This window comes from Saccharothrix sp. NPDC042600, assembly GCF_040647305.1.
Lineage (GTDB): Bacteria > Actinomycetota > Actinomycetes > Mycobacteriales > Pseudonocardiaceae > Actinosynnema > Actinosynnema mutabilis.
Genome location: NZ_JBEZBW010000007.1, coordinates 108,693 through 165,795, shown reverse-complemented (window position 1 = coordinate 165,795; position 57,103 = coordinate 108,693). Strand labels below are relative to the sequence as shown.

General features: G+C 73.1%; 52 protein-coding genes (2 of these 52 only partly in view). 25 read left to right on the top strand and 27 right to left on the bottom strand.

The genetic code is table 11. The features are described from left to right. On the bottom strand, positions 1–77 hold the beginning of the coding sequence (locus AB0A74_RS08385; RefSeq protein ID WP_358248188.1) for a DUF3052 domain-containing protein. The gene continues 355 nt to the left of window position 1, outside the view; the window shows 77 of its 432 coding nt (coding positions 1–77); the start codon lies at positions 75–77; its stop codon lies beyond the left edge, outside the window. Between the two features lie 295 nt (positions 78–372). Here AB0A74_RS08385 and aceE point away from each other — a divergent pair, with 295 nt between their 5' ends. From aceE to AB0A74_RS08370, 3 genes are all read left to right on the top strand, one after another. After that, the gene (aceE, locus tag AB0A74_RS08380) at positions 373–3,123 is read left to right on the top strand and encodes a pyruvate dehydrogenase (acetyl-transferring), homodimeric type (protein ID WP_358248187.1); all 2,751 of its coding nucleotides are present in this window, start codon (positions 373–375) and stop codon (positions 3,121–3,123) included. Between the two features lie 249 nt (positions 3,124–3,372). Continuing rightward, complete coding sequence (locus tag AB0A74_RS08375) at positions 3,373–5,379, top strand: substrate-binding domain-containing protein (RefSeq protein WP_358248186.1); 2,007 nt, start codon at positions 3,373–3,375, stop codon at positions 5,377–5,379. Continuing rightward, on the top strand, positions 5,376–6,647 hold the full coding sequence (locus tag AB0A74_RS08370; protein WP_358248185.1) for an ABC transporter substrate-binding protein: 1,272 nt from the start codon (positions 5,376–5,378) through the stop codon (positions 6,645–6,647). The genes AB0A74_RS08375 and AB0A74_RS08370 overlap by 4 nt, the downstream gene beginning before the upstream one ends. 54 nt (positions 6,648–6,701) lie before the next feature. Here AB0A74_RS08370 and pnuC read toward each other — a convergent pair whose 3' ends face one another. After that, a complete protein-coding gene (gene pnuC / locus AB0A74_RS08365) occupies positions 6,702–7,346 on the bottom strand; it encodes a nicotinamide riboside transporter PnuC (protein ID WP_358248184.1) in 645 nt (214 codons plus the stop codon). Between the two features lie 145 nt (positions 7,347–7,491). Between pnuC and AB0A74_RS08360 the strand changes: the two genes are divergently transcribed. Further along, positions 7,492–8,742 carry a phytase gene (locus AB0A74_RS08360; RefSeq protein WP_358248183.1) on the top strand — a complete coding sequence of 417 codons (1,251 nt, stop codon included), beginning with the start codon at positions 7,492–7,494 and terminating at the stop codon, positions 8,740–8,742. Positions 8,743–8,824: 82 nt separating this feature from the next. Here the strand turns inward: AB0A74_RS08360 and AB0A74_RS08355 are convergent, their stop codons facing one another. Together AB0A74_RS08355 and AB0A74_RS08350 are read right to left on the bottom strand one after the other, a co-directional pair. Next, on the bottom strand, positions 8,825–9,625 hold the full coding sequence (locus AB0A74_RS08355; protein WP_358248182.1) for a hypothetical protein: 801 nt from the start codon (positions 9,623–9,625) through the stop codon (positions 8,825–8,827). Positions 9,626–9,914: 289 nt separating this feature from the next. Then, entirely contained in the window at positions 9,915–11,435 is a 1,521-nt protein-coding gene (locus tag AB0A74_RS08350) for an alpha/beta hydrolase (RefSeq protein ID WP_358248181.1), read from the bottom strand. 125 nt (positions 11,436–11,560) lie between these two features. Here AB0A74_RS08350 and AB0A74_RS08345 point away from each other — a divergent pair, with 125 nt between their 5' ends. The 5 genes from AB0A74_RS08345 to AB0A74_RS08325 all read left to right on the top strand — a co-directional run bounded on the left by AB0A74_RS08345 (position 11,561) and on the right by AB0A74_RS08325 (position 16,379). After that, positions 11,561–12,745 carry a helix-turn-helix domain-containing protein gene (locus AB0A74_RS08345; RefSeq protein ID WP_358248180.1) on the top strand — a complete coding sequence of 395 codons (1,185 nt, stop codon included), beginning with the start codon at positions 11,561–11,563 and terminating at the stop codon, positions 12,743–12,745. Positions 12,746–12,948: 203 nt separating this feature from the next. Beyond that, positions 12,949–13,872, top strand: coding sequence for an ACP S-malonyltransferase (locus AB0A74_RS08340; RefSeq protein ID WP_358248179.1), 924 nt, complete (start codon positions 12,949–12,951; stop codon positions 13,870–13,872). After that, positions 13,869–14,846, top strand: coding sequence for a beta-ketoacyl-ACP synthase III (locus tag AB0A74_RS08335; RefSeq protein WP_358248178.1), 978 nt, complete (start codon positions 13,869–13,871; stop codon positions 14,844–14,846). Before AB0A74_RS08340 ends, AB0A74_RS08335 begins: the two co-directional genes overlap by 4 nt. Positions 14,847–14,907: 61 nt before the next feature. Beyond that, positions 14,908–15,147, top strand: a complete 240-nt coding sequence (locus tag AB0A74_RS08330; RefSeq protein WP_053720023.1) for an acyl carrier protein — start codon at positions 14,908–14,910, stop codon at positions 15,145–15,147. Further along, the gene (locus AB0A74_RS08325; RefSeq protein WP_358248177.1) at positions 15,144–16,379 is read left to right on the top strand and encodes a beta-ketoacyl-[acyl-carrier-protein] synthase family protein; all 1,236 of its coding nucleotides are present in this window, start codon (positions 15,144–15,146) and stop codon (positions 16,377–16,379) included. The genes AB0A74_RS08330 and AB0A74_RS08325 overlap by 4 nt, the downstream gene beginning before the upstream one ends. A gap of 342 nt (positions 16,380–16,721) precedes the next feature. On the opposite strand, the gene AB0A74_RS08320 is transcribed toward AB0A74_RS08325, so the two are convergent. Continuing rightward, positions 16,722–17,294 (bottom strand): hypothetical protein, encoded by a 573-nt coding sequence (locus AB0A74_RS08320; RefSeq protein ID WP_358248176.1) that lies wholly within the window; start codon positions 17,292–17,294, stop codon positions 16,722–16,724. A 511-nt stretch (positions 17,295–17,805) separates the two neighbouring features. On the opposite strand from AB0A74_RS08320, the gene lanKC reads away from it, so the two are divergent. The 5 genes from lanKC (at position 17,806) to AB0A74_RS08295 (ending at position 24,828) form a co-directional block, all read left to right on the top strand. After that, entirely contained in the window at positions 17,806–20,343 is a 2,538-nt protein-coding gene (lanKC, locus tag AB0A74_RS08315) for a class III lanthionine synthetase LanKC (RefSeq protein WP_358248175.1), read from the top strand. A 40-nt stretch (positions 20,344–20,383) separates the two neighbouring features. Beyond that, positions 20,384–20,542 (top strand): SapB/AmfS family lanthipeptide, encoded by a 159-nt coding sequence (locus tag AB0A74_RS08310; RefSeq protein WP_343939065.1) that lies wholly within the window; start codon positions 20,384–20,386, stop codon positions 20,540–20,542. Between the two features lie 156 nt (positions 20,543–20,698). Continuing rightward, entirely contained in the window at positions 20,699–22,291 is a 1,593-nt protein-coding gene (locus AB0A74_RS08305; RefSeq protein WP_358248174.1) for an ABC transporter ATP-binding protein, read from the top strand. After that, entirely contained in the window at positions 22,291–23,973 is a 1,683-nt protein-coding gene (locus AB0A74_RS08300) for an ABC transporter ATP-binding protein (RefSeq protein ID WP_358248173.1), read from the top strand. The genes AB0A74_RS08305 and AB0A74_RS08300 overlap by 1 nt, the downstream gene beginning before the upstream one ends. Positions 23,974–24,036: 63 nt before the next feature. Continuing rightward, positions 24,037–24,828, top strand: coding sequence for a sigma factor-like helix-turn-helix DNA-binding protein (locus tag AB0A74_RS08295; RefSeq protein ID WP_358248204.1), 792 nt, complete (start codon positions 24,037–24,039; stop codon positions 24,826–24,828). 319 nt (positions 24,829–25,147) lie between these two features. On the opposite strand, the gene AB0A74_RS08290 is transcribed toward AB0A74_RS08295, so the two are convergent. Beyond that, positions 25,148–25,651: a DUF3145 domain-containing protein gene (locus AB0A74_RS08290; RefSeq protein ID WP_121222043.1), complete on the bottom strand. Its 504-nt coding sequence runs from the start codon at positions 25,649–25,651 to the stop codon at positions 25,148–25,150. 244 nt (positions 25,652–25,895) lie between these two features. Continuing rightward, the gene (locus AB0A74_RS08285) at positions 25,896–27,323 is read right to left on the bottom strand and encodes a S8 family peptidase (RefSeq protein ID WP_358248172.1); all 1,428 of its coding nucleotides are present in this window, start codon (positions 27,321–27,323) and stop codon (positions 25,896–25,898) included. 156 nt (positions 27,324–27,479) lie between these two features. On the opposite strand from AB0A74_RS08285, the gene AB0A74_RS08280 reads away from it, so the two are divergent. Continuing rightward, complete coding sequence (locus tag AB0A74_RS08280) at positions 27,480–28,724, top strand: hypothetical protein (protein WP_358248171.1); 1,245 nt, start codon at positions 27,480–27,482, stop codon at positions 28,722–28,724. 163 nt (positions 28,725–28,887) lie between these two features. On the opposite strand, the gene AB0A74_RS08275 is transcribed toward AB0A74_RS08280, so the two are convergent. From AB0A74_RS08275 to AB0A74_RS08255, 5 genes are all read right to left on the bottom strand, one after another. Beyond that, a complete protein-coding gene (locus tag AB0A74_RS08275; protein ID WP_358248170.1) occupies positions 28,888–29,259 on the bottom strand; it encodes a hypothetical protein in 372 nt (123 codons plus the stop codon). Between the two features lie 118 nt (positions 29,260–29,377). Continuing rightward, a complete protein-coding gene (locus AB0A74_RS08270; RefSeq protein WP_358248203.1) occupies positions 29,378–30,739 on the bottom strand; it encodes an NAD(P)/FAD-dependent oxidoreductase in 1,362 nt (453 codons plus the stop codon). A 119-nt stretch (positions 30,740–30,858) separates the two neighbouring features. Further along, positions 30,859–31,563 carry a TetR/AcrR family transcriptional regulator gene (locus AB0A74_RS08265; protein ID WP_358248202.1) on the bottom strand — a complete coding sequence of 235 codons (705 nt, stop codon included), beginning with the start codon at positions 31,561–31,563 and terminating at the stop codon, positions 30,859–30,861. 169 nt (positions 31,564–31,732) lie between these two features. Continuing rightward, entirely contained in the window at positions 31,733–32,416 is a 684-nt protein-coding gene (locus AB0A74_RS08260; RefSeq protein WP_358248169.1) for a hypothetical protein, read from the bottom strand. 19 nt (positions 32,417–32,435) lie between these two features. Continuing rightward, positions 32,436–33,653, bottom strand: a complete 1,218-nt coding sequence (locus AB0A74_RS08255) for a helix-turn-helix domain-containing protein (RefSeq protein WP_358248168.1) — start codon at positions 33,651–33,653, stop codon at positions 32,436–32,438. 102 nt (positions 33,654–33,755) lie between these two features. On the opposite strand from AB0A74_RS08255, the gene AB0A74_RS08250 reads away from it, so the two are divergent. After that, positions 33,756–34,613 (top strand): SGNH/GDSL hydrolase family protein, encoded by an 858-nt coding sequence (locus tag AB0A74_RS08250; RefSeq protein WP_358248167.1) that lies wholly within the window; start codon positions 33,756–33,758, stop codon positions 34,611–34,613. Here AB0A74_RS08250 and AB0A74_RS08245 read toward each other — a convergent pair. Then, a complete protein-coding gene (locus AB0A74_RS08245; protein ID WP_358248166.1) occupies positions 34,579–35,487 on the bottom strand; it encodes an NAD(P)-dependent oxidoreductase in 909 nt (302 codons plus the stop codon). The genes AB0A74_RS08250 and AB0A74_RS08245 overlap by 35 nt on opposite strands. 164 nt (positions 35,488–35,651) lie before the next feature. On the opposite strand from AB0A74_RS08245, the gene AB0A74_RS08240 reads away from it, so the two are divergent. Beyond that, positions 35,652–37,913 carry an AAA family ATPase gene (locus tag AB0A74_RS08240; protein WP_358248165.1) on the top strand — a complete coding sequence of 754 codons (2,262 nt, stop codon included), beginning with the start codon at positions 35,652–35,654 and terminating at the stop codon, positions 37,911–37,913. On the opposite strand, the gene crcB is transcribed toward AB0A74_RS08240, so the two are convergent. From crcB to AB0A74_RS08225, 3 genes are read right to left on the bottom strand one after another with little or no spacing between them, the layout of a single operon-like run. After that, entirely contained in the window at positions 37,889–38,245 is a 357-nt protein-coding gene (crcB, locus tag AB0A74_RS08235; protein ID WP_358248164.1) for a fluoride efflux transporter CrcB, read from the bottom strand. The genes AB0A74_RS08240 and crcB overlap by 25 nt on opposite strands. Further along, the gene (locus tag AB0A74_RS08230) at positions 38,242–38,679 is read right to left on the bottom strand and encodes a CrcB family protein (RefSeq protein ID WP_358248163.1); all 438 of its coding nucleotides are present in this window, start codon (positions 38,677–38,679) and stop codon (positions 38,242–38,244) included. Before AB0A74_RS08230 ends, crcB begins: the two co-directional genes overlap by 4 nt. Continuing rightward, positions 38,669–39,106, bottom strand: a complete 438-nt coding sequence (locus tag AB0A74_RS08225; protein WP_343939037.1) for a MarR family winged helix-turn-helix transcriptional regulator — start codon at positions 39,104–39,106, stop codon at positions 38,669–38,671. Before AB0A74_RS08225 ends, AB0A74_RS08230 begins: the two co-directional genes overlap by 11 nt. A 307-nt stretch (positions 39,107–39,413) precedes the next feature. Between AB0A74_RS08225 and AB0A74_RS08220 the strand changes: the two genes are divergently transcribed. Together AB0A74_RS08220 and AB0A74_RS08215 are read left to right on the top strand one after the other, a co-directional pair. Next, positions 39,414–40,238 carry an SAM-dependent methyltransferase gene (locus tag AB0A74_RS08220; protein WP_358248162.1) on the top strand — a complete coding sequence of 275 codons (825 nt, stop codon included), beginning with the start codon at positions 39,414–39,416 and terminating at the stop codon, positions 40,236–40,238. 6 nt (positions 40,239–40,244) lie between these two features. Then, positions 40,245–42,278 carry a diguanylate cyclase gene (locus AB0A74_RS08215; protein ID WP_358248161.1) on the top strand — a complete coding sequence of 678 codons (2,034 nt, stop codon included), beginning with the start codon at positions 40,245–40,247 and terminating at the stop codon, positions 42,276–42,278. Here the strand turns inward: AB0A74_RS08215 and AB0A74_RS08210 are convergent. From AB0A74_RS08210 to AB0A74_RS08190, 5 genes are all read right to left on the bottom strand, one after another. Then, the gene (locus tag AB0A74_RS08210) at positions 42,275–43,633 is read right to left on the bottom strand and encodes an NAD(P)(+) transhydrogenase (Re/Si-specific) subunit beta (protein WP_358248160.1); all 1,359 of its coding nucleotides are present in this window, start codon (positions 43,631–43,633) and stop codon (positions 42,275–42,277) included. The two genes, AB0A74_RS08215 and AB0A74_RS08210, sit on opposite strands and share 4 nt — an antisense overlap. Beyond that, positions 43,630–43,905: an NAD(P) transhydrogenase subunit alpha gene (locus tag AB0A74_RS08205; protein WP_358248159.1), complete on the bottom strand. Its 276-nt coding sequence runs from the start codon at positions 43,903–43,905 to the stop codon at positions 43,630–43,632. The genes AB0A74_RS08210 and AB0A74_RS08205 overlap by 4 nt, the downstream gene beginning before the upstream one ends. After that, positions 43,902–45,011, bottom strand: a complete 1,110-nt coding sequence (locus AB0A74_RS08200; RefSeq protein ID WP_358248158.1) for an NAD(P) transhydrogenase subunit alpha — start codon at positions 45,009–45,011, stop codon at positions 43,902–43,904. The genes AB0A74_RS08205 and AB0A74_RS08200 overlap by 4 nt, the downstream gene beginning before the upstream one ends. A gap of 247 nt (positions 45,012–45,258) precedes the next feature. Beyond that, a complete protein-coding gene (locus AB0A74_RS08195; RefSeq protein ID WP_358248157.1) occupies positions 45,259–46,410 on the bottom strand; it encodes a nitric oxide synthase oxygenase in 1,152 nt (383 codons plus the stop codon). A 201-nt stretch (positions 46,411–46,611) separates the two neighbouring features. Next, positions 46,612–47,706, bottom strand: a complete 1,095-nt coding sequence (locus AB0A74_RS08190) for an FAD-dependent monooxygenase (RefSeq protein ID WP_358248156.1) — start codon at positions 47,704–47,706, stop codon at positions 46,612–46,614. A 60-nt stretch (positions 47,707–47,766) separates the two neighbouring features. Here AB0A74_RS08190 and AB0A74_RS08185 point away from each other — a divergent pair, with 60 nt between their 5' ends. After that, positions 47,767–48,345 (top strand): TetR family transcriptional regulator, encoded by a 579-nt coding sequence (locus tag AB0A74_RS08185; protein WP_358248155.1) that lies wholly within the window; start codon positions 47,767–47,769, stop codon positions 48,343–48,345. 134 nt (positions 48,346–48,479) lie between these two features. Beyond that, positions 48,480–49,628, top strand: coding sequence for a macrolide family glycosyltransferase (locus AB0A74_RS08180; RefSeq protein ID WP_358248154.1), 1,149 nt, complete (start codon positions 48,480–48,482; stop codon positions 49,626–49,628). Between the two features lie 44 nt (positions 49,629–49,672). Here the strand turns inward: AB0A74_RS08180 and AB0A74_RS08175 are convergent, their stop codons facing one another. From AB0A74_RS08175 to AB0A74_RS08165, 3 genes are read right to left on the bottom strand one after another with little or no spacing between them, the layout of a single operon-like run. Then, positions 49,673–49,912: a helix-turn-helix transcriptional regulator gene (locus AB0A74_RS08175; protein WP_358248153.1), complete on the bottom strand. Its 240-nt coding sequence runs from the start codon at positions 49,910–49,912 to the stop codon at positions 49,673–49,675. Then, a complete protein-coding gene (locus AB0A74_RS08170; protein WP_358248152.1) occupies positions 49,909–50,763 on the bottom strand; it encodes an ABC transporter permease in 855 nt (284 codons plus the stop codon). Before AB0A74_RS08170 ends, AB0A74_RS08175 begins: the two co-directional genes overlap by 4 nt. Beyond that, entirely contained in the window at positions 50,760–51,632 is an 873-nt protein-coding gene (locus tag AB0A74_RS08165) for an ABC transporter ATP-binding protein (RefSeq protein ID WP_358248201.1), read from the bottom strand. The genes AB0A74_RS08170 and AB0A74_RS08165 overlap by 4 nt, the downstream gene beginning before the upstream one ends. A 185-nt stretch (positions 51,633–51,817) precedes the next feature. On the opposite strand from AB0A74_RS08165, the gene AB0A74_RS08160 reads away from it, so the two are divergent. Both AB0A74_RS08160 and AB0A74_RS08155 read left to right on the top strand, forming a co-directional pair. Beyond that, on the top strand, positions 51,818–53,017 hold the full coding sequence (locus AB0A74_RS08160; RefSeq protein ID WP_358248151.1) for a cytochrome P450: 1,200 nt from the start codon (positions 51,818–51,820) through the stop codon (positions 53,015–53,017). Further along, positions 53,014–53,205, top strand: coding sequence for a ferredoxin (locus AB0A74_RS08155; protein WP_358248150.1), 192 nt, complete (start codon positions 53,014–53,016; stop codon positions 53,203–53,205). The genes AB0A74_RS08160 and AB0A74_RS08155 overlap by 4 nt, the downstream gene beginning before the upstream one ends. A 124-nt stretch (positions 53,206–53,329) precedes the next feature. On the opposite strand, the gene AB0A74_RS08150 is transcribed toward AB0A74_RS08155, so the two are convergent. The 3 genes from AB0A74_RS08150 to AB0A74_RS08140 are packed head-to-tail and all read right to left on the bottom strand — an operon-like array spanning position 53,330 to position 55,664. Beyond that, positions 53,330–55,177, bottom strand: a complete 1,848-nt coding sequence (locus AB0A74_RS08150; RefSeq protein ID WP_358248149.1) for a glycosyltransferase — start codon at positions 55,175–55,177, stop codon at positions 53,330–53,332. After that, the gene (locus AB0A74_RS08145) at positions 55,174–55,308 is read right to left on the bottom strand and encodes a hypothetical protein (protein ID WP_358248148.1); all 135 of its coding nucleotides are present in this window, start codon (positions 55,306–55,308) and stop codon (positions 55,174–55,176) included. Before AB0A74_RS08145 ends, AB0A74_RS08150 begins: the two co-directional genes overlap by 4 nt. Further along, entirely contained in the window at positions 55,260–55,664 is a 405-nt protein-coding gene (locus AB0A74_RS08140) for a DUF6542 domain-containing protein (protein WP_358248147.1), read from the bottom strand. Before AB0A74_RS08140 ends, AB0A74_RS08145 begins: the two co-directional genes overlap by 49 nt. 55 nt (positions 55,665–55,719) lie before the next feature. Between AB0A74_RS08140 and AB0A74_RS08135 the strand changes: the two genes are divergently transcribed. Both AB0A74_RS08135 and AB0A74_RS08130 read left to right on the top strand, forming a co-directional pair. Further along, positions 55,720–56,808 carry an LCP family protein gene (locus AB0A74_RS08135; RefSeq protein ID WP_358248146.1) on the top strand — a complete coding sequence of 363 codons (1,089 nt, stop codon included), beginning with the start codon at positions 55,720–55,722 and terminating at the stop codon, positions 56,806–56,808. 188 nt (positions 56,809–56,996) lie between these two features. Continuing rightward, positions 56,997–57,103: the beginning of a hypothetical protein gene (locus AB0A74_RS08130; protein WP_358248145.1), read on the top strand. It continues 466 nt past the right edge of the window; only the first 107 of its 573 coding nucleotides appear in the window; the start codon lies at positions 56,997–56,999; its stop codon lies off the right edge, out of view.

The following is a 57,103-nucleotide window of genomic DNA, read 5'->3' as shown; positions in this document are numbered from 1 at the left end:
TCCTGGACCACAGCGCCCGGGTCGATCCCGAGCCTCTCGGCGACACCGACCTTGCCGGCGTCTTCCGCGGCGACCACGGCTTCCACTCCTCCAAGTACACAAGAGCGGCAGCCGGGTTCGACTGCCGCGCGACATCACTACCAGTCGCGGCTAGCGAACACTGTCACACCAGGCAAGCGCAACCGTAAGGGCCGAGACACGCCGCATCGGGTACCCCCGGATGCGGTCCGCCATCCGGATGAGGCAGGCTCTACATACCTCCTATTCGCGCGCGCGAGGGACACGATCCAGAACTACTCACCGGTAGCGGTGACGGGACGGTGTCTTGAAGGCAACGATGGGAACCAGAGAACCCCGGATTGAGGAGATCCCTTGAGCCCGCAGAACACTCCCGAACGGGTGCGCGTCATCCGTGACGGCCTGGCCGCCCACCTGCCGGACATCGACCCGGAGGAGACCGCGGAGTGGCTGGAGTCGTTCGACGCCGTGCTCAAGGGCGGCGGTCAGCAGCGAGCCCGGTACCTGATGCTGCGCCTGTTGGAGCGGGCCCGCGAGAGCCACGTCGGCGTCCCCTCGCTGACCAGCACGGACTACGTCAACACCATCCCCACCGAGCGGGAGCCGTGGTTCCCCGGTGACGAGGAGGTGGAGCGGCGCTACCGGGCGTGGATCCGGTGGAACGCGGCGATCACCGTGCACCGCGCGCAGCGGCCCGGCGTCGGTGTCGGCGGTCACATCTCGACCTACGCCTCCAGCGCGAGCCTCTACGAGGTGGGCTTCAACCACTTCTTCCGGGGCAAGGACCACCCGGGTGGTGGCGACCACGTGTTCATCCAGGGCCACGCGTCACCCGGTGTGTACGCGCGGGCGTTCCTGGAGGGCCGCCTGACCGCCGAGCAGCTCGACGGTTTCCGCCAGGAGCACTCGCACGCCGGCCCCGGCGGCGGCCTGCCGTCCTACCCGCACCCGCGGCTGATGCCGGACTTCTGGGAGTTCCCGACCGTCTCCATGGGCCTGGGCCCGATGAACGCTATCTACCAGGCGCGGTTCAACCGCTACCTGCACGACCGCGGCATCAAGGACACCTCCGACCAGCACGTGTGGGCGTTCCTGGGCGACGGCGAGATGGACGAGCCGGAGTCGCGCGGCCTGCTCCAGGTCGCGGCCAACGAGCAGCTGGACAACCTGACCTTCGTGGTCAACTGCAACCTGCAGCGCCTGGACGGCCCGGTCCGCGGCAACGGCAAGATCATCCAGGAGCTGGAGGCGTTCTTCCGGGGCGCCGGCTGGAACGTCATCAAGGTCATCTGGGGCCGTGAGTGGGACGCCCTGCTGCACGCCGACCGTGACGGCGCGCTGGTGAACCTGATGAACACCACGCCCGACGGCGACTACCAGACCTACAAGGCCAACGACGGCGCGTACGTCAAGGAGCACTTCTTCGGCCGCGACCCGCGGACCAAGGAGCTGGTCGCGCCGATGTCCGACGACGAGGTGTGGAACCTCAAGCGCGGCGGCCACGACTACCGCAAGGTCTACGCGGCGTACAAGGCGGCGGTGGAGCACCACGGCCAGCCGACGGTCATCCTCGCCAAGACCATCAAGGGCTACGGCCTGGGCCCGCACTTCGCGGCGCGCAACGCCACCCACCAGATGAAGAAGATGACCCTGGAGGACCTGAAGCTCTTCCGGGACAGCCTGCGCATCCCGATCTCCGACGCCGACCTCGACCCGTACCTGCCGCCGTACTACCACCCCGGCCAGGACTCGCCGGAGATCCAGTACCTGCTGGAGCGCCGCAAGCAGCTCGGCGGGTTCGTGCCCGAGCGCCGGGCGAAGTCCAAGGCGCTGGTGCTGCCCGGCGACAAGGTCTACGACGTGGTGCGCAAGGGCTCGGGCAAGCAGGAGGTCGCCACCACGATGGCGTTCGTCCGGCTGGTCCGCGACCTGGCCAAGGACCCGGAGATCGGCGGCCGGATCGTGCCGATCATCCCGGACGAGGCGCGCACGTTCGGCATGGACTCGATGTTCCCGGCGCAGAAGATCTACAACCCCAACGGGCAGATGTACACGTCCGTGGACGCGCAGCTCATGCTGGCCTACAAGGAGTCCGAGCAGGGGCAGATCCTGCACGAGGGCATCAACGAGGCCGGTTCGACGGCGTCGTTCACCGCCGCCGGCACGTCCTACGCGACGCACGGCGAGCCGATGATCCCGATCTACATCTTCTACTCGATGTTCGGGTTCCAGCGGACCGGTGACGGCCTGTGGGCGGCGGCGGACCAGATGGCGCGCGGCTTCGTGCTGGGCGCGACGGCGGGCCGCACGACGCTGACCGGTGAGGGCCTGCAGCACGCCGACGGCCACTCGTTGCTGCTCGCGCACACCAACCCGGCGGTGATCGCCTACGACCCGGCGTGGTCGTTCGAGGTGGCGCACATCGTCAAGGACGGCCTGCGGCGGATGTACGGCGAGAACGCCGAGAACGTCTTCTACTACATGACCGTCTACAACGAGCCGTACCAGCAGCCGGCCGAGCCCGAGGACCTGGACGTGGAGGGCCTGCTCAAGGGCCTCTACCGGTACCAGCAGGGCGGTTCGGCGTCGGGTCCGCGGGCGCAGATCCTCGCCTCCGGCGTGGCGATGCCGTGGGCGGTCAAGGCGCAGCGGATGCTGGCCGAGGAGTGGGGCGTGCAGGCCGACGTGTGGTCGGCGACGTCGTACTCCGAGCTGCGCCGCGAGGCCGTCGAGGTGGACCGGCACAACCTGCTGCACCCCGACCAGGAGCCGCGCGTGCCGTACGTGACGCAGGTGCTGGCCGACGCGGCCGGCCCGGTCGTGGCGGTGTCGGACTGGATGTCGGCGGTGCCGGACCTGATCCGCCCGTACGTGCCGACCGACATGGTCACCCTGGGCACCGACGGCTTCGGCTTCTCCGACACCCGCCCGGCCGCGCGCCGCCACTTCCTGGTGGACGCGGAGTCGGTCGTGGTGGCCACGCTGCAGGCGCTGGCCAAGCGCGGCGAGGTCGAGCAGGCGAAGGTCGTCGAGGCGGCGCGCCGCTACAAGATCGACGACGTGTCCGCGGCCGGCCCGTCCACCACGGACGCGGGCCTGGCCTGACGCACGCGCCGACGGCGGCGGCGCGCGAGAACACCGACGCCGGGGATTCCACTCGATCAGGTGGGGTCCCCGGCGTCCGCCGTTCCCGGCCCTGAGCGCCCCGCTGACGGCCGCGACGCCCCTACCGGGGGTCCCGGGAGCCCTCGGACGATCTACGGGGCCCTGCGGGTCCCTGACGGTCCGCGCCACAGCGGTGAACCCCTGTGATCCACACCATAGAATGGGGTGAGCCCGGCGACGAGGGGGGCAATGGGGACGCCTCGACCCGCCGTCCACCGCACGATGCTGGCCGTGGACGTGTCCGGTTTCGGCGCGCGCGGGCGCACCGGGCAGGAGGCGGTGCGGCGCGGGCTGTACGAGGCGCTGATCCGGGCGTTCGCCGAGTGCGGCATCCCGTGGACCGACGACTGGGACGGCACCTACCACGAGGACCGGGGCGACGGGCTGTTCGTGCTCATCCCCCACGACGTGCCCAACGGCCGCGTCGTCGGGTCCCTGCCGCACGTCCTGGCCGGCCAGCTGCGCAAGCACAACAAGGCCGCCGCGCCGGACGCCGTGATCCGGTTGCGGGCCGCGATCACCGCGGGCGAGGTGTCCAACGACGGCAACGGCGTGATGGGCGACGGCCTGGTGCTGGCGTTCCGGCTGCTGGAGTCGACGGCGCTGCGCGAGGAGCTGCGCCGCCGGCCGGGCGAGCTGGCGCTGATCGTGTCGGACCGGTTCTTCCGGGACGTCGTGCGCGACGACCCGGTGTGCGATCCGGACTCCTACCGCGAGGTCGCGGTGGACGTGAAGGAGGTCCGCGGCAGGGCTTGGATCAGCCGGCCCGACCACCCCAAGGCGCAGCCGCGCCGGTCGTGGCCCCGGCCCCGGTGGTCGGTGGTGGCGCTGGTCGGGCTGCTGGCCGTGCCGCTGTCGTGCGACGCGTTGGCGGCCCGCGCGCCCGAGGCCGTGCCGTGCCCGGAACCGGTGCAGGTCAACGTGCTGTCCTCGGCGGAGAAGGCGGACGTGGTGCGCGGGTTGGCGGCGGACTTCGCCGACTCCCACCGCGACGACACGGGGTGCCGGCGGGCGCGGGTGCACGTGACGTCGCGGCCGTCGGCGGCGTCGGTCGCGGCGCTCGGACGGGGCTGGCCGGACCTGGACCTGGCCACCAACGGCCCGGAGCCGCACGTGTGGCTGCCGGACGTCCGGTGGGAGTGGGAGGAGGCGCTGCGGGTGCTGCGGGACACCGGCCGCCGGGACGTCGAGCTGCTCGACCGCGGCACGATCGCGCACTCGCCGCTGGTGCTGGGCGTGCCGCCGAACCGGGCGTCGGCGGACGGGTCGTTCCACTGGCGGGACCTCCCCGCGTTCCGGTTGGCCGACGTGGACCCGGCGGCGTCGGGCGCGGGCCTGGCCGCGGCGGTGGCCGTGGTGGGCGCCGAGCTGGGCGCGACCGGGCTGGACGACCCGACGGCGCTCGACGACCCGACGGCGGCGCGCCGGTTGCGGGAGGCGGCGCTGCGCACGTCCCCAGGGCCGGTGTGCCCGGACGCGGCCGGCGCGGTGCTGGCGTCGGAGCGGGCCGTGGGGCGCGACGACCTGCCGTGCCTGACGCCGCTGTACCCGGTGGAGGGCACGTTCGACCTGGACCACCCGTTCGTGGAGGTGCGGCGCGGGAACCGGCCGCCCAACGAGCGGCGGCAGGCGGCGGTGGCGGCGTTCCGGGAGCACCTGCTGGCCGACGGCGGGCAGAGCGCGTTCCGGCGGGCCGGGTTCCGCGACGCGGACTGGAACCCCGGCGTGCACGAGCGGGTGCGGCACGACAAGCCGGAGCTGGTGCGGCCCGCGGTGGACCCGGCGGCGGCGCGCGCGGCGTGGCGGGCGGCGGCCGACCCGACCGGGGTGGTGCTGGCCGTGGACGGGTCCGCGCCCGCCCGCGCCCTGGCCGACCGGGTCGCGGCGCTCGCGCCGGGCGCGCCGCGGGTGGAGTTCACGCCGGAGGGCGCCGCCGACGTGGTGGCCGAAGCGGTGCGGCGGCACGGTTCCGAGCGGCCGGTCGTCGTGATCACCTCGGCCACGACGCCGGTGCGGCCGGGCGCGGTGGTGGACCGCTCGATCGACGTGCACGGGATCGGGCTGGTGGCGGGGGCGTGCGCCGCGACGACCCAGTTGGGGGCGTTCGCCGCGGCCTACCCCGGGGACTGCGCGGAGTCGGCCGACCCGGACCGCGCGCTGGACTGGGTGGCCGACCGGCTGTGGGGTGCGCGGTGATCCGGTGGTTGCCGGCGTGCCGGCTGGTGGTGGCGTGCCGGCTGGTGGTGGCGTGCCTGCTGGTGGCGGCGTGCGGCGCGCCGGCGGTGGACCCGGCGCGCGAGGGGCGCGGGCGGATCACGTTCGTGGACAGCCACGACCTGTCGTCGTCCGGGCCGATCCGGCGGCGGGTGGAGGCGTGGAACGCGCGGGCCAGCTCGGTGGAGCAGGTGACGTACGTGCCGATGCCCACGCCGACCGACGACTACCGGGCGCAGCTCATGGCGCGGGCCGGTGACCTCGCGGGCCGGCGGGGCGCGGACGCCCGGTCGCAGTGCTACGACGTGGTCACCCTGGACGTGGTGTGGACGGCGGCGTTCGCGCGGGCCAACTACCTGGCGCGGTGGCCCGAGGGGGAGATCGGGCCGGACCGGTTCCTGCCGGCGGCGGTCGAGTCGGCGCGGGTGGACGGGACGCTGTGGGCGGTGCCCTGGCGGGCGGACGCGGGCGTGCTGTTCTACCGCGGCGACCTGCTGGCCCGGGAGGGCGCGAGCCGGCCGACGTCGTGGGACGAGCTGGAGCGGCAGGCGGCGACCATCGCGCCGAAGCACGGGGTCGCCGGGTTCGTCGGGCAGCTGGGGCAGTACGAGGGCGTGACGGTGAACGCGTTGGAGGCGGTCTGGGGGCACGGCGGCAGCGCGGACGACTGGGCCGGTCCGGGCGCGCGGGCCGGGATCGGGCGGCTGGCCGGCGGGGTGGAGCGGGGGTGGATCCCGCAGGAGGCGTTGCGCTACGACGAGGCGGCGAGCCTGCGCGAGTTCCTGGAGGGGCGGGCGCTGTTCCTGCGGACCTGGCCGTACGCGCGGGCGGAGCTGGAGGCGTCGCCGTTGAACGGGAAGTTCGGGATGGCCGCGTTGCCGGGGCCGGCGGCGCTGGGCGGGTGGAACCTGGCGGTGTCGCGCTGCTCGGCCCACCAGGCCACCGCGCGGGACTTCATCCGGTTCCTGACCGACCCGGAGAGCCAGACCGCGCTGCTCACCCAGGCGGGCTACCCGCCGACCCTGACCGGCCTGTACCGGGAGCCCGAGCTGCGGGCCCGGCTCCCCCACCTGGCCGTGCTGGAGGCCGCGGTCCACAACGCCCGGAACCGACCGCGGACGGCGCACTACGACAACGTGACCAGGGTCGTGCAGCAGGCGGTGCACAACGTGCTGCGCAACCCCAAGTCGCTGGACGCCGAGCTGAGGCGGTTGGCCGAGGACGCGGCGCGGGCGTCGGCCGGTCGCTAGTCCGGGTGCCGGCCGCTCGCCGGTCCGGGTGCCGGCCGCTCGCCGGTCCGGGGGTCAGCCGGTCGCCAGTCCGGGGTCGTTCGCGGGGGACTTCGCCGCCCGCCTGGCCTCGCGGTTCCAGTCGATCCAGCCGCGGATCACGAGGACCGCGAAGATCGTGTAGACCAGCGCGCTGAAGTACAGGCCCGACTGGATCTGCAGCGGCACGCCGATCGCGTCCACCACCAGCCACACCAGCCAGAACTCGACCAGGCCGAAGCCCTGGAGGGTGAAGGCGAGGACGGTGCCGACGAACAGCGCGGCGTCCGGCCAGGGCGCCCAGGAGGCGTCGAGGGCGTCCAGGACCAGGGCGAAGGCCGTGGTGCCCACCGCGAAGGCGACGACGACGGCGAGGCGTTCCTTCACGGTGCCCTTGCGGACGACGACGCCGAAGACCGGGTCGCGCCGCTTGGTCCAGGCCCACCAGCCGTAAAGGGTGATCAGGGCGATCACGACCTGCCGGGCCGCGGTGCCGCCGAGGTGCGCGGAGACGTACACGACGAAGAGCAGGGTGACCGAGACCAGCTGCACCGGCCAGGTCCACAGCGAGCGCCGCTGGGCGAGGTACACGACCACGAGGGCGAAGACCTGGCCGATGAACTCGGCGTAGGACACCTTCTGGCCGAAGACGGTGAAGCCCTGTTCCAGCAAGACGTGCATCGCGTCCTCCAAGCGTCTACTGCGCGGCAACACCGGGCCGGCGCCGTGTGTTCCTGGCGTCGGTGTGGCGCGTGACATGGCCTTGCGTGCTCGCGTACACCTTGCCGTCAGCGGGCGTACACCGGTGGTGCGTACTTTGCCGCGAATGCGAGCCCTTGTCCTGGCCTTTGTGCCGTTGCTGGCCGTCGCACCCGTGGCGGCGGCGTCCACCGACCCGGTGGTCGTGCCGGTCGCGCAGACCCGTGCGTTCGTCGACGACCCGTCCGGCGCGCCGGCGAATGCCGACGCCGACGACCCCGCGATCTGGGTGCACCCCCGTTCCGCCGAGCGCAGCGTGGTGCTGGGGACGTTGAAGGAGGGTGGCTTGGCGGCGTTCGACCTGCGGGGACGCGCGCTGGGCACCTACCCCGCGCCCCAGCCGCCGCACCCCGACGCCAAGCCCGGCCGGTACAACAACGTGGACGTGCTGCGGGCCGCCGTGGGCGGTGTCCGCCGTGACCTGGCGTTCGTCAGCGACCGGGGCCGGGACCGGGTGCGCGTGTACGAGATCGACGGCCGCGGTTCGGCGGCGGGCTCGGCCGTGGTGCGCGACGTCACGGACCCGGCGGCGCGGCCGGTGTTCTCGGCGTCCGAGGAGGAAGTGGACGGGCAGCACACGGTGTACGGCCTGGCGGCGGGCCAGGTGGACCGCACGCCGGTGGTCGTGGTGAACCGGCGCAACGAGACCCGGGTGGCCCTGCTGCACGTCGTGCCGGCGGCCGGCGGGACGGTCGGCACGACGGTGGTGTCCACTGTGGACCTGCCCTCGACGTTCCCGCTGCCCGACGGCACGTCGTGGACGCCGTGCGGCGAGCCGGGCGAGGGTCCGCAGCTGGAGGGCATGGTCGTCGACTCGGCGAACCGCGTGCTCTACGCGGCGCAGGAGGACGTGGGCATCTGGCGGATCCCGCTGGCGGCGGACGGGTTCGGGACGCCGAAGCTGATCGACCGGGTCCGGTCCTTCGGGGTGCCGCAGACGTACGACCCGGAGACCGAGGAGTGCTCGGTGTCGGGCCCGGACCCGGGCTTCGGCGGGCGGCACCTGGCGGCGGACGCGGAGGGGTTGACCATCGGCGGCGACCACCTGGTGGCGTCGAGCCAGGGCGACTCGCGCTTCGTGGTGTACGAGCGGACCGGCCGCAACCGGTACGTGGGCGGGTTCACCGTGGGCGCGGGCGACGGGAAGGACTCGGTCGAGCACTCGGACGGGGCGCACCTGGTGGTGGGCGACCTGGGCGACGAGTACGAGGAGGGCTTGCTGGTCGTGCACGACGGCGAGCGCACGCCCGCGGCGGGTGACCTGGCGACCACCGGGTTCGCGTACGTGAGCTGGGAGGACGTGCTGGACGAGCTGTAGGCGGCGGGTAGCGGCGGCGGAGGGGTCGTGGCGCACCGGAGCCCCGCCCGGTGGGTCGGGCGGGGCTCCGGGTGCGCCGAGGTCAGCGGCCGTCGGTGGGCGGCATGGGCATCCCGGCCGGCGGGGTCGGGGTGTCCATCGGGGAGGTGCGGGCGCCGGCCCCCACCCGGGTCGGGGACTGCGACACCGGGTCCTGGGACTGCCGGGGTCGCGGGGCGCTCTTCGCCTCCTCCTGCATGCGGTCCAGCCAGCCCTCCCAGCGCTGCTGCATCGGGCGCACCAGGCCGCCGCCCACGCCGATCACGATGACGCCCGCCACCGTCGCCAGCACCGTGATGAGCACCGGCATGGTCACCGACACCGCGATGCCCAGCTGGTTCAGCGCCGCGATCACGCCCAGCGCCACGATGAACCCGTACGTGATGCCGCCCAGCATCCGCGTGTACGGCCGGGCGCCCAGCGCCCCGGTCACCAGCCCGCGCAGCGCCTTGCCGATCGCCGCGGCCACCAGGACCAGCACGATCGCCACCACGATCCGCGGCAGGTAGGCGATCACGTCGTTGAGCAGCGCGCTGACCGCGTTGCCGGTGCCGAACACCCCGAACGCCATCTGCAACGCGATGAGCAGCACGAAGTAGTAGACGATCTTGACGATCAACCCCGACGCGTCGACGGGCGTCCGCGCCATCGCGCCGCGCAGGCCGGACCGCTCGACCAGCCGCTCGAACCCGACCCGGTTGAGCAGGAACCCGACGGCCTTGGCGAGCGCCTTGGCGATGAGCCAGCCGATGAACAGGACCAGCAGGAAGCCGAGGAGCTTCGGCACGAACGTGGCCACCATCGCCCACGCCTGTCCGAGTCCTTCGGTGATCTGGGAGCCCACGACGCCCCTCCTCAGAAACGAAATTTGCCGAAACGCTTGCCGAGATCGTTTCCCACCCCGCATCACCCGGCAACCTGAAGTGGTGGCACGAAAGGGTGACTGACGTGGCACTTCGGCCGGCGACAGTCCAGAGTGGAGCTACCGGTGGGGACCGGGGAGAGGGAAACGCCCGGCGCGCTTCGTGCGTGCCGGGCGTTTCCGGTTCATGGGGCACAGCGCAACACCCGGCACCGCAGGGGCACAGCGCAACGCCCGACACCGCAGGGGTGCCGGGCGTTGCAGTGGCCGCTCAGATGCCGGTGAAGGCCGCCAGGCCGCGTTTGTCCAAGTAGGACCGGACGTGGTCCACCGAGGCCGTCAGCGACGGGTTCGGGCGCGGGTCGCCCGGGCAGCTCGAACTGCTGTCCGGCAGCACCCCGTCCACCAGGTACCGGTCCACCTCGCGGTCCACGCACTTGTTGCCGCCGCCGTAGATGCCGTGCCGCCCCTCGTCCCGCACGGTCAGCAACTGGTGGCCGAGCCGGGTCGCCATCGCCGGACCGCCCTCGTACCGGGTCTGCGTGTCGCCCTCCGCCTGGATGACCACGCCCACCGGGTAGCCGTCGCGTTCCAGCTCGACCGCGGGCTCCGGCGGCGTGAACGAGCGGTACGTGCACGTCGTGGGCGCCGCGCGGACCACGCCGAACCCGTACGGGTAGCGCTCGCGGAACACCCTCATGTCCTCGAAGTAGGTCTGGACGTCGGACGGCCAGTCGACCTCGCAGATGACCGTGCTGAACACGCCCGGCACCAGCTCCTGCTTCACCGAGTCGGCCAGCACGCGCGCGGACTCCGACGCCGTGCCCGCGGCCAACTGCTGCACGACCGCCGCGAGGTCCGCCCACAGTGGACGGTAGCGGGAGCCGACGCCCACGGCCGCGTCGAACATCGTGCGCGTCTGGCCCGCGACGGGCTTCACGGCCAGCGCCGACGCCACCGCCTCCAGCCCGGTCATCACCTCGTCCGCGGTGGCCCCGAGCTTGAGCACCGCGTGGTGCTCCGCCGCCCACGCCGCCCACTGGTCCACGTTGCGCCGGTACGCCACGGCCTGCGCCCGGAACTGCTCGCGCCAGATCCACTCCGGGTGCACCGACGAGTCCAGCACGTTGCGGTCCAGGCGCTGCGGGAACAGGCTGCCGTACACCGCGCCGAGGTAGGTGCCGTAGGAGTAGCCGAGGTAGTTGAGCTTCTCCTCCTTGAGCACCGCGCGCACGACGTCCATGTCGCGGGCGGTGTTGGGGGTGTTGATGTACGGGCGGATGCCGCCCGCCGCGCGCCGGCACGCGTCCTCGGCGGCCTGCGCCTCGGCGGCCCACTTGTGGAACTCCGTGTCCGGCGGTCGGGTGTCCACGGTGACGAAGTCGGGGGCGGGTTGGCAGGCCAGGGCGGTGGACCCGCCGACGCCGCGCGGGTCGAGCCCGATCAGGTCGTAGACCTGCGCCGGTTTCGTCTTGGCCAGGAACACCGGCATGCCGACGCCGGACCCGCCCGGTCCGCCGGGGTTGAGCACCAGGACGCCCCGCCGCCGCGTCGGGTCCTGCGCCTTGAGCCGGCTGATGCGCACCGATATGCGGTCGGCCTCGGGCCGGGTGTAGTCGAGCGGGACGACGACGTCCGCGCACTCCAGGGCCGGGACGTTCGCGCTGCACGACTTCCAGGTGAGCTGCTGCGAGGTGTAGGGCGCCAGCGGGTCGGCGGTGGCGAACGACGGGACGACGGCTGTCGCCAGCGTGGTGATGAGCGCCAAGCCGACGGACACGTACCTGCGCACGGGCAACCTCCCACGGGTCGCTGGGGTGTTCCCCGAAGGTAGGACGGGCAGCGCCCCGCTTCAGGCTGTGTCACTCGTTGGTGGACCGCGCAGGCACGTCCGGGTGGTGTGCGATGGTGGTGGCCATGAGCGGCTCGGAGGTCCTGCCGGTGTTGTCGAAGGAGACGCTGCGCACGTTGCAGCGCGCCTCCGGCGACCTGGCGGCGTCCAGTGTGGCCGCGATGGAGGAGCAGCTGCCGTGGTTCCGGCGGATGCCCGCGGAGCAGCGCGCGGGCGTGCTGCTGCTGATCCAGAACGGGGTCGCGGGGTTCGTGTCGTGGCTGCACGACCCGCAACAGGCGATCCGGCTGACCGCCGAGGCGTTCCGGTCCGCGCCCAAGGACATCTCGCGGTGGGTGAGCCTGCGCCAGACCGTCGAGCTGGTGCGGATCGCGCTGGAGCTGTTCGAGCACCAGTTGCCCCGCCTGGCCCGGGACGAGGCCGAGCGGGCGCTGCTGACCGAGGGCGTGCTGCGCTACGGCCGGGAGATCGCGTTCTCCGCCGCCACCTCCTACGCCGCCGCCGCCGAGGCCCGCGGCGCGTGGGACGCCCGGCTGGAGGCGCTGGTCGTGGACGGCATCGTGCGTGGCGACGCGGAGGAGTCGCTGCTGTCGCGGGCCACGGCGCTGGGCTGGGACCCGGCGTCGGAGGCGACCGTGCTGGTGGGCAACCCGCCCTCGGACGACCCGCCGGCGGTGGTCTTCGAGGTGCGCAGCCGGGCGGCGCGCATCTCCCGGCCGGTGCTGCTGAGCGTGCAGGGGTCGCGGCTGGTGGTCGTGCTGGGCGGGGAGACCGAGAGCGGGGACGCCCTGGCGCGGCTGTCCGACGCGTTCGGGCCGGGTCCGGTGGTGGCGGGGCCGACCGTGACGAGCCTGGCCGACGCGCACCGCAGCGCCGGTGACGCGCTGTCGGGCCTGCGGGCGGTGGTCGGGTGGCCGGCCGCGCCGCGCCCGGTGCGGTCGCTGGACCTGCTGCCCGAGCGGGCGTTGGCGGGCGACCCGGAGGCGGAGTGGCAGCTGGTGGACCGCATCGCCCGGCCGCTGGAGGACGCGGGCGGGTCGCTGCTGGAGACCGTGGACGCGTTCCTGGAGGTCGGGGGCGTGCTGGAGGCGTGCGCGCGGAAGCTGTTCGTGCACCCGAACACGGTCCGGTACCGGTTGCGGCGGGCCACCGAGCTGACCGGGCGCAACGCCAACGACCCCCGGGACGCCCTGGTGCTGCGGGTGGCCCTGTCCGTGGGCCGCCTGGCGAGGGCGCGCGGCCTCTGGTGAACCACACGACCGGGTGATCATCCGGGTCGGTGTGATGGAGAACGCACGTCCCATTTGGGCGCGGATGAGCTGCCCCCGACAACACGTGACGTGGTTCAACGTTCATCCGCGAGTCACATTTGTGGAGACCCTACAAACCCGTAGTCGCGGTTTCGTCAGCTCCGGCATCCCGCGAAGCCGCCGCGAACGTGTTCAGTGAGCGGGTGATCGCGCTGCTCGCCCCCGGACAGGGGTCCCAGACACCCGGCATGCTCGCCCCCTGGCTCGAACTGGAGGGGGCCGGGCAGCGCGTGGCCGCGTGGTCCGAGGCGACCGGGTTGGACCTCGCGCGCCTGGGCACCACGGCCGACGCGGACGAGATCAAGGACACCGCGATCACCCAGCCGCTCGTCGTGGCGCTCGCGCTGCTCGCGTTCGAGGAGCTGCGCCGCCGGGTCGAGCTGCCCGCCGACACCGTCGTCGCCGGTCACTCGGTCGGCGAGCTGGCCGCGGCGGCCGTCGCGGGCGCGCTGTCCGCGGACGACGCCGTCGCCCTCGCCGCCGTGCGCGGCGCGGAGATGGCCGCCGCGTGCGCCCTGGAGCCGACCGGCATGGCGGCCGTGCTGGGCGGCGAGGAGGCCGACGTGCTGGCCCGCCTCGACGAACTCGGGCTGGTCGGCGCGAACCGCAACGGCGCGGGCCAGATCGTGGCCGCCGGGCCGCTGCCCGCGCTGGACAAGCTCGCCGAGAACCCGCCCGAGCGGGCGAAGATCCGCAAGCTGCAGGTCGCGGGCGCGTTCCACACCGCCTACATGGCCCCCGCCGAGGAGGCGCTGCGGGCCAGGGCCGCGGGCATCGCCGTGGAGGACCCCACGCTGCCGCTGCTGTCCAACGCCGACGGCGCCGAGGTGACCTCCGGCGCCGAGGTGCTGAACCGACTCATCGCGCAGGTCACCCGCCCCGTGCGGTGGGACTCCTGCCAGGCGACGCTGGGCGCGAAGGGCGTGACCGCGGTGGTGGAACTGCCGCCGGCGGGTGCGCTCACGGGCCTCGCGAAGCGTGAACTGAAGGGCACCCCCACGTTGGCACTGAAGACCCCCGACCAGCTCGACCAGGTCGTGGCGCTGCTCGGGGAGGCCTCCGCATGACCTCCTTCGCCGTCCCCACCGGCCACGCGGGCACCCGCATCCTGGGCCTGGGCAGCTACCAGCCCGACACCGTCGTGAGCAACGACGACCTGGCCAAGGTCATGGACACCTCGGACGAGTGGATCCGGGACCGCGTCGGCATCGTCAACCGCCGGTTCGCCGCCAAGGACGAGAAGCTCGTCGACATGGCGGTCGAGGCGGGCGCGAAGGCGGTCGCCGACGCCGGGCTCTCCCCCTCCGACATCGGCGCGGTGCTGGTCGCGACCTGCACCATGCCCTCGCAGATCCCCAACGCCGCCGCGCAGGTCGCCGACCGGATCGGCGTGAAGGCCGCGCCCGCGTTCGACCTGAACGCCGCGTGCGCGGGCTTCTGCTACGCCGTGGCCATGGGCTCGGACCTGGTCCGCGCCGGCACCGCGAAGCACGTGCTGGTGATCGGCGCGGAGAAGCTCACCGACTGGGTGAACCCGACCGACCGGTCCACCGCGATCATCTTCGCCGACGGCGCGGGCGCGGCCGTGATCGGACCCGCCGACGAGCCGGGCATCGGCCCGGTGGCGTGGGGCAGCGCCGGCGACCTGGTGGACATGATCCACGTGGCCGACCGGGACTCGTTCATCTTCCAGGAAGGCCAGTCGGTCTTCCGCTGGGCGACCACGCAGATCGCGCCGATCGCGTTGCGGGCGGTGGAACTGGCCGGCATCGAGGTGTCCGACCTGGACGTCCTCGTGCCGCACCAGGCGAACCTGCGCATCGTCGAGGCGATCGCGAAGCGCCTGCGCGCCAAGGGCGCCCGCGAGGACCTCGTGATCGCGCGTGACATCGTGGACTCCGGCAACACGTCCTCGGCCTCCATCCCGCTCGCGCTGGACCACATGCGCGCGTCGGGCGAGGTCAAGAGCGGGGACGTGGCGCTGCTCGTCGGCTTCGGGGCCGGCCTGTCCTACGCGGGACAGGTCGTCCGACTGCCGTGACCAACCACAGGACTCCGGTGGGACAGCCCAGCCGGCGGATGCAAGAAGGAAGGGATTTTCAGTGAGCAACGAGGACATCCAGAAGGGGCTCGCCGAGATCGTCGAGGAGGTCGCCGGTGTCGAGGCGGCCGACGTGACGGCTGACAAGTCCTTTGTGGACGACCTGGACATCGACTCGCTGTCCATGGTGGAGATCGCCGTGCAGGCCGAGGACAAGTTCGGCGTGAAGATCCCGGACGACGAGCTGGCCAACCTCAAGACCGTGGGCGATGCGGTGAACTACATCGCCAGCAACGCATGACCACTGGCAACGACGTCGTCGTCACCGGGCTGGGTGCCACCACCCCGCTGGGTGGCGCCGTCGCCTCCACCTGGGATGCTCTGCTCGCGGGCCGCAGCGGCGTCAAGCCGTTGGAGACCGACTGGGTGGAGCGGTTCGAGCTGCCCGTGCGCATCGCCGCGCAGCTCGCGGTCGAGCCGACCGAGGTGCTGCCGCGCGTCGAGGCGCGCCGGCTGGACCGCTGCGAGCAGGTCGCCGTGGTCGCCGCCCGCCAGGCGTGGGCGGACGCCGGGCTCGGCGAGGACGGCGTGGACAAGGAGCGGCTGGGTGTCGTCGTCGGCACCGGCATCGGCGGCGCGCTGACGCTGCTGCACCAGGACGACCTCATCGAGGAGTCCGGGCTGCGCAAGGTGTCCCCGCTGACCGTGCCCATGCTCATGCCCAACGGCCCGGCCGCGCACGTCGGCCTGGACCTGAAGGCGCGGGCGGGCGTGCACGCGCCGGTGTCGGCGTGCGCGTCGGGCGCCGAGGCCCTGGCGTGGGCGTGGCGGATGCTGCGCTCCGGCGAGGCGGACGTGGTCGTGGCGGGTGGCGCGGAGGCGTGCATCACGACGATCACCATGGCGGGCTTCATCCAGGCCCGGACCATGAGCACCCGCAACGACGACCCGACGCGGGCGTCCCGCCCGTTCGACGTGGACCGCGACGGCTTCGTGCTCGGCGAGGGCGCCGGGATCATGGTGCTGGAGCGCGAGGAGTTCGCCCGCGCCCGCGGCGCCCGGATCTACGGCAAGCTGGCCGGCATCGGCACGTCGTCGGACGGCCACCACATCACCGCGGCCGACCCGGAGGGCCTGGGCCAGTCCCGCGCCATCGCGGCGGCCATCCGCACGGCGGGCCTGTCGCCGACGGACATCGGTCACGTCAACTGCCACGCCACGTCCACCCAGGTGGGCGACGCGATCGAGCCACTGGCCGTGAAGCGCGCCATCGGCGACCACGCCGTGCTGACGGCGCCGAAGGGCAACCACGGCCACCTGCTCGGCGCGTCCGGCGCGGTGGAGGCGATCACGACGCTGTTGTCGGTGCGCGACGGCATCGTGCCGCCGACGCTGAACCTGGAGAACCAGGACCCGAAGGTGCAACTGGAAGTCGTGACCGGCGAACCACGCAAGATCGACTTGGTCGCGGCGGTCAACAACTCCTTCGGCTTCGGCGGCCACAACGTGTCCCTGGTGTTCACCGGCGCCTGACCGATCTTCGGTGCACGACCCCGCGGCCCGGTGCCTTCCGCCGGTCCCGGGGTCGTTCGCTGTCCGGGGTTCGAGCGGCGGCCGGCGGCGGCCGGTCGGCGGCGGGCTGGTGGCGGCCCGACAGGCTCGGCGCGGCTGGGCTTGGCGCGGCTGGGCTTGGCGCGGCTGGGCTTGGCGCGGCTGGGCTTGGCGCGGCTGGGCTTGGCGCGGCTGGGCTTGGCGGGTGTGGCCTCCGGCCCCCGGATCGATCATCGCACGAGGCACCGACAATTCGGCGGCGGCTGCCGGCGGCGGCGAGGGTGGGCGACAAAGGCGGGAGGGTGGGGTGTCCGCGGGCTGTGGTCAGCAGGCGGTGAATTGGGAGCTTGAGCCTTCCGTGCCCAGGTCCACCCGCAGCGACCCCGCCTCCTCCTGCAACGGGTACACCACCCGCCACCGGATGCAGTCCGCCTGCAGCTCCGCCGGGGCCTTCGCCACGTCCTGCGTGCTGATGAACGTCATCATCACCCGCAGCCGCCCCGCCGTCACCGTCTCCACCCGGTGCACCTGGATCGTGCCGTCCTTCGAACTCTCGTAGTCCGACTCCCAGCGGATGCGGGGTGTCCGGTTCACGCGGTCCGCCGTGACCGTCTTCGCCCACGCCTCGTAGTCGTGGGCGTTGATGGCGTCGAAGTAGCGCTGCAGGAGCTCGCGCACCCGCTGGCCGTCCGGGTGCAGGGCCGCGTCGATGCTCAGTTGCACGGTCGGCGGGCCCGGCTGCGCGCTGCGCGGCACGGACGACGACGCGGTGGGCAGCGCGATCTGGTCGCCCACCGCCTGCACGGGTCGCCGGTAGGCCTCGCGGGCCAGGACGCCGGCGCCGGCGGTCAGGGCGGCGACCACCAGCACGGTGGGCAGCAGCAACCGGGACGACACCACCGAAGAGTGCCATATGAGCCCGAACGCGCGGGCCACCACCCGGACGGAGCAGCGCCCTACCCGATCTCTGCGGGTGGTTCAACCACTGCCGACCACCGCAATTCGGTAAACACGAATTTCGGCGTAGATTCCACACCCTATCGGCGCACCGCCGCACCCGTTGCCGGAGTAATGAACCGCACTATCCCCCGATAGGACCAGCACACCACGCGCGGTGACGCGACCGCAAAACAGCGGACTGCGAAACAACGTGCCTGGTCGCGCACAACCGAACATTTGAACGATCCAGTGCCGTTTAGCGGCGACACGCCGGCGACACCGCTCGGACCAGCCCTAAACGTGGCGTTCGGGTGGTTCCGGACCGTCCGGTCGCACGGATGGTGCGAGTTCGGGCAACCCGCGCACCCACGAACGGCGCAGCGTGCTCCCCGGTCTGGCGGATTGGCCGGAAGTGGACCTGCATGCGGGAATACACCGGTCGAAAGAAATCCTGGGGAGAGGAATTCCGGTGGATCTCCGCTATGAGGCTTACTGCTTCGCGGACCGTCTCTTCTACGACGTGCAAAGCCACGCGGAAACCGCCGTCGACGATTTCTCGCAGGTCCTGCCGGCGCTGCCGGCCGGCTGGTCGCAGACCGACCTCACCATCTGGCGCTACCTCCAGCCCGACGGCGCGACCCTCCCCCGCCAGGGCTGGAAGATCCACGTCTCGGCCACCGTCAAGAACGCCGGCGAGGTGCTGCTGACCACCTACGAGTACCTGGTCGCGCGCCGCATCCCCTTCAAGTACCTGCGCACCCAGTCCATCGTGCTGGCCCGCAACTCCAAGTACGCGCCGCGCGAGGCCAGCGGCAAGCTCATCACCATCTACCCGGCCGACGAGGCGCAACTCGACACCACCCTGCGCGAACTGGACGCCCTGCTGTCCGGCAAGCCCGGCGCGTACATCCTCAGCGACCTCCGCTACGGCGCCGGCCCGCTGTACGTGCGCTACGGCGGGTTCGTCGAGCAGTGGCTCGAACAGGACGGCCGCCGCGTGCTGGCGATCGAGGGCCCCGACGGGGAGTTGGTGCCGGACAAGCGCAAGCCCACGTTCTCCGTCCCCGAGTGGATCACGCTGCCGTCCTTCCTGGACGAGCACCTGGCCGCGCGCAAGGCCGGCGACGCCGAGTCCTTCCCGTACCGGGTGACCGGGTCGCTGCACTTCTCCAACGGCGGCGGCGTCTACCGCGCCACCCGCAAGTCCGACGACACGCCCGTCGTCCTCAAGGAGGCCCGGCCGCACGCCGGGCTGGACCGGGACAACGTGGACGCCGTCACCCGGCTGCGGCGCGAGCACGACATCCTGACCCGGCTGCGCGGGGTGCCCGGCGTGCCGGCGGCGTTGGACTACTTCACCGCGTGGGAGCACGAGTTCCTCGCGATGTCGCCGGTGCCGGGCCGCCCGGTCGGCCAGTGGCTGGGCCGGCACTACCCGCTGACCCACCACGAGACCACGCCCGAGCAGATCGCCGAGTACACCGGGCGCGCGCTCAAGATCGTCGAACGGGTCGAGGACATCGTGGCCCGCGTCCACGAGCGCGGCGTCGTGTTCGGCGACCTGCACCCGCTGAACGTGCTGGTGGACGAGGACGACTCGGTGTCGCTCATCGACTTCGAGCTGGCGTCCACGCTGGAGGAGGGCCGCAAGCCCACCCTCGGCTCCCCCGGCTTCCAGGCCCCGCCGGACCGCTCCGGCTTCGAGATCGACGAGTACGCGCTGGCCGCCCTGCGGCTGTACCTGTTCCTGCCGCTCAACGCGGTCGTCGAGCTGGCCCCGGTCAAGCTGCGCAACCACGTCGAGTTCATCCGCAGCCGCTTCGACCTGCCCGAGGACTACTGCGCCCGCGTCCTCGACGTGCTGACCCCGCGGGTGGACGCGCCCGCGCCGGCCTCGACGCCGCTGGACGAGCCGCGGCCGGACTGGAAGGTCGTGCGCAAGTCGATCGCCGCCGCGATCCTGGCCAGCGCGACCCCGGAGCGCGAAGACCGGCTGTTCCCGGGAGACATCGAGCAGTTCGAGGTGGGCGGCGCGGGGTTCGCCTACGGCGCGGCGGGCGTGCTGCACGCGTTGGACGCGGCCGGCGCGGGCCGGTTCCCCGAGCACGAGCGCTGGCTGCTGGACAAGGTCCGCCGCGACCCGCCGAAGGAGCCCGGCTTCTACACCGGCGCGCACGGCATCGCGCACGTGCTGGAGAACTTCGGCTACCGCGACGAAGCCGACGAGATCGTGTGCGCGTACCACCGGCTGCTGCCCTCGCTCAAGGACCACGGCCTGAACTCGGGCCTGTCCGGCGTCGGCCTGAACATGCTGCACTTCGCGTGGACCCGGCGCGACGAGGTCTACGCCGACCAGGCCGTCGAGATCGGCGCGAAGCTGGTCGGGATGCTCGCCGAGGCCGCGCCGCCCGGTGACAAGGCCAAGGCGGGCCTGCTGCACGGCTGGTCCGGTCCGGCGCTGCTGTTCACCCGCCTGTTCGAGCACACCGGCGACCGGGCGTGGCTGGACGCGGCGGAACGAGCGCTGGAACGCGACCTCGCCGAGTGCGACACCGCCCTGGACGGCTCCACCCAGGTCCGCGACGGCAACTTCCGCACCCTGCCCTACGTCGGCATCGGCAGCGCCGGCATCGCGCTGGTGCTCCACGAGTTCTCGCGGGTCGAGCCGGACGCGCCGTGCGTGCGGCGGCTGCCCGAACTGGTGGCGAGCCTGACCGGCGAGTTCGTGATCCAGCCCGCCCTGACCCTCGGCCGCGCCGGTCTGCTCGCGTCCCTCGTGCACACCGGCGCGCCGCGGGAGGCGGTCGAGCGGCACCTGGCCGCGCTGGCGTGGCACGCCGTCCCCTTCCAGGAGGGCACGGCGTTCCCCGGCATCCAGTTGCGCCGGCTGTCGATGGACCTGGTCACCGGCGGCGCGGGCGTCCTGCTCGCGCTCGCCTGCGCACTGGACGGCAGCCCCGTGCTGCCGTTCCTCAAAGCCCCGGCCCACCCGGGCCGGTCGCAGTGAACAGCAACACCCTTCGTCCCCCCGGAATGAGGAGTTCGAGATGGAGTTCATCCTCGACCTGCAGGACCTGGAGACCCCCGAGGTCCAGGACAGCGCGATGGCCAGCGGCGGCAGCGGCGGCGGCGGCAGCACCACGGCGTCCAACGCGTCGCTGCTGCTCCCGTGCAGCCACTCCACCGTGAGCCTGCTCGCCTGCTGACGCCTGCGCCAGGTCGAACACGGGTGAGCGGCGCAGGCGAAGTGCGCCGCTCACCGGCCACACGAGGGTCCGGCGACGGTCTCCCGGCTCACACCCGGGCGGCCGACGTCGGGCCCTCACCCATGATGCGCCCCCTTCGGACGGTGTGGAGCGGGAATGTTGTTGCGGACGGTCGTCCGGCGGGACCCGAGGTGGCTGCTGCTCGCGCTCAACGCGCTGCTGGCGACCACGGCCGGCCTGCTGCTGCCCACGGCGCTGGCCCGCGCGGTGGACCTCGCGCTGGGCGGCCGGCTCGACACCGGCGCGGTGCTGTGGCTGGTCGGGCTCGCCGGGGTCGAGGTGGTGGGCGACGCGGTCGGCGTGGTGCTGGCGGCGGCGATCACCGCGCGCGGCACGGCGTGGCTGCGCGACCGGCTGACCCGGCACCTGGTCGCGCTGGGCCACCCGGCGCGGTTCGAGCCGGGTGACGCGATCAGCCGGCTGACCGGGGACGGCGCCATCGCGGGCGGGTTCGCGGTGCTGCTGGTGAACCTGGGCGTCACGGCGCTGACGGCCGGTGGCGCGGTGCTGGCGCTGGCGTTGCTGGACTGGCGGCTCGCGGTGGTGTTCCTGCTGAGCGTGCCGCTGGCGACGCTGCTGGTGCGGTCGCACCTGAAGCTGACCGCCGAGGACGTGACGGCTTACCAGGAGGTGTCCGGCGAGCTGTCCGCGCGGCTGGTGGACGCGGTCGGCGGGTTGCGCACGATCGCCGCGTCCGGCCGGGCCGAGCAGGAGGCTCGGCGCGTGCTGCGGCCCCTCCCCCGGCTCGCGGCGGCGGGCATCGGCATGTGGCGGACGCAGGCGAGGATGATCTGGCGGGCGGGTCTGCTGCTGCCCGCGGTGGAGTTGGCCGTGCTGACCGCCGCCGGGTTCGGCGTGGTCGCGGGCCGGTTGAGCGTCGGCGACGTGCTGGCCGCCCTCGGCTACGCGGGGCTGGGCATGGCGGTCGTCGGGCAGGCGACCGTGCTGACGGCGGTGCAGCGGGCGCGGGCGTCGGCGGCGCGGATCGACGAGGTGCTGCTGACCGAACCGGAACCCGTTGTCACGCACGGGTTCTCCGCGCCCGGCGTGGTGGAGCTGCACGGCGTGTCGGTGGGTGACGCGCTGCGCGAGGTGGACCTGTCCGTGCCCGCCGGGACGTTCCTGGCCGTGGTGGGCCGGTCCGGCGCGGGCAAGTCGGCGCTGGCGGCGGTGCTCGGCGGGTTGACCGCGCCGTCCTCGGGACGGGTGCTGCGCGGCGGGTCGGTCGGGTACGCGTTCGAACGGCCGGCGCTGCTGGGGGCGACCGTCGCGGACGCCGTGTCCTACGGCGCTGCCCTGGAACGGGACGAGGTCGTGGCGGCGTGTCGGGCGGCGCAGGTGCACGACGTGGTGGTCCGCCTCCCGCACGGCTACGACACACCACTGGCCGAGACCCCGTTGTCCGGCGGCGAGGCGCAACGGCTCGGGCTGGCGCGGGCGGTCGCCCGCGGTCCCCGCGTGCTGGTGCTCGACGACGCCACCGCGAGCCTCGACACCGTGACCGAGTCCACTGTGGAGCGTGCGCTGGCGTCGGCTTTGCCCGGGCGCACAAGGGTTGTCGTGACGCACCGGGCCGCGACCGCGCGGCGAGCGGACCTGGTGGTGTGGCTTGAGGACGGTCGGGTCAGGGAGACCGGTCCGCACGAGGCGCTGTGGGACGACGCGGAGTACCGGGCGGTGTTCGGCTGATGGGTCCGTACCTGCGGGCGTTGGCCGCTCAGCGGCGCGCGGTGCTGGCGCTGCTGGGCTGGTCGGTGGTGGAGGGCGTGCCGGCGCTGCTGTCCGGGCGGCTGGTCGGGTTGGCCGTGGACCGGGGGTTCGCGGTCGGCGACGTGCGGACCGGCGTGCTGTGGCTGCTGGCGTTCGCGGTCGTGGCGGTGCTGGGCGGGTTCGGGCTGCGCCAGGTGTTCATGCGCCTGGGCGAGGTCGTGGAGCCGTTGCGGGACGCGCTGGTCGAGGTGGTCGTGCGGGGCGTGCTGCACTCGTCGCGGCGGCAGCCCGACGCCGGTGCCGTCGCGCGGATCACCCGGCACGTCGAGGTGGTGCGCGACGCGACCGCCGGGTTGCTGGTGCAGGCGCGGGCGTTGCTGGTGACCACCACCGCGGCCCTGGTGGGGTTGGCGACGCTGGTGTCGTCGGTGGCGTGGCTGGTCGTGCTGCCGGTGGTGGCCTCGCTGGCGCTGTTCGGCGCGTTGCTGCCGACGTTGGCGCGCGGGCAGCGGGCGCTGGTGCTGGCCGACGAGGACGCGGCCGAGGCGGCGGGGTCGGTGCTGCTCGGGATGCGCGACGTCGTGGCGTGCGGGGCGGGCGCGCGGGCGGTCGCGGACGTGCGGCGGCGGGTGGACCGGCAGGCGGCGGCGACGGTGCGGCTGGCGTGGGCGACGGCGACGCGCGGGATCGTGATCTCGGTCGGCGGCTTCGCGCCGCTGGCGCTGCTGGTGGTGCTCGCGCCGGGACTGGTGGCGCGCGGCGAGCTGACCGCGGGCGAGGTGCTGGGCGCGGTCGTGTACCTGAGCACCAGCGTGCAGCCGGCGCTGCGGCGGCTCGCGGACACCGTCGGCACGGTGGTGCTGCGGTTGGCCGTGGCGCTGCGCCGCCTGGCCGAGGCGGCCCCCGAAGTCGTGGAGCCTCCGGGTGAACTCGTTCCGGGGGGTGACGAGGTCGAGGTGCGCGGGGTGACGTTCGGGTGGGGCGCGGGCGTGCCGGTGGTGCGGGAGCTGTCGCTGCGGTTGACGCCCGGGTCGCACCTGGCCGTGGTGGGGCCCAGCGGCATCGGGAAGTCGACGTTGGCCGGGCTGCTGACCGGGTTGATCGCGCCGCACGCCGGGGACGTGCTGTTCGGCGGGGTGCCGGTGCGCGAGGTGGAGCCCTCGGTGCGGCACTCGCGGATCGCGCTGGTGCCGCAGGAGACGTACCTGTTCACCGGGACCGTGCGGGAGAACCTGGCGTTGTTCGCGCCTTCGGCTTCGGACGAGGCGTTGCTGGAGGCCGTTTCGGCGGTGGGCGCTTCGGGCGTCGTCGCGCGGTTGGGCGGGTTGGACGGGGTCGTCGGGCACGGCGGCGGCGGGTTGTCGGCCGGCGAGGCGCAGTTGCTGGCGGTGGCGCGGGTGTACGCGTGCCCGGCGGACGTCGTGGTGCTGGACGAGGCGACGTCCAACCTCGACCCGGCGGCGGAGGCCGTGGTGGAACGGGCGTTCGCGGCGCGGGGCGGGGTGCTGGTGGTGATCGCGCACCGGCTGTCGTCCGCTTTGCGTGCTTCGTCCGTGTTGGTGATGGACGGCGGCGAACCGTTGCTCGGGTCGCACGAGGAGTTGCTGGGCCGGTCGGCGGCTTACCGGGACCTGATGGCGGCGTGGCAGCCCGTGGCGTGATCTATTGAGCCGGTGGACGCCTTCGAGGAACACCGGCCGCGCCTGGAGGCCGTGGCGTACCGGATGCTGGGGTCCTTCGCCGACGCGGAGGACGCCGTGCAGGAGACGTGGCTGCGGTACTCGCGTTCTTCGCCGTCGGAGGTGGACAACCTGGCGGCGTGGCTGACGACCGTGGTGAGCCGGGTGTGCTTGAACGTGCTGCGGTCGCGGGAGCGGCGGCGCGAGGCGCTGGGCGTGTCGGTGCCGGACCCGGTGGTCAGCGGTCCGGACGAGGACGTGGCGGTGGCCGACGCGGTCGGGTTGGCGTTGATGGTGGTGCTGGACGCGCTGACGCCGGCCGAGCGCGTGGCGTTCGTGCTGCACGACCTGTTCGCCGTGCCGTTCGAGGAGATCGCCGGGCTGGTGGACCGGTCGCCGGCGGCCGTGCGGCAGTCGGCTTCGCGGGCGCGGCGACGGGTGCGGGCGTCGGCCCCCGCGCCGGACGCTTCCCGTGCGGAGCAACGCGAGGTGGTGGACGCCTTCTTCGCCGCGGCGCGGGAGGGGTCGATCGAGGGGTTGCTGGCGGTGCTGGACCCGTCGGTGGTGCTGCGGTCGGACGCGGGGGCGGGTGCTCCGCTGTCGGTGGTGCTCGACGGGGCTTCGGCGGTGGCCCGGCAGGCCGCGCTGTGGGGCTCGCTGTCGCCGCTCGCCCGGCCGGCGCTGGTCAACGGGGTGCCCGGGGTGGTCGTGGTGGGGCCTCGGGGACCGTTGTCGGTGATGGGGTTCAGCGTGGTGGGCGGGCGGATCTCGGCGATCGACGTGATCGCGGACGCGACGCGGTTGGCGGCGTTGGACCTGTCGGCCGTGGGTGCTTGAGGACGCGGCGGCCCGGCTCGGGTCGGCGGCTGGCCCGGCGGCTCGGGTCGGCGGCTGGCCCGGCGGCTCGGGTCGGCGGCTCGGGTCGGCGGGCGGAAACGGGAGTGGGCTCGCACGGGTGGTGGCGGGCGGGTGGTGGCAAGCGTTTGCGGCGCGGTTCGCAGCGCATTTTGCGGCGTGGTTCGCGGCGCGATTCCTGCCGACTGTTCCGTGGCGGTTTCGGGCGCACCGCGGGCCGCGGCCCCCCGGTATCCATTCTACCGGCGGGGGCCGACAGGAGCCGTGGTCAGCGTGGCACGGCCGATGGTCCGCGCGAGGGTCAGCCCACGCGGTGCAGCCACGTCACGGGAGCGCCGTCGCCGGCGCGGCGGAACGGCTCCAGGGCGTCGTCCCAGGCCGCGCCCAGGATCTCGTCCACGCCGTGCGCGAAGGACTCGCCGCCGCGGCTTCTCGCCGCCAGGGTCCGCAACTGGTCCTCGGACACGACGATGTCGCCGTTGGCGCTGGTGCGCGCGTGCCACAACCCCAGCACGGGCGCGAAGCAGTACCGGACGCCGTCGACGCCGGGGCTCGGGTCCTCCGTGACCTCGAACCTCAGCATCGGCCACGCCCTGAGGGCGGCCACGAGTCGGGCGCCTGTGCCGGCTTCTCCGGTCCAGGCCGCCTCGGCGCGCAACTGCCCCGGCGCCGCGGGTTGGGCCGCCCACTTGAGGTCCGCCCGCTCGCCGAGGGTGCCCGAGATCGCCCACTCGACGTGCGGACAGACCGCAGACGGCGACGAGTGGACGTAGACCACGCCACTGGTGCTGCCACGGGTGCTCACGTTGACCTCCGCTGCTCGACGAGGGACGTCTTCCCCTACGGCCTGTCGAGGTGCTGCGGACGATCTTGCGAATTCCCGACCCGGTCATTCTGCCCGCGATCGCAGCGGTCCGCCAGAAGAACCAGCACGTTCATCACCCGGGCGGGTCAGATACAGGACTTTCGACCCTGATTCGCGACCCCTCGGCCCAGTTCAGTGGGCCGAGGGGTCACTTTCCGAGATCAACCGGACACGATCACGTGATCTACTGAGCACGCAGCGAGGTGACCGCGGCCACCACGTCCACCAAGCCCGTTCCGCGGTCGAAGCTGCTCGTGTACGCGCCGGCCGGCACGTAACCGCCGCCGTACTTGTACGCGCTCGACTTCAGCGCGGCCTCGATCTGGCCCGGCGTCGCCGACGGGCGCGCCTGGAACAGCTGGGCCACGATGCCCGCGATGTGCGGGGCCGCCATGGACGTGCCGGAAATGGTGTTGAACGTTCCGAGGTCGAGCAGGCCGGGGCCGTTCTGCGGCTTGAGGCCCGTCGCGCAGATCACCAGGTACGGCCGGCACGCCGCCGTGATGTTCTCGCCCGGCGCGGAGATGTCCGGCCACGTCGACGGGTCGGTGGCCAGGCCGCGCGACGAGAAGTCCGACACCGCGCCGTCGCGGGTGCCGGTGTCCTGGTCGTTGTAGGACGCGACCGAGATCACGCCGGGCGTCGGGTCCTGGCCGGGCGGGTTGGACAGGCTGGTCGTCCCGTCGCCGCCGTCGTTGCCGTTGGCCCACACGGTCACCACGCCCTGCGCGGCGAGCGCCCGCTGGAGCTTCGCGGTGGCCGAGTTCGGGTCGAACGCGCCACCGCCGACCGGGCCGTAGGAGTTGTTGACCACCTTGATCGGCGGGCACGTCGAGGCCGGCACGCCCGCGCCGCACGGGGCCGCGTGGTTCTCCAGCACCCAGTTCAGCGCCGCGTCGGCGCCGAGGATGAGCAGCGCCGCGCCGGTCGAGATGACCACGGTCTTCGCGCCGGGGGCCGCGCCGCGCACCACCGTGCCGTCGGTCAGCTTCACGTCACCGCCGACGGCGATGCCGGTGACGTGCGTGCCGTGGCCGCCGACGGACAGGGTGTCGGTGTCCACCGACGTGGGCACGTCCACGATGCAGCCGGTGCCGGTGGACGACTCGTCCACGCACAGGCTCTTGAGGTTGCGGACGACCTTGGTCTGGCCGCTCGCGGTGCGGAACGCCGGGTGCGTCGGGTCCACGCCCGAGTCGATGACGGCGACGGTGACGCCGCTGCCGTCCAGGGCGAGGCCGTTGGCGCCGGTCAGGGTCTGGCGCGCTTCGAGGCCGCGGGTGGCGGTGTGGGAGGTGGAGCCGGTGAAGCGGATCGGCTGGTCGGCCTCGACGTAGGTCACGCCGGGGACGGCCCGCACGGCGGCGATCCCGGCCGCGCTGCCGCGGGCGGCGACCACGCCGATGCGGTCGAACGCGGTGATCCGGGTCAGGCCGGCCTGGCCGACCGCGCGTTCGGCGGCGGCCAGGTCGGTGCCGTGCACCAGGACGGTGCCGGAGTAGGTGGGACCGAGCAGGGTCGAGACGGGCGCGAGCAGGCCCGCGTTGGCGGAGGGGGCGGCGGTCACGGAGAGTGCCAGGACTCCCGCGGCGGCCAAAGCGACTTTGCGCATGGCGTTGGAACCTCCGGTGCAGGGTTCAGCGATCCTTCTAACGATCGACCCCCGTTCCGGTGATGGCAGTCACTGAAAGTGTCAAGTCACCCACCTCGCCGCCGATCGGGTGCCGCCGGCGCTACGGTGTCCGATCGTGTGGAACGGTGTGTTCTCGTGCGCCTGATCAAGCTCGGGGCCGAGCCCTCGGCGGTCGGCGCCGACGTGCGGGCCGCGCTCAGCACCTGGGGTCACGGCGACTCCGTGCTGGGCGGTGTCGCGCTGCTCGGCGTCACGCCGCCGGACAGCCCGCGTCCGCTGGACGCGGTGGTCGTGCTGCCGCGCGGCGTGCTCGTCGTGGTCGGCGTGGACCTGCCGGACCCCGCCATGCGCCTGGAGGCCCCACTGGCCGGCCAGTGGAGGATCGACGGCTGGCCGCTGACCCGCCCGGACGGCGCGACCAGCCCCGCCGCCGAGGCGCTGGAGGCCAGCGCCGCCGTCACCCGCCGCATCCAGGACATGCGCGGCGAACCGCTCCCCGTGGCCACCGTCGTCGCCGTCGGCCCGTACGTGAGTCAGGTCGTGCAGCCGACCGTGGACCTCAACCGGGGCGTGCGGGTCCTGCACCCCAAGCCCACCACGTTGCTCGCCGCCGCCCGCGAACTGGCCACCAGCGACCGCCCCTGCTCGGCGGGCCACGCGGCGAAGCTGCTCGCCGTGCTCGCGCCCACCGGCACCCCGCCCGCGGTCCGCGACCTGGTCGCCGAGGGCTTCCCGGACGCGGCGACGGACCTGGCGTCGGCCAGCACCATGCTGCTGCCACGCGTCGCGCCCGCGCCGCGCCGCCCGAAGTGGCTGCCGTACGCGGCGGCGGCCGTGGTGGTGTCGCTGCTGATCGTCGCCGCGTGGGCGTTGCTGTCCTCCGGCGGCTCGACGGAGGCGTCGTCGGCCACCAGCACCGCGCCGCAGCCGACGACCGTCGTCGTGGACGGCCGCAACTACTCGCCCAAGGGCGCGGACCGGACGGAGAAGTGCGCGGACCACGCGTTCGGCGACATCCAGGTCTGGCTGGCGGGGCACATGTGCCTGCAGCTCAAGCGCGCGGTGTACGAGACCACGATGGACGGTCGCAAGGTCGGCATCGCGGTGTCGGAGCTGAACCTGCCGGACGGCACGCGGGCCGCCGAACTGCACGCGGTCACGACGGCGGCCGGCACCGGCGGGATCACGCCGCTGGTCAAGGAGGGCAAGTCCTGGCCGGGCGGCCCGGCCACGTTCGACCACTCGGCGATCAAGACGCTGGTGAAGGACTCGCAGGTGCGGATCACGCAGGCGGTGTGGGCGGAGGGCGAGTCCGACCCGGCCGACCCGGTGCTGGTGGCCCTGGCCCAACAAGCCATGCGCCTACCGGTGACGCAATGACCCGCTGACGCGCGGAACGATCGGCGCCGCGCTGAATCAGTCCCGCGCGGAATCAGTCCCGCGCGGACTCAGTGCCGCCGGAATCGGTGCCGCGCGGACTCGGTGCCCCGCGGAATTGTCGGTACCGCGTGAGACGATCGACTCGGGGGCCGCAGGCCGTCGGTCAGCGGCCCGTCCGGGCCAGGCCGATCGCGATCAGCCCGAACGTCACGTGCAGCACGATCGCCAGCCCGGCCACCGTGCTCGTCATCTCCGTGCCCGGCCGCCCCGCCAGCGCGCCGCACGAGAACAGCCACCCCGCCACCGCCACCGCGAACCCGGCCCCCAGCCACGCCCGCGGCACGTGCGCCAGGCACAGCAACGCGTGGCTGCGCGCCCGCAGCAACGTGTAAGCCACCACGGGCAGAACCAGGAACCCCGGCAGGTACGCCGCGATGGGCGCGAACGCCGGTCCACCCGGCACGAACGTGGACGCGATGACCAGGGCGCACCAGAACACCGCGCCGCTCGCGAGTGCAACGGTTCCCCTGGTCACCTCCGGCAGTGTAATGAGACGAAGCCGCAATCCGCGGAGGTGACGCCTGATGGCGCACCACACCTACGGCACTCGGCGTACCCCCGCGCACACCGCGAAACCGCAGGCACACCGACCGTCAGAGGCCGTACGCCTCCAACAGTCGCAGCCACACCTCGCTGATCGTCGGGTACGCCGGCACCGCGTGCCACAGCCGGTCCACGGTGATCCCGCCGACGATCGCCACCGTCGCCGCGTGCAGCAGCTCGGCGGTGTCCGGACCGGCGAACGTGACCCCGACCAGCGTCCGCTTGGACTCGTCCACGATCATCCGCGCCTTGCCCCGGTACCCGTCGGCGTGCAGCGACGACCCGGCGACGGCGATGTCCAGGTCGACCACCCGCACGTCCAGCCCGGCCTCGCGCGCCTGCGCCTCGGTCCACCCGACCGCCGCCACCTCGGGATCGGTGAACACGACCTGCGGCACGGCGGTGTGGTCGGCGGTCGCGACGGGGGCCGTCCACGGCTGCGGGTTCTGCGCGCCGGTCACGATGGCCGTCCCGACCGCGCGGGCCGCGTACTTGCCCTGGTGGGTGAGCAGGGCGCGGCCGGTGACGTCGCCCGCCGCGTACAGCCAGTCCAGGCCCTCGACCCGGCCGGTGTCGTCCACGGGCAGCGCTTCGCCTGCGGTGAAGCCGAACCGCTCCACGCCCAGGTCGAACGTCGCGGGCTGCCGCCCGGTCGCCACCAGCAGCTTCGCGCCGGACACGGAACTGCCGTCCGACAACGCCAGCGTCACCTCACCGTCCGAAGAGGACACGCCGGTCGCCTTGACGCCCGTGCGCAGCGTGACTCCGTCCGCGCGCAACCCGTCGGCCACCAGGTCGCCGGCGAACGCCTCGAACTTCGGCAACGGCCGCTCGCCGGACACCACCAGCGTCACCGCCGACCCCAGCCGCGCCCACGCCTGCGCCATCTCGACGCCGACCACGCCACCGCCGAGGACCACCAGCGACGACGGCGCCTCCTGCGCCGACGTGGCCTCGCGCGAACCCCAGAAGTCCACGTCCGCCAGGCCCGGCAGGTTCGGCGTGCGCGGCACGCTGCCCGTGCACACCACGACCGCGCGGCGGGCGGTGAGCACCCGGCCGTCGACCTCGACGGTCCGCTCGCCGGTCAACCGGCCCCGGCCGCGCACCACGTCCAGGCCGGCCCCGACGGCCCAGTCCACCTGGCCGGAGTCGTCCCAGTTGGAGGTGAACTCGTTGCGCCGCTTCAGGACAGCGGCGGCGTCGAGCCTGTCCCCCACCGGCACGCCGGGCACGCGACGCGCGGCGGCGAGCGCGTGACCCGGGCGCAGCAGGGCCTTGCTGGGCATGCACGCCCAGTACGAGCACTCACCGCCCACCCGCTCGGCCTCCACCAGGGCGGTCCGCAGGCCGCCGGCGGCGGTCCGGGCGGCGGCGTTCTCACCCACCGGCCCGCCGCCGATCACGATCACGTCGTAGGTCTGGTCGCCGTCCGCGGCAAGGGAGTCGCTCACCGTTCCACCCCACACCACCCGGACCGGCGGAGCAAGTCACGCGGCGATCGGTCCGCCGAGCGCGGTGGGCGGTGGGGTCACGCCGGGTCGAACACCCCGGCGAGCATGCGGAGGATCACGCCGTCGGCGGTGCGGAGGACCACCGGCCGCTCGTCGGGCGCGACCCGCTCGGCGAGCTTGAACATGGCGTCGGCGGTCTGGGTCGCCATGCGGAAGGTCAGGGCCACGGGCGCGTCGCCGCGCACGGTGAACCGGGCGACGAACAGCTCGCGCAGCCGCTCGGCCATCAGCTCGTACTGGTCGACGCTCGCGTCGAGCCGGTGCCCGTCGAACAGGTCGCTGAACCGCACCCGGCCGAAACCGGGCATTTCGACGAGCATGCGCAGGTAGACCGCGACCACCTGTTGCACCGCTTCCCGCCAGTTCGCGGACAGCCCGCCTTCGGTGAACAGGGTTTCCACCCGCGCGAGGTACTCCTCCATGCCGCGCAGGGCCAAGGCGTGCACAACAGAACGCTTGTCCGGGAAGTATTGGTAGAAGGACCCAATTGGCACGCCGGCCAGCTCGACGATCCGGGCGGTGGTGATGTCGTCGTAGTCGTACTGGTTCAGCAACTGGGCGCACGCGTCGACAATGGCGGTCACCGTCGCGGCGCCCCGCTGCTGCACAGGCTGACGGCGCATCACCTTGGCTAAGCGGTTTTCGGCGGGATTTTGATGCACGCGGACATCTTGATGGATACGGACCGGTAATCCCAAACACAGGATTGGCGACAGCTTCATCACGGATCGTCGCACGTCTGCGCAGGACTGCGGACTACCATGTGAGAAACGCTCATCTTGTTGGACTACCCGGCCGAAAAGACCAGGTGCAAACGCCGCACGCGCCTGAACAATTGGGTATGAAACGATTCCACGCCGGAGGATTCACCGGTGCGCCCGACCGCGCCGACTAGCCCGATCGCGGCCGGGAACTCACCGGCACCGGTTCCGCGCCCCGTCCGCGCTGGTGCGGCAATGCGCCGCCGATCCCCGCGGGCGACTCCTCTTTCCGTTCAGAACGCGGGCGCGGCGGCCGGGTGACATAGGGGCGCAGCAATCCGGCGACCACCAGGCCGGGCGCGATCAGCGGCACGACGGCCGACAGCGCCACGGCGGTCGCGGCGGCCCGCGCCACGTCGCCGGGGATCAGCGCGATCCGGTCCACCACGAACGCGCGCCGCCCGGGGATCGACGCCAGCCCCACCACCGCCAGGAACACCGCGAGCGCCAGCAACGCCCGGTGCACCGCGCCGTAGCCGGCGGACTGGGCGGCGGCCATCACCGCGAGCCACCCGCCCAGCGCGGGCAGCTGCCGCCGGGTGGTCGTCATCGCCCACAGCAGCCCGCCGACCGGGGCCAGCCAGCCGGTGCGGCCCGCGCACCACGCGGCGACGGCGTCCAGCCACCCCACCGGGACCCCGGCCCACGCGAGCGGCGCGCGGGCCACGTCCAGCGGGCTCGGCCCGCCGAACGGCTGCCCCGCCACCCACGCCAGCGACCACACCGACACCACGACCGCGAGCCCGAGCTGCCACCGCGGCCGGTCGACCGCGCAGCGGCACAGCCGGACCAGTTCCCGGCGCTGTTCCTTCACCCCCTCCACCCTGCCGGGTTCACCGGCCGGTGTGATCGGGCTTCACCCACGTGCCTCCGGGATGCCGCTCTTCGGGTGCCGCGGCCCTCACCCGGCGTGCCGCCAGCGCCGCGCCGATGTGCTGGAGGTCGGCCGGGTTGCCCGGATCGAGACCGGTCAGCGCCACGATCCGACGCAGCCGGTAGTCGACGGTGTTGGGGTGGACGTGCAGCAAAGCCGCGGTTCTGCGGCGGTTGAGGCCTTCCGCGAGGTAGAGCTCCAGCGTCGGCAGCAGGTCGGGGTTGTCCCCCAACGGGTCTAGCAGCGCGGCCAGGCCCGCGGTCGCGGGCGTCTGCCGGCCCAGCTGGTACTCCAGCAGCACGTCCGCGAGCCGGTACAGGCCCGGCGGGCGACCCAGCCGCAGCACCACGTCGAGCACCTCGCGGGCCCGCTGGTGCGCGGCGGGCAGCTCGGCCGTCGCCGCCCGCTCCCACGCCGCCGTCACGCCCACCACCGACTGCAAGCGCCGCACCACCCCGGTCACGTCGGCCTCCGGCGGCAGCACGGCCACCCCGCCGCGCGGGTCCACCGAGTTCGGGCCGGCCGGGTCGAGTTCGGCCTGCACGCGGCGCACCTTGCGCCGGGCCGCGATCTGCGCGCCGGTGCCCGGGACCGCCTCGTCCGGGTGGGCGGCGAACGCGAACACCACCACGACGTGCGACGGGCCGACGCGCGTGGCCGTCGGCCGGCCCTCCAGCAGCGCCGACAGCAGCTCGCGCCGCGCCTCCCGCTCGTGGCCGACGATCGTCTGCCGCTCCTCGGCGTACGCGGTGGCCACCACGGACACCGCGACCTCCTGGTAGCGCAGGACGAGGTCGGTCGCGGCGAGCGCGTCGGCCAGGTCGTCGGGGCCGGCGTCGGCGAGCACGGCGTGCCACATCACCCGCAGGCCCATGCTGTACGCGGCGAGCACCGCGCCCAGCGGCACCCCCTCGGCCGCTCGCACCGCGGCGGACTCGGCCAGCTCACCGAGGTCGTCCACGCCGGGGACCTCGCCCGTGCGCAGCATCCGCGCCACGATCCGCAGGTTGGCCGCGGTGATCCGGGTGATGTCGCCGTCCAGCTCCTCGCGGGGCAGCGCCGCGTAGAGCGGGATCTCGGCGGCGAACCGGGTGACCAGCTCGCGCGCGATCACCCGGTGCGGTGTCAGCCGGGCGTGGACCGGCCGACCGTTGATGGTCAGGTTGTGACGGGTCACAACAGCTCCTCGTCGAGTCTGCGTGATCTCCCAGGTGTCGGGGCGTGCCGCAGGCCACATCATGTCACCGGCACCACTCTCGACTACGTGAAGGAGGCGACCGTGCGCAGGCTGCTACCGGTGTTGCTGGCGGCGTTGTCGATCACCTGGACGGGGACGGCCGCGGCTGCCGCCCCGGCGGAACTGGAGTACGTGGCGCTCGGCGACTCCGCCGCCGCCGGGCCGCTGATCCCCGCCCAGGAGCTGATGGACCTGGGCTGCCTGCGCTCGACGCGCAACTGGCCGAGCGTGCTGGCCGCGCGGGTCGGCGCGACGACGTTCCGGGACGTGAGCTGCTCCGGGGCGACCACCGACCACCTGGCCACCTCCCAGTCGACGTTCACCGGGCCGCAGCCGCCGCAGCTCGACGCCCTGACGCCGACGACCGACCTGGTGACCATCACCATCGGCGGCAACGACATCGGCCTGGTCGGCGTGGCGCTCGGGTGCGTCAACGTGTTCCCCGAGCCGCTGGGCGTGTCGTGCAAGGACCGCCTGACCGCGGGCGGCGACCAGATCGCGGCGAAGATCGACGCCTACGCGGCCGAGTTCGCCGCCGGCCTGGACGCCGTCAAGGCGCGGGCGCCGCGGGCGGAGGTCGTGGTCGTCGGGTACGGCACGTACGTCCGGCCCGGCGGGTGCCACCCGAAGGAGCCGATCTGGGCGCGCGACGCCGACTACCTCCAGGGGTCGGTGCACCGGCTGAACACGGTGCTGGGCAAGGTGTCGGCCGACCGCGGGGCGACCTTCGTGGACATCGAGCCGCCGAGCGTGGGCCACGACGTGTGCGCGCCGGTCACCGAGAAGTGGTTCGAGGGCCTGGTGCCGACGTCGGTCGCCGCTCCGCTGCACCCCAACGCGCGGGGCATGGCGGGGATCGGGGCGTTCATCGCCGGGGCGCTGGGCGTGAGCCGCCTGTGAGGGTCTCGTAGACCTGGTAGACGCCGCTGTGGTCGTCGTCGCCGAGCCCGAGTGCGCACATCGCGGCGTACACCTGCTCGACGACGGCGGTCACCGGCAGCGGCACCCCGGCCCGCCGGCCCGCCTCGGTGGCGAACCCGAGGTCCTTGAGCTGGTGCCGCGCCCGGCCGCCGGGCGCGAAGTCGTGCTCGACCCACTTGTCCCGCTTGACCTCCAGCGCGGCGCCGCCCGCGAGGCCGCCGCCGAGCACGTCCAGCAGCGCCCCGGCGTCGAGGCCCTCGGCGGTGGCCAGGGCGAGCGCCTCGGAGATCGCGGTGAGGGTCGTGGCCACCACGATCTGGTTGCACGCCTTGGCGAGCTGCCCGGAGCCCAGGGGCCCGAGGTGGCGGACGGTGTCGCCGAGCACGTCGAAGCAGGGCTTGAGCCGCAGCACGTCCTCGGCGTGGCCGCCGACCATGATGCTCAGCGTGCCCGCCTCCGCGCCGACGTCCCCACCGCTGACCGGGGCGTCCACCAGCCGCACGCCCAGGCCGTGCAGCCGCGCGCCGAGCCGCCGGACGCCTTCGGGCGAGTGCGTGCCCATCACCACCAGCAACGGCCGTTCGACGCCGTTGTCCCGCCACCCCGCGAGCAGGCCCTCCCCGCCGTCCAGCAGGGCCTCGACGTCCGGCAGGTCGGGCAGCACCGTGATCACCACCGGCAGCGCGGCCCCGGCGGGCGTGGCCGCCGCCGTGCCGCCCGCCGCGCGCACCTCGCCGTCGCGGCCGGGCGTGCGGTTCCAGACGGTGACCGGGAAACCGGCGCGGGCGAGGTTGCGGGCCATCGGCCGCCCCATCGCGCCGAGCCCGAGGACCGAGACGGGGTCGTGGCGCATGGTCAGCCATCCTCGCGCGGCCGCGGGTGGGCCACCAACCGGGGCCCGAACACGTGAGCGCGGCGGCGATCCACCGTGTAGATTGGTCGTTCTGCGCGCGCAGAGAGAAGTCAGGCGAAAAGCGGCACAGCCTGATAAAACACGCTATCCAGAAATGAGGCACGTTGTCAAGCCCCTCCGATGACCTCCGGCTCGCGGAAATCGAGTCGGAGCAGGAATACGTGTCGATGCTGTACGGAAGGCTGGACGACCTCCGCGAACTGAGCTCGAAGCGGCTGGCCGGCGCGCTTCGGGAAACCGGCGGGACGCACCAGATGCGCTCCGAGCGGGACACCTCGGTGGCCATGTACTCCGACCAGTTGGCGCAGTACAGCGCGGTCGAGAACGGGTTGTGCTTCGGTCGGCTCGACTTCCACGAGGGGGAGCGGTTCTACATCGGCCGGATCGGCTTGTTCGACGAGGACAAGGAGTACGAGCCGCTGTTGATGGACTGGCGGGCGCCCGCCGCGCGGCCGTTCTACCTCGCCACCGCCGCCGCCCCGGACGGCGTCAAGCGCCGCCGCCACCTGCGCACCAAGCAGCGCAAGGTGGTCGGGTTCGACGACGAGGTCCTCGACATCAACTCCGTGGACCCCACCCGGCACGAAGGGCTGACCGGCGAGGCCACCCTGCTCGCCGCGGTCAACGCCAGCCGCACCGGCCAGATGGGCGACATCGTCGCCACCATCCAGGCCGAGCAGGACAGGATCATCCGCACCGAGCTGAACGGCGTCGTCGTCGTGCAGGGCGGCCCCGGCACCGGCAAGACCGCCGTCGCCCTGCACCGCGCCGCCTACCTGCTCTACACCCACCGCCGGCAGCTGGCCAAGCGCGGCGTGCTGGTGGTCGGCCCGAACGCCACGTTCCTGCGCTACATCGGGCAGGTGCTGCCGTCGCTGGGCGAGACCGGCGTGCTGCTGTCCACCGTGGGCGAGCTGTTCCCGAACCTGACCGCGACCGGCCGCGAGTCCGCCGAGGCCGCCGCGCTCAAGGGCCGCATCGAGATGGCCGAGGTGGTCGCGCACGCGGTCAAGGACCGGCAGGAAGCCCCCGCCCTGGTGGAGGTCCCGTTCGAGCAGGACGTGCTCAAGCTGGACCGCCGGGCGATCACCGCCGCCCGCGGCCGGGCCCGCCGCACGCGCCGCCCGCACAACGAGGCCCGCCGCACGTTCCTGCGCGAGATCATCTCCACCCTCGCGTCCCAGGCCGTGAGCCGGCTCGGCCGGCACCTGCTGGACCAGGCCGACATCGACGACATCCGCCGCGAGCTGCGCGAGGACCCCGGGGTCCAGGCCGCCGTGGAGCGGCTGTGGCCGACGCTGTCCCCGCAGAAGCTCCTGGAGGACCTCTACGCCACCCCGCGCCTGCTGGCCAAGGCCACGCCCAAGCTGTCCCCGGAGGAACGCGCCCTGCTGGCCCGCCCGCGCGGGTCGGAGTGGACGCCCGCCGACGTGCCGCTGCTGGACGAGGCCGCCGAGCTGCTCGGCGAGGACGACACCGAGGCCAAGGCCCGCGCGGAGCGTCAGCGGCGCCAGGCGATCGACTACGCGCAGGGCGTGCTGGACATCCTCGACCTGGAGGACGACGCCGACCCCGAGATCCTCATGGCGACCGACCTGGTCGACGCCTACCGGCTGGCCGAGCGGCACGGCGTGGAGCGCTACGAGACCGCGGCCGAGCGCGCGGCGGCGGACCGGACGTGGACGTTCGGGCACATCATCGTGGACGAGGCGCAGGAGCTGTCGGCGATGGCGTGGCGGACGCTGATGCGCCGCTGCCCCAGCAAGTCCATGACGGTCGTCGGCGACATCGCCCAGACCGGTGACATCGCGGGCGCGTCGTCGTGGCACGAGGTGCTCTCGCCGTACGTGATGGACCGCTGGAAGCTCACCGAGCTGACCGTCAACTACCGGACGCCCTCGGAGATCATGGCCGTCGCGGCGGACGTGCTGGCGGGCGTGGACCCGGACCTGGTGCCGCCGACGTCGGTGCGCGACAGCGGCCACCAGCCGTGGAGCCTGAAGGTCGCGTCCGCGGCGGCGGCCCTGCCGGCCCTGGTCGCCGAGGAGGTCGAGGCCATCGGGGACGGCAAGCTCGCCGTGATCGTGCCCGCCGCGCAGGTCGCGGAGCTGCGCGCGGTGGTGCCGGGCGCGTCGGACGACCTGGATGCGCAGGTCGTCGTGCTCGGCGTGGTGGACGCGAAGGGCCTGGAGTTCGACGCCGTCCTGGTGGTGGACCCGGCGGGCATCCTGGCCGAGTCGCCGCGCGGCGCGAGCGACCTGTACGTGGCGCTGACCCGGGCCACCCAGCGGCTGGGCGTGGTGCACGAGGGCGAGTTGCCCGCCGTGCTGGACCGGCTGGCTCAGAGGTCGGCGAGCACCGCGTAGCCGAGGAGGGCCGCGCCCACGCCCGCGACCACGCTGACCGCCACGTTGGCGACGGCGTGGAAGTGGGCGCGGTTCTCCAGCAGCCGCACGGTCTCGTAGCCGAACGTGCTGTAGGTGGTCAGGCCGCCGCACAACCCGGTGCCCAGCAACGCCGCCGTGCCCGGCGAGACGGCGGCGCCGGCGAGGCAGCCCAGGGCGAACGAGCCGACGACGTTCACGGTGAGCGTGCCCCACGGGAAGGCGGTGTCGTGGCGGGACTGCACGAACCGGTCCACGAGGTAGCGCAGCGGCGCGCCGACCGCCGCGCCCAGGAACACCAGCAGCGCCGTCACGCGACCGCCCTCCGGGTGACCGCCGCGGCGAGCGCGGTCGCGGCCACGGCGGCCAGCAGGGTCAGCACGAGGTAGCCGAACGCCGCCGGGACGCCGCCGGGCGCCAGCAGCCGCCGGAAGTCGTCGGTGTAGGCGGAGAACGTGGTGAACCCGCCCAGCACGCCGACGCCGAGGAACGGCCGCGCCAACGGGTGCGCCCGCCACCGCTCGGTGATCAGCACCATGAGCACGCCGATCAGCGCGCCGCCCACGACGTTGACCAGGAGCGTCCCCCACGGCCCCGGCACGAGCAGCCCGACGCCGTGGCGCGCCAGGCCGCCGAGACCGCCGCCGAGCGCGATCACCGCGAGCACGCCGCCGTGCGTCCGGGCCAACTCCCGCCGCTGCTCCGGGACGTGGAGGTCGATGTCCGGGTCTACGGGCTCAGTGGGCACGCAGGTGGTCCACCAGGTGGTCCAAAGCGGACAGTGCGCGGACCACGTCCGCCCGCTCCCCCGGGTCGAGCTTGTCCAGCGCGGTCCCGATGCGCTTCTCGTGCGCGGCCTGCCAGACGGCCAGCTGCTCGTGCCCCTGGGGCGTCACCGACAGTCGCGCGACGCGCCGGTCGGTCGGGTCGCCGGCGCGGGACACCAGGCCGCCCTCGATGAGCTGGCCGACCAGCCCGCTCACCGTGTTGGGCGCGAGCCGCAGCTCGGCGGCGAGGTCGCCGACCCGCATGGGCGGGCGCTCGGCCAGCGTCTGGAGCAGCTCGACCTGGGCCATCGGCAGCGAGTCCCAGGGCCATTCCGACCTGATGCTGGTGCGTAGCGCACGCCGGAGCCTGGTGACCACGTCCGTGAGCGTGCGTGCCTCGTCTGACATGGGCGAATGGTACTGGCTGCGGATGTGTCGGACACCGCCCGAATCCGGGTCGGACGGGTGTTCCCGCGGGGCGTCCGGCGGCCGGATCGCCTTGCCGCGCAAGGGATGATCTCGTCGCGGGCACCCGCCGGGCACACCATCGGGGCACTGCGGTCCGGCGTCCACATCGCGGGATCACACGCTCGGTGATCGCCTTCCCGGCCGGTGTACGCCGATCGGGGACAAGCGGGCGCGGGCACTGCCGACCGGTGTCGCCCCCTCAGTAACCTCCTCCCGCGAGGACCGGTTCCGGTCCTATCCACGGGGAATGCGGAGTGGCGGAGTGGCGCGGAACGGCAGCCGGGTCCCGGACGACGCGGACCCCGGTCTCCCCAGCGCCGCCCGCGTCTGCGACTACCTGCTCGGCGGCGGCCACAACTTCGCCGCCGACCGGGCGCTGGCCGAGGAGTTCCTGCTGGCGCAGCCCAACGCGCGCACCATCGTCCGCCTCGACCGGTCGTTCCTGCGCCGCGCCGTGCTGCACCTGGTCGACCGCGGCGTCCGGCAGTTCCTCGACCTGGGGTCGGGCCTGCCGACCGTCGGCAACGTCCACGGGATCGCGCACCGCGCCGCGCCCGACGCCCGCGTGGTCTACGTCGACTTCGAGGACGTCGCCGTCGCGCACGGCCGGTTGGTGCTGGAGCACGAGGAACGCGCGCGGATCCTGCAGGAGGACGTGACCGACCCGCACACCGTGCTGGCCGCCGTCCGCCGCACCGGTCTGCTGGACTTCGCCGAGCCGATCGGGGTGCTCGCCGTGGGCGTGTTCCACTTCGTGCCGCCGGAGTGCGACCCGGTCGGCGTGCTCGGGGTCTACCGGGACGCCCTCGCGCCGGGCGGCGCGCTGGCGTTGTCGCACTTCACGTCGGACTTGCAGCCCGTGGAGACGGCGGGGATCGTCGAGGTGATGAAGAAGAGCCTCAACCCGGTGTTCCCGCGCACCCACGCGGAGATCACCGCGCTCTTCGACGGGTTCGAGGTCGTCGAACCGGGTGTCGTGCCGCTGCCCCTGTGGCGGCCGGAAGAGGGGGTCGCCGGGCGTGACGACCCGGACCAGGCGGGCATCTTCGCGGGAGTGGGCCACAAGCGGTGAGACCACATGACGCCACCGGCTAGACCGCGGCGGCGGGAACTGGCCCGGGAGTGGCTGGCGGCCGTCTACCCGACGGCCTACGTGCCGCTGTCCCCGGCGGAGATCGAGGAGTTCCTGCTCGGCCTGGTCGACGTGATCGCCGACGCCGTGCAGGCCGACCCGTTCACCGTCGAGCCCGTCGCGGTGGTCGGCGAACGGCTGGTGAAGGCCCACTTCAACGGGCCGGACACGTTGCAGCGCACGGTGGAGGTCCTCGGCCGCACGTTGCTGTTCACGCCCGAGCTGGAGGACGTGCCGCAGCTGCCCGAGAAGGTCGTGGCGATCCTGGGCAGCCTGAGCACCAGCTTCGCCATCGCCATGCGGCTGGACGCGTTCGACCAGCAGGAGGAGATCAAGCGCGCGCTGATGGCCGCCAAGACGCGCGCCGAGCGGGTGGCGAAGGTCAGCGAGAGCCGGTTCCGCGAGGTGTTCAGCACGGCCGCGTTCGGCATCGCGATCACCGACCTGCGCGGGGTGTGCGTGCAGGCCAACGACGCGCTGGGCGAGATGCTCGGCGTGCCGCACGCGGAGCTGCCGGGCCGCCGGCTGGTCGAGGTCTTTCACCCGGACGACCGGGAGGCGCTCGCGGGCCTGTACCGGGCCGTGGGCGCGGGCCGGGTGGACCGCTTCCGCGAGCAGCGCCGGCTGCTCGGCGGGGACGGCGACCCGGTGTGGGTGCACCTGGCGGTGTCGTTGCTGCGCGACGCCGACGGCGCTCCCGCGTACCACGTGACGATGGCCGAGGACGTCACCGAGCTGCACCTGCTGCAGAAGAACCTGGACCACCAGCTCCTGCACGACTGGCTCACCGGCCTGTCCAACCGGCAGCACTTCGTGACCAGGCTGGAGGCGATGCACCGGTCGGCGCCCGGCGGGATCACCCTGTACCACCTGGACCTGGACGCCTTCAACGTGGTGAACAACGGGATGGGCCACGCGAAGGGCGACGAGCTGCTGCGCGAGGTCGCGCGACGCCTGAGGACCGTGTTCTCCGGCGAACAGGCCGTGGTGGCGCGGATCGGCGGCGACGAGTTCGCCGTGGTGGTCGCCAACCGCCCGGAGACGCCCAAAGTCCCGCAGGTGGTCGAACGCGTCACCGCCGCGTTGGAGGCCCCGATGTCCTGCGGGGCGGCCTTGAGCGCCGGTATCGGCGTGGTGGACCGCCCGGCCCAGGGTTGGCCCGCCGAGGAGCTGCTCCGCGCCGCCAACGCCACCCTCCGCCGCGCCAAGGCGAAGGGCAAGGGCCAGTGGCAGACCTACGACCGGCCCCAGGACACCACGTCCCGGTCCTGGCTGGCGCGGGCCGCGCGGATGCCCGGCGCGCTGCGGGACTCGGAGCTGGAGGTCGAGTTCCGGCCGGTGCTCGACCTGGCGTCCCGGACCCCGCTGGGCCGGCTGGCGCGGTTGCGCTGGGACGACCTGGACCACCGGGACTGCGTGAAGATGGCCGAGACCAACGGCCTGTCGCTCAAGCTCGGCCAGTGGGCGCTGCGCGAAGCCGCCGAGGCCGCCGCGCTGTGGTCGGCGGGCACGCTGCACTTCGAGCTGTCGCCCATGCAGTCCCGCGACGAGGACCTGGTCGCCACGGTGAAACGGGTGCTGGACGAAACGGGTTTACCGGGCGCGAACCTGCGCCTGTACCTGGACACCCGCGCCATGCTCGACGAGGACGGCGACAACGCCGAGGTGCTCCGGGAGATGGGCATCGCCCTGGCCCTGTCCGGCTTCAACGGTGGCCAGGCGGAACTGTCCCTGCTCGGCGAGCTGCCGGTGGACGCGCTGGTCCTGGCCCCGTCGGTGGTGGACCGCCTGGCGGGGGAAGAGGAATCGTTGCCGCACCGGGCGATCGGCCTGATGATCGAGACGATCCGGGCCGCCGGCTACACCGTGTGCGTCCCGGACGTCCCGACCCCGCACCTGGCGGACTGGTGGGCCGCGAAGAACGCCGACGCGGCCTTCGGCCCGTTCACCGGCCCGCCGTCCCCGGGTTACGAGCTCTAGAGGCTCTTGACCGCCGTGAGCAGCTTGGTGAGCGAGTCCTTGGCGTCGCCGAACAGCAGCGTGGTCTTGGGGTTGTAGAGCAGCTCGTTGTCGACGCCGGCGAAACCGGGCCGCATCGACCGCTTCATGAACACCACCGACTTGGCCTTGTCCACGTCGAAGATCGGCATGCCGTAGATGGGGCTCGACGGCTCGTCCCGGGCGCCGGGGTTGACCACGTCGTTGGCGCCGACGACCAGCACCACGTCCACGCTGCCCATGCCGGGGTTGACGTCGTCCAGCTCCTTCAGCTGCTCGTAGGGCACGTCCGCCTCGGCCAGCAGCACGTTCATGTGGCCGGGCATCCGGCCGGCGACCGGGTGGATGCCGTAGTCCACCGCGATGCCGCGCGACTCCAGCAGTTGCGCCAGCTCGCGCGCCGCGTGCTGGGCCTGGGCGACGGCCAGCCCGTACCCGGGCACGACCAGCACCGAGTGCGCGTACCCGAGCAGGATCGCGACGTCCTCGACGGTTCCGGCGCGGACCGTGCGCTGCTCCCCGCCGCCGGCGGTCGGCGGCGCGGCCTTGAAGGCCCCGAACAGGATGTTCGTCAGCGGTCGGCCCATGGCCTGGGCCATCAGGCGGGTCAGGATCGTGCCGGACGCGCCGACGAGCGTGCCCGCCACGATGAGCAGGGTGTTGCCCAGGACGTAACCGGACGCGGCGACGGCCAGGCCGGTGAAGGCGTTGAGCAGGGAGATCGCGATCGGCACGTCCGCGCCGCCCACGGGCAGCACGAACAGCACGCCGAGGGCGAGGCCGGCCACCGCGAGCAGCACCAGCAGCGCATTCGAATCGGTGAACAGCACGGCCAGGGCGAGCAGCGCGCTGACGGCGGCCACGGCGATGCTGACGATCTGGCCCGCCGGCAGCAGCACCGGCCGCGTGGTCATGACCTCCTGCAGCTTGAGGAAGGTCACGACGCTGCCGGAGAAGCTGACCGAGCCGATCAGGACGGTCAGCACGGTGGCCACGTCGAACAGCACGCCGCCGTCGGCGACCTCCAGGAACTCGGTCAGCGCCACCAGCGCCGCCGCCGCGCCGCCCACGCCGTTGAACAGGGCCACCATCTGCGGGATGGCGGTCATCTTGACCTGGCGGGCCGCCGGGATGCCGACGACCGTGCCGGCGGCGATCGCCACCAGGATGAGGACCAGGTTGTGGGTCACCGAGAACAGGGCCGTGACGACCGCCAGGGCCATGCCCGCCGCGCCGACGAGGTTGCCGACGCGGGCGTACCGGGGAGTGCTCAGGCCCTTGAGCGCCAGGATGAAGCACAGCGCGGCGGCCAGGTAGGCGAGCTGGACCCAGTTCATCGCTTGTGCCCCTTGAACATCTCCAGCATCCGGTCGGTGACCACGAAGCCGCCGACGACGTTCACCGTGGCCAGGAAGACCGCGAGCAGGCCGAGCACCAGCTCGACCCCGCCCTCGGCCTGGCCGGTGATCAGGACCGCGCCCACGAGGATCACGCCGTGGATGGCGTTGGCGCCCGACATCAGCGGGGTGTGCAGGATCGTGGAGACCTTCGAGACCACCTCGAAGCCCACGAACACGGCCAGCACGAAGATCGTCAGGAGATCGATCACAGCAGCTCCCTGGTGGGCGCGTGCCGGACCTCGCCGGCGTGGGTGAGGCAGGCCCCGCCGAGCACCTCGTCGTCCAGGTTCGGCACGACCCGGCCGTCCGCGGTCATCAGGCCGAGGAAGTTGGCGACGTTGCGCGCGTACAGGCGGCTGGCGTGGACCGGCATGCTGCTCGGCAGGTTGCGGACGCCGTGCACGAGGACCTCGCCGACCCAGACGTCCTCGTCGGGTCGCGACCCGACGACGTTGCCTCCGGTCTCGGCGGCCAGGTCCACCACGACCGAGCCCGGGGTCATCGCCTTGAGCATGTCGGTGGTGACCAGGACCGGCGCCTTGCGGCCGGGGACCGCGGCGGTGGAGACGACCACGTCGCTCTGGGCGACGCGTTCGGCGATGAGTTCGCGCTGGCGCTCCAGGAACTGCTCGGACTGGGCGGCGGCGTACACGCCGTCCTGGGACTCCAGTTCCAATTCCAGGAACTTCGCGCCGAGGCTGCGCACCTCCTCGGCGGCGGCCCGGCGCACGTCGTAGGCCTCCACCACCGCGCCCAGCCGGCGGGCGGTGGCGATCGCCTGCAACCCGGCCACGCCCGCGCCCAGCACGAGCACCTTGGCGGGCGGGACGGTGCCCGCGGCGGTGGTGAACATGGGCAGGAAGCGCGGCAGGTGCTGCGCGGCGAGCAGGACCGCGCGGTACCCCGACACCAGGGCCTGGGAGGACAGCGCGTCGGCGCTCTGCGCCCTGGTGACGCGCGGGAGGAGGTCGAGGCTGAACGCGGTGACGCCGCGCTCGGCGAGGGTGCGGACCAGGTCGAGTTCGGCGGACGGCGAGAGGAAGCTGACGGTGATGTCGCCCTCGCGCAGCTTCCTGGCGCGCTCCAGTTCCAGCGGCTGCACGGAGACCACGACCTCGGTGGTCCCCGCGGGGTGTTGGGTGACGACCTCGGCGCCGGCCGCCCGGTAGGACTCGTCCGAGGCACGGGCGTGAACGCCCGCTCCGGACTGCACGTCCACGGCGAGACCGGCGCCGATCAGCGTGGTCACCGTTTCCGGTAGACCGGCTACGCGGCGCTCGGCGGGCCGCGACTCCGCGGGGATGCCCACTCTCACGGAGAGTCACAGTAGTCGATCAAAGGTGATCCACACCACATCCACCGTTGACTTTAACCGGACGGGCGTACTGGCGTGCTAATGAGACGCGCTCCGGGCAAGGGCGGATGGAGGGCGGGAGGCGGGGGCGGACGGAAGGGCGGGGGCGACGAGCGCGGCGGGCGCCGGGGGCTTTGCTGCTGGCGGGGTGGACCTCCACCGGCAGCAAAGCCGAACCGCACAACCGCCCAACCGCGCCGGGCCACTGCTAGTGGATGATCGGGCACACGCCCTTCGTGTCGCCGGGGAAGAAGTTCGGCAGCAGCTCGCCCTTGTCGTAGTACCGGTGGAACACGCTGGTGATCCCGCTCGACATCGGCGGCACGATCCACGTCCAGTCCGCCGGGCAGCTCCGTCCCGCCGCCTCCTCCTTCCGCAGGTGCGTCAGGAACCGGTCCGACTCCGTGTGGTGGTCCGTGATCGTCACCCCCGCTTCCCCGAACGAGTGCAGCACCGCCCGGTTCAGCTCGACCAGCACCCGGTCCTTCCACAGGGTCTGCACCTTCGACGTGTCCAGCCCCATCCGCTTGCCCAGGTACGGCAGCAGGTCGTACCGGTCCGTGTCGGCGAAGTTCCGAGCGCCGATCTCCGTGCCCATGTACCACCCGTTGAACGGGGCCGCCGGGTAGTCCACGCCGCCGATGCGCAGGCGCATGTTGCTGATCGCCGGCACGGCGTGCCAGCGCAGCCCCAGGTCACCCAGCCACGGGTACTCGGGGTGGCTGATCCGCACCTCCAGCACCGCGTCCCGGGGCAGTTCCAGCAGGTACGGGTCCGCGTCCTCGCGTTCCACCACCAGCGGCAGCACGTCGAACGGGCCGCGGTCGGCCGGTGGGCGCCAGCCCATGCCGATGACGTGGTCGGTGAGGTCGGCGTTGCGGCGGTCGCCGAGGACGCCGCCGTCCGGGCCGCGGTAGCCGGCGTAGCGGATCAGCTGCTCGTTGCGGATGCGGGGACCGGGCTGGCCGGGCTCGTCGGGGGCGAACACGGTGATCACCGGTCGGACCTTGCCGCCGTTGGTGGCGAGTTTGAGGTGTTCGACGCACTCGTCGGCGACCTCCTTCGGGTCCCGCAGGTCGCGCAGGTCGCGGACCTTCAGGCTGCGCCAGTACAGGCGACCGATGCAGCGGGCGCTGTTGCGCCACGCCACGCGGGCGCCGAAGGCCAGTTCGGCCGCCGTGTGCCGGTAGGTGCCGGTCGCGGCGACCTCCGCGTGGACCTCGGCCAAGCGGTGCTCGACCGGGCCCTCCTCGGGGTGCTCGGAGCGGTGCAGGCGGATGAAGTCGTCGGCCTCCGCGAGGTCGACGGAGGTGGTGCGCAGGGGGATGGCTTCAGTCGGACAAGCGGGGACGGGGGCCATGGCGCGACACCGTAGTTGCACTTTCGTGGATGGTGCACCGCCGTGTCGGGCACCTGGGGTCCGACACGGCCGGCGATCGACGCCACACGGTGAGTGCTTGATCCGGCGAAAGAGTGACGAATCCTGCGAAAACGAGTGATATTCGATTGTTATCCGCTCGACTCGCGGCGGTGACCCGTGATTTGCATCACGGTCCATTTTTCACCTATCGGGTGACAACGTCGGTGCCCGCCAAGCGGTGAGGGCGGACATGCCCCGGACGGCCGCCCTCGTCGGCATCGCGCGCAGGACGGTGTCGCGCGCGGCGACGGCCGCCGGGTGGCGCAGGCGGTGCCCGAACCGGCCCGCCAACCGCGACATCCGGGCCACCTTCAGCCCGCGCGGCCGGCGTTGGCGGTCGTAGTGCGCCAACGCCTCGGGCACGTCGAACCGGGCCAGCGCCGCCGCGAGCACCACGCCGTCCTCGATGGCCGTGCACGCGCCCTGCCCCAGGTAGGGGGTCATGGCGTGGGCGGCGTCGCCGAGCAGCGCCACCCGGCCCCGGACGTAGGACGGCGGCGGCGTGCGCAGCTCGTGGACGTCGTGCCGCAGCACGGTCCCCGGCGGGGTCGCGTCGAGGAGGTCGGCGATGGGCCGGTGCCAGTGCCCGACCAGCCGTCGCACCTCGCGGAGTTCGTCGGCGGCGGCTCCCCCGGCCGGAGCCAGGGTGGCGGCGTACCAGTAGACCCGGTCGTCCCCCAGCGGGAGGATGCCGAACTCCGTCCCGGGGCCGAGCGTCTGGCCCACCTCCAGCTCGCGCGCGAACGGCACGGTCGTCACGCTCCGCCACGCCGTCGCCCCCGCGTAGACCGGACGGGGCAGTCCGGGGAACAGCTCCTCGCGCACCCGGCTGCGGATCCCGTCGGCCCCCACCACCAGGTCCGCGTCCAGGTCCTCGACCGACCGGACCTCGACACCGGTCACCAGGCACCGCTCGGGCAGCGCCGACCGCAGCACCCGGTGCATGTCCGCCCGGTGCACCGCCACGACGTGCTCCCCGGCGGCGACCCGGACCAGCGCCCGACCCCGCCGGTCCCGCACTCCCCCGGCCACCCGCGGCGTGCCGATCCGCCGGACCTCGTCGGCCAGGCCCAGCGCGTCGAGCGCGCGCATCGCGTTGGGCATCATCCCGATCCCGGCCCCGACCTCGCCGAACTCGGCCGCCCGCTCCAGCACGACGACGTCCCAGCCGACCTTCCGCAACGCCACCGCGGCGGCCACCCCGCCAAGCCCGCCCCCCACGACCACAGCACGCACGCCGTGCTCCCTTCTACAGGTGTAGAAGCTACTCTACAGCTGTAGAAGGAGGTGCCGACTTTGTCCGACCGGGTGGCGCTCATCGCGGACGCGGCCGTGCACGTGGTGGCGACCAGGGGCATGCGCGGCCTGACCCACCGCGCCGTGGACGCGGAGGCCGGCCTGCCGCAGGGTTCGACGTCCGCGTACTTCCGCACGCGGAAAGCCCTGGTGGAGGGCGTGGTGCGCCGGCTGGCCGACCAGGACACCGCCGAGGTCGCCGAGTTGGTCGACGTGACCGACCTCGACGCGCTGTCCGCGGGCATGGCCCGCGTCCTCGACGCGTGGATGACCACCGGCCGCGAGCGCACCCTCGCGCGCTACGCGTGCCTGCTGGAGGCCACCCACCACCCGGAACTGCGCGGCATCCTCGCCCACGGCGCGCAGGCCCGGGACATGGCCCGCCGGATGCTCGAACGGGCCGGCGTGCCGGACGCCGAGCGCCAGGGCCGCGCGCTGGTCGCGTTCCTGGACGGCCTCCTGTTCGACCGCCTGGTCGGCGCGGGAGCGCTCAACGCGCCCACCCCGGGCGGTCCCGAGTCCCGCGCCGAACTGACCGACGCCATCCGGACCGCTCTGCGCGGCGTGTTCGGGAGCTGAGGAAACCACTCGACCGGCCCGCTACCGTGGTTCCCATGTGGGGATTCCAGGTCTTCTACCTCTGATTCCGGCTCGCGCCGCCCGCCCCCGCGCCGCGGGGGTCCCGAGCCGTACCCGGAATCCTGGAGAACACCTTGTCCCACATCGCTTTCCTCAACATCCCCGGCCACGGGCACATCACGCCGACGCTGCCCGTCGTGACCGAACTGATCGCCCGGGGCCACCGCGTGACCTACGCCGTCCCGGCCGGGTTCACCGACCCGGTCGAGCACGCCGGAGCGCAGCCGGTCCGCTACCCGACCACGCTGCCCACCTCCGACGAACAGTGGCCGACCGACATGGCCCCGGCCATGCGGCTGTTCCTCGCCGAGGCGGTCGCCCTGCTCCCGGTCCTGGAACAGCGCTACGACGCCGACCGCCCGGACCTGGTCGTCTACGACATCGGCGCGTGGCCCGCCCGCATCCTCGCGCGGCGGTGGGGCGTGCCGGCGGTCCAGTTCTCCCCCACGTTCGTCGCCTACGACGGCTGGGAGGAGGACATGAAGGACCTGTACGACACGCCTGAGGTGGAGGCGGTCTTCGCCGAGATCCAGGACTGGCTGACCGCCGAGGGCGAGCCGACCGACGCGCGGACGTTCGTCGGCCACCCGGACCGGGCGGTGGTGAGCATCCCGCGGTCGTTCCAGCTCAACGGCGACTCGGTGCCCGACAAGTACACGTTCGTCGGCCCGTGCATCGGCGACCGCTCGTTCCAGGGCTCGTGGGAACGCCCGGACGACCGCCCGGTGCTGCTCGTCTCGCTCGGGTCGGCCTACACCGACGAGCCCGCGTTCTACCGGACGTGCGTCGAGGCGTTCGGCGGCACGCACTGGCGGGTCGTGATGAACATCGGCCGGCACGTCCGCCCTGAGGACCTGGGCGAGGTGCCGGACAACGTCGAACTGCACCCGTGGGTGCCGCAGTTGGACGTCCTGTCCAAGGCGACCGCGTTCATCACGCACTGCGGCATGGGCGGGACCATGGAAGGCCTGTTCCACGGGGTGCCGATGGTCGGTGTGCCCACCATCGGCGAGCAGCACATGAACGCCATGCGGCTGGTGGAGCTGGGCGTCGGCCGTTACCTGCCGATGGAGCGGGTCAGCGTCGAGTCGCTGCGCGCGGCGGTCACCGGACTGGTCGAGGACCCCGCCGTTGCCGGCCGCCTGGCCGCCATCCGGGAGGAGATCCGGCACGCCGGCGGCACCACCGCGGCGGCCGACGTGGTCGAGTCGATGCTGGGGTGACGCACGCGCACCCGCCGGCGACACCGCCGGCGGGTGCGCCCGTCTCAAGCGGATCGCTCGCCGCTGCCCAACCTCGGGAACGGGTCGGTGGAGAAGACGACCTCCACCGGCACCTCGAAGTACTGCGCGATGCGCAGCGCGAGGTAGAGGCTCGGGCTGTACTCGCCGCGCTCCAGGTAGCCCACGGTCTGGTAGTGGATGCCCAGGGCCTCGGAGAGTTGCCGGCGGGAGACGCCGCGCTCCGCGCGCAGCATCGCGATCCGGTTGTGGACGGTCTCGCTCACCCCATGCCCCTCTGCAACGCCGCTTGCCGGCGTTGCTCCATGTCCGCGCCCGACTCGCGGCGGGCCATCCGTCGCAGGATCGTAGGCGCGAGCACGAACCCGACCACCGCCCACACCCCCAGGACGCCCACCATCTCCAGCGTCCGCCACGACCCGCCGATCTCGGCCGCCGCCGCCTCGTGCGGCAGCAGCGCCGACCGCGCGCCCAGTCCCACCCAGTACACCGGGAAGACCTGGCCCAGGCCCTGCAGCCACCCCGGCAACGCGTGGATCGGGTAGAAGATGCCCGAGATCGCGACCACCCCCATCATCGGCAACATCGTGAAACCCATCGCGCCCTGCGGGCTCTTGGCGATCGACCCCGCGATCGCGCCCCACGGCAGGGTCGCCGCCAGGCCCAGCAGCAGCACGGGCAGCACCGCGAGCCACCCGGCCAGGCCCGCGTCGGTCAGGTCCGGGATCAGGATCAGCGCGGGCAGGATGCCGACGACCAGGCCGAAGAAGATGTCCAGCGACGTCTGGACGACCCGGCCGACGACGTAGCCGACCATGCCGTTGGGCACGGCCTTGGCCCGCAGCAGGGTGCCGTCCTCGCGGTTGAGCGAGAGCTGGCCGGCCGGGCCGACCAGGCCGCCGAACGCGACCGACGCGCCGATCATGCCGGGCAGCGACAGCGCGGCGAGGGACAGCGTGGTGCCGTCCACCTTCGAGTCGCGCTGGAAGAACAGCACCAGGGTGTAGGCGATGGCGATGAACAGGTTGTAGACCTGGTCCGAGCTGCCCAGCGAGTGGCGGAACTCCGTCCAGCCGCGCTGGAAGCCCAGTCGGACCGCGTGCGTCGTCGGGTTCACAGCGCCGCCACCTCCCGGCCGGCCATCTGGCCGCTCTCGAACCGTTGCACCAGCTCCAGGTACGTGTCCTCCAACGTGCTGCGCCGCACCTCCAGCTCCGAGATGCCGGCGGGGTGCTGCCCCAGCAGCGTGCGCACGAACGCCGTCGCGTCGTCAGTGGCGTGGACGTGCCGCGTGCCGTCCTGCGTCCAGCGCACCTCGGACTGGCCCTCGACCTGGCGGCTGAGCTGGTCGGGGCTGCCGTCGGCGATGATCCGCCCGCCCGCGAGCACCAGGATGCGGTCGGCGAGCTTCTCCGCCTCGGCCAGGTCGTGGGTGGTGAGCAGGATGGTCATGCCCTCCAGGTCGGACAGCCGGTGCACCAGGTCGTGGAACTCGCGGCGGGCGTGCGGGTCGAAGCCCGCGGTCGGCTCGTCCAGGAACAGCAGCTCCGGCTTGCCGACGATGCCGATCGCCACGTCCAGCCGCCGGCGCTGGCCGCCGGAGAGCCTGCCGGACTTCTTGTGCGCGTGCTCCTCCAGGCCGACGGTCTTGATCAGCTCGTCGGTGTCGAACGGGCGGGTCCGGTCGGGGGTGCCGTAGGGCGCGTAGTAGCGGCCGAGGTGGTCCAGCAGCTCGCGGACCTTCCAGCGGGCGTGGTCGCGCCACGACTGCAGCACCACGCCCAGCTTCGCGCGCCACAGCTCGTCCCCCTTGGCCGGGTCCACGCCCAGCACCCGGACGTGCCCCGCGGAGCGCATCCGGAAGCCCTCCAGGATCTCGATCGTCGTCGTCTTGCCCGCCCCGTTGGGCCCGAGCAGCGCGACCACCTCGCCGCGTTCGGCCGCGAAGTCCACCCCGTGCAGCACGTCCGCGGTGCCGTAGCGCATCCGCAGGTCGCGCACCTCGATGACCAAGGCCGGCCACCTCCCCCTGTCGAAGTTGTCGGGCGATTTGTAGCACATGTACTACGGCTCGTACTAGCTCGATTCACTTACGGCTTATTTACTTCACGGGTTCGTGAATCTTCTGTAGCTTGCGAAGTAGGTCCCTGACGCACTGGGAGGTGTGCGAGATGACCGAAACGCTGTACCCCGAACTGCCCACCACGCGCAGTTCGCCGTTCGACCCGCCCGCGGCACTGGGGGTGTTGCGCGAGAGCGAGCCGATCACCCGGATCTCGTTCCCGGACGGCCACCTGGGCTGGCTGGTGACGACCCACGCGCTCGCGCGGGAGGTGCTGGCGGACAACCGGTTCAGCAACCGGGTGGAACTCCAGCGCTCGCCGATCCGCGTGGGCGGCAAGCCGATCCCGCCGCAGCCGCCGGCCAAGCCGGGCATGTTCATCAACATGGACGGCCAGGAGCACGCCAAGTACCGCCGGTTGCTGACCGGCCAGTTCACCGTCCGGCGGATGAACCAGCTCATCCCCCGGATCGAGGCCATCGTGCGCGAACACCTGGCCGACGTGCGGGCGCAGGGCCCGGGCGCGGACCTGGTGGAGGCGTTCGCGCTGCCGGTGCCCTCGATGGTGATCTGCGAGCTGCTGGGGGTGCCCTACGAGGAGCGCGAGTCGTTCCAGCGGGACACCCGGACGTCGTTCACCCTGACCCACGACTTCGAGGAGATCAGGGCGGCGTTCGAGCGGATCGAGGACTTCGTCGCCGACCTGGTGCGGCGCAAGCACGACGATCCGGGCGACGACATGCTCACCGGCCTGGTCCAGACCGGCGAGCTGACCGACGAGGAGGTCGCCAACATGGGGCTCCTCCTGCTCGTCGCCGGCCACGAGACGACGGCGAACATGCTGGGCATCGGCACGCTCACGCTCCTGAACCACCCGGAGCAGCTGGCCGCGTTGAAGGCCGACCCGTCCCTGGTCGACAACGCGGTCGAGGAGCTGATGCGCTACCTGTCCATCGTCCAGTTCGGCACCACGCGGGTCGCGCTGGAGGACGTCGAGCTGGGCGGCGTCACCATCAAGGCGGGGGACTCGGTCAACATCCACATCCCGACGGCCAACCGGGACCCGGCCAAGTTCGACCACCCGGAGGAGTTCGACATCCACCGCCCGGCGACGGGTCACGTGGCGTTCGGGCACGGTGTGCACCAGTGCCTGGGCCAGCAGTTGGCGCGCATCGAGATGCGGGTGGGCTTCACGGCCCTGTTCCGGGAGTTCCCGGACCTGCGCCTGGCGGTGCCCGCGGAGGAGGTGCCGATGAGGGACGACATGGCCATCTACGGCGTGCACAAGCTGCCGGTGGCGTTCTCATGAGGATCGAGGTGGACCCGGAGCGCTGCGCCGGTTCGGGCATGTGCGCCCTGACCGACCCGGCGGTCTTCGACCAGTCGGAGGACGACGGCACGGTGGTCCTGTTGACCGCCGAACCGATAGGGCACGAGCGGGAGGCCCGCGAGGCCGCCCACCTGTGCCCGGCGGGGGCCATCAAGGTGATCGAGTAGGAACGACCGGGGCCCGGGGCGCACACCGCGTCCCGGGCTCCCGGCGGTCCGGCCGGGGTCGCCGGCCGGCGGCGGTCCGGCCGGTCATCGCCCCCGGCGGTCCGGCCGGTCGCCGCCGCCTCGGCTAGCGCGTGCCCACTTCGGCCAAGCCGGTCCGGCCCACCGACTGCCACCGCACCGGCGTCCCGTGCAACGCCGTGACCAGCGACTTCACCACCACCAGGTAGGTCAGCTGCCGGTAGGCCAGCTGTTGCAGCGGGAACGTCCACAACGGCTTCAGCGACTCGCCGTCCAGCCGCAACGCGTACCCGGCGCTCACCGTCTGCATCACCAGGAACAGCGCCCACACCACCAGCGCCCAGGGCGCGTCCGCGATGAACGCCCCGTAGACCACGAAGACGTCCAACGCCGGCGCGAGCAACGGCAGCACCACGTGGAACAGCAGCAGGTAGGCCAGCCCCAGCCGACCCATCCGCCCCCGCGCCGCGCGGTGCTTCCACATCGACTGGAACGTCCCGTACGACCACCGGTACCGCTGCCGGTAGAGCCCGCGCACGCCGGTGGGCACCTCGGTCCACGCCCGCGCCCCCGGCTCGTACACCACCCGCCACCCGGCGCGGGTGATCGCCATCGTCGCGTCGGTGTCCTCGGCGAGCGTCTCGGCGCTGATCCCGCCGACCTCCGCCAGCGCCTCCCGCCGGAACGCCCCGATCGCGCCGGGGATGGTCGGCAGGCACCCCAGGGCGTTGAGGATCTGCCGGTCCAGGTTGGACCCCGCGCAGTACTCCAGGTGCTGCCACCGCCCGAACACCCCGCCGCGGTTGGCGACCTTCACGTTGCCCGACACCGCGCCGACGCCGTCCACGCCCAGCGGCCGGACGACCTTGCTCACCGTGTCCGGCTCGAACACCGTGTCGCCGTCCACCAGCACCAGCGCGTCGTGCCGCGCCGCGGCGATGCCCGCGTTCAAGGCCGCCGGCTTGCCGGCGTTCTCCTGCCGCAGCACCCGCACCCCGGGCAGCCCGAGGTCCTCGACCAGCCGGGCGGTCCCGTCGGTGGACCCGTCGTCGACCACCACCACCTCGACCGGGGCGGGGTGCCGCGACGCCACGATCGACGTCACCGCGGCGACGATGTTGGCCGACTCGTTGTAGGCGGGCACCACCACCGACACCGGCGGCGCGTGCTCCACGTCCACCACCGCGTCGGCCCGCCGCAACCGCCGCGACGTGTGCGCCAACCCCAGCTGCATGACGGTCCGCAGCAACGCCAGCACCGCCACGATCGCGCTCAGCACCCCGAGCACGACCACGACCGCACCGCCGTGCCGCTGGGCGAGCGCCAGCGCGTGCCCGGTCACCCGTTGCCCGAACCCGGCCGTCACCACCTCGCCCCGCCCGGTCGCCGCGCCCAGCCCGACGAACCGGTGCCCCGGGTACCGGTCGGCGAGGAGGTCCACCACCCCGGGCGCGCTGCTCGTGACGTGCAGCCGCACGACCCGGCCGACGTCCGTGGCGGCCAGGATCGCCTCCGGGTCACGGACCTCGACGTCGACCGTGTCCGGATCGGCCTCGGACAGTCCGGTGTGGACCGGGGCGACCGCCGCCAGCGCCGCCCGGCTGAACGCGCCGTCCCACGAGGAGTCCGGCCCGGCGCGGAACGTCCCGACCCCGACCTCGTGCCCCTCGGCGACCATGCGGCGCACCAGCTCCGGGTGCCGGTTGACCGCCGACCCGACGACGAAGAACGTCGCCCGCGCCTTCCGCGCCGCCAACCGGTCCAGCAACCGGGGCGTGTACCGCGGGTCCGGGCCGCCGTGGAAGACCAGCGCCACCGTGCCCGCCGGCACCGGCTCGGCCGGCGCCGCGGCCCGCGGCGAGGCCGGGGGCACGGCCGTCGCGTACGCGTGGAAGCTCAACGCCCCCAACAACAACGCCAGCCCCACCAGCAGCGAGATCCAGTGCGACCTCACCCCGCCTGCCCCACCACGGTGGCGAGGATCACCAACGCCAACCCCAGCAACGACGCCGCCACCGCGACGCCGACCACACCCATCAGCCCCCGGCGTCTGCCCGTCTCGTCGACGAAGACCTGCTTTGCCACCACGTTCCCCCCACACGCACCACCGCGACGACGACACCGGCCGCCACCGCCGCCGCCATCGACGGGAACGCCCGCACCACCAGCGGCGCGGACGAGATCACCAACTCCCGCAACGACTTCCCACCCAGTGCGGCCCCGCCCACCACGAGCGCCGCGCACAGCACCGGCGGCGCCGGGACGACCGTCCACAGCCCCACGGGCCGCACGACGGCCGCCGCCACCACCGAGCCGACCACCAGGAAGACGCCGAAGAGCCACCCGGGTTGCTCGCCGTCCACCCAGACGCCGATCCCCGCGAACACCCCGGCCACCGCGAGCGCGGCGAGACTCGGCAGGTGTGAGATCCGGTCAACCACCGTGCGCCCCCCAGCGTCTGAACGGCCATAGGCTACGCGACGGGGGGTGTTGTCGGTGCGGGAGTTCTCACTGGTGGTGGCGCGGATCGCGTGGATCGCGCTGGCGGTGGCGGTGTTGGCCGGGTCCGGAGTGGCCTGGACCACTTATCACGATCTGGACACGGGTCTGCGCCGGTCGCGGGCGATCCCGGCGGACGCCCCGCGCTCGGAGGACGGGCTGAACGTGTTGCTCATGGGCCTGACCACGCGGCGGGACCTGGACGGCAACCCGCCGCCGGACGACGTGCTGGAGAAGCTGCACGCGGGTGACGTGGACCGGGGCGGTTACAACGCGAACACGTTGATGTTGGTGCACATCCCGGACGACGGGTCGCCCGCGACGGCGATGTCCGTGCCGCGCGACAACCACGCCGTGCTGCACGGCGTCGAGGGCACGCCGCGGGAGAAGATCAAGGAGGCCTACGGGCGGGCCAAGGAGGACGAGGAACGCCGGCTGGTCGCCGAGGGCGGGCACGACGCGGCGGAGCTGGAGTGGCTGGGCCGCGAGGCCGGGCGACGGGCGCAGGTGGCCACGGTGCGGGAGTTCCTGGGCGTGCCGGTGGACGCGTTCGCCGAGCTGAGCCTGACCGGCTTCTACCACCTGGCCGAGGCGCTGGACGGCGTGGACGTGTGCCTGAACGCGGCGACCGCGGACCGCGAGTTCTCCGGCGCGGACTTCCCGGCGGGCAAGCAGCGGCTGGACGCCGCGCAGGCGCTGGCGTTCGTGCGGCAGCGGCACGGCCTGCGCCACGGCGACCTGGACCGGACCCGGCGGCAGCAGGCGTTCCTGAAGTCGGTGCTGCTCCGGGTCCGCGAGCAGGGCCTGGCCGCCCTGGGCCCGGTGGTGGACGTGGCCAAGCGCAACGTCGTGCTCTCCGAGGGCTGGGACGTGCTGGACGTGGCCCGGCGGGTCACCGGCGTCCGGTTCACCACCCTGCCGATCACCGGCACGCCGGAGGCCGACGGGCGGGAGGCGATGCACACCGCCGTGGGCATCACGCTGGGTCGCCTGACCGCGCCCAAGCCGTCCACGACGGCGTCGAAACCGACCACGACCAAGCCCTCTCCGCCACCACCGGCGGACGGCATCCCCTGTGTGGACTAGCGGAACACCGCCCACCGCCACGGCCGGGTGACAACGGGTCCGCGCCCTTGCTCCGGCCGGGGCGCGCGCGCACTCTTCGTGGACCACCTCGAAGGACGCCCGGTGGCGCGGGCTCCCCGGCGAACAGCCGTCCGCGCCACCGACTTCGACGCGCCTTCTCCGCCAGGCCGGTTCGAAAGGTGAGTCCCATGTCCGACCAGCAGAGATCCCCGTCCGAGAACGACCGCCCGTTCATCCCCGAAGGCGAACCCCTCGACCTGCCCGCCGGGCAGTTGACCGTGGCCGACGCCGACAC

What these genes read in the sequence shown, in the direction of transcription:
- AB0A74_RS08155 (WP_358248150.1), top strand. Translation starts at nt 53,014, where the DNA reads ATGAGGATCGAGGTGGACCCGGAGCGCTGCGCCGGTTCGGGCATGTGC.
- pnuC (WP_358248184.1), bottom strand. Translation starts at nt 7,346, where the DNA reads ATGCACGTCTTGCTGGAACAGGGCTTCACCGTCTTCGGCCAGAAGGTG.
- AB0A74_RS08295 (WP_358248204.1), top strand. Translation starts at nt 24,037, where the DNA reads ATGCTGGGGTCCTTCGCCGACGCGGAGGACGCCGTGCAGGAGACGTGG.
- AB0A74_RS08300 (WP_358248173.1), top strand. Translation starts at nt 22,291, where the DNA reads ATGGGTCCGTACCTGCGGGCGTTGGCCGCTCAGCGGCGCGCGGTGCTG.
- AB0A74_RS08165 (WP_358248201.1), bottom strand. Translation starts at nt 51,632, where the DNA reads ATGCGCTACGGCACCGCGGACGTGCTGCACGGGGTGGACTTCGCGGCC.
- AB0A74_RS08375 (WP_358248186.1), top strand. Translation starts at nt 3,373, where the DNA reads ATGGGGACGCCTCGACCCGCCGTCCACCGCACGATGCTGGCCGTGGAC.
- AB0A74_RS08265 (WP_358248202.1), bottom strand. Translation starts at nt 31,563, where the DNA reads ATGAAGCTGTCGCCAATCCTGTGTTTGGGATTACCGGTCCGTATCCAT.
- AB0A74_RS08335 (WP_358248178.1), top strand. Translation starts at nt 13,869, where the DNA reads ATGACCTCCTTCGCCGTCCCCACCGGCCACGCGGGCACCCGCATCCTG.
- AB0A74_RS08195 (WP_358248157.1), bottom strand. Translation starts at nt 46,410, where the DNA reads ATGGCCCCCGTCCCCGCTTGTCCGACTGAAGCCATCCCCCTGCGCACC.
- AB0A74_RS08285 (WP_358248172.1), bottom strand. Translation starts at nt 27,323, where the DNA reads ATGCGCAAAGTCGCTTTGGCCGCCGCGGGAGTCCTGGCACTCTCCGTG.
- AB0A74_RS08220 (WP_358248162.1), top strand. Translation starts at nt 39,414, where the DNA reads ATGCGGAGTGGCGGAGTGGCGCGGAACGGCAGCCGGGTCCCGGACGAC.
- AB0A74_RS08225 (WP_343939037.1), bottom strand. Translation starts at nt 39,106, where the DNA reads ATGTCAGACGAGGCACGCACGCTCACGGACGTGGTCACCAGGCTCCGG.
- AB0A74_RS08210 (WP_358248160.1), bottom strand. Translation starts at nt 43,633, where the DNA reads ATGAACTGGGTCCAGCTCGCCTACCTGGCCGCCGCGCTGTGCTTCATC.
- AB0A74_RS08305 (WP_358248174.1), top strand. Translation starts at nt 20,699, where the DNA reads ATGTTGTTGCGGACGGTCGTCCGGCGGGACCCGAGGTGGCTGCTGCTC.
- AB0A74_RS08160 (WP_358248151.1), top strand. Translation starts at nt 51,818, where the DNA reads ATGACCGAAACGCTGTACCCCGAACTGCCCACCACGCGCAGTTCGCCG.
- AB0A74_RS08215 (WP_358248161.1), top strand. Translation starts at nt 40,245, where the DNA reads ATGACGCCACCGGCTAGACCGCGGCGGCGGGAACTGGCCCGGGAGTGG.
- AB0A74_RS08325 (WP_358248177.1), top strand. Translation starts at nt 15,144, where the DNA reads ATGACCACTGGCAACGACGTCGTCGTCACCGGGCTGGGTGCCACCACC.
- AB0A74_RS08345 (WP_358248180.1), top strand. Translation starts at nt 11,561, where the DNA reads ATGAGCGGCTCGGAGGTCCTGCCGGTGTTGTCGAAGGAGACGCTGCGC.
- AB0A74_RS08245 (WP_358248166.1), bottom strand. Translation starts at nt 35,487, where the DNA reads ATGCGCCACGACCCCGTCTCGGTCCTCGGGCTCGGCGCGATGGGGCGG.
- AB0A74_RS08360 (WP_358248183.1), top strand. Translation starts at nt 7,492, where the DNA reads ATGCGAGCCCTTGTCCTGGCCTTTGTGCCGTTGCTGGCCGTCGCACCC.
- AB0A74_RS08310 (WP_343939065.1), top strand. Translation starts at nt 20,384, where the DNA reads ATGGAGTTCATCCTCGACCTGCAGGACCTGGAGACCCCCGAGGTCCAG.